Consider the following 57,671-nt stretch of genomic DNA (forward strand, 5'->3'; position numbering starts at 1 on the left):
TCCAGCCGTAACCGAAGTGGGGCCGGACCGTCTTGGCGAACTGCGCACGGGCGAGCATGAGCCCGCCGAACACGGCGAGCAGGTTCGCACTCGAATGGTGGCGGCCCCGCCGTCGTCGGGCACCCAGAGGGCCGGTGCCATCGGCCCGATCCCGCCGGCGCCCGGCGCCCGGCGGACCGGGCGCGGCCGGATCGCAGGTGGACGTCGAGCCGCAGGCGCTGCGGGAGGCCGCCGCGACCTACCCCGCCTGGGCTTCTCCACCACGGTCGATCGGCGTGATGGTCCAGGTCGCGGCCGCCGCCCGCACGGGTGGCCCTGCGGAGAGACGACGGTGGGGAGGGACGGTGATCCGTCCCTCCCCACCGTCGACCGTGCCGCTCAGGACAGGAACTTGTCCAGGGCGGCCTCGATGCTGCCGGAGTCCGGCGCCGCGTGCGACTTCATGGTGGTCTTGTTGTACGAGATGAAGCTCGGGCAGCGCGCCGCCGGGGCGCTGATGGTGCCGCCGTCGCCGATCTTCTCGCCGGTCTTCGCGGCGTAGAAGGTCAGGGTGTAGCGCGACGAGATGTAGTCGATGGTGACCTGCTTGCCGGCGCTGTCCTTGTACTGGCACTTCTTCGGCGCGCCCTCGCTGCCCTCGACGAACTTGAGGCAGCCGACCACGGACACCGTCTGGAAGTCGGCGCTCTTGGCGTAGTACGGCTTGTTCGAGGCGACCGACTTCGACGACCAGAAGTTCGGCCGGTCGGGGTTGTTCGAGAACGTGTACGCCTTGGCGCCGGACGGGCCGTTGTAGGTGGCCGCGTTCAGGATCTGGCCGCCGTCGCAGACGTTGGACAGGTCGCTGGAGTAGCGGGCGGTGACCGCGTTGTTGCTCGGCTCCTGCGTCTCCTGCTGCCCGGGGGTGGGGGAGGCGTCCGTGCCCGGCGTGCTGCTGGTGCCGGCGTCGGGGCTGGGACCGCCGGTCGCGACGATCGTGGGCTCGTCGTCGTCACCGTTGACGAGGACGAGGCCGATGCCGGCGCCGCAGATGGCGAGCACGAGGACCACCGCGCCGGCGACCAGTCCGATGACCAGGCCCTTGTTCGACTTCTTCGGCGGCGGGAAGGGAGCGCCGAACTGCGGCGCCTGCGCTGGCTGCCCGTAACCCGGGTACCCGCCCTGCTGCGGCGCCGGCGGCCCGCTCCAGGGGGTGACGTTCGGGTCCGGCTGCTGCCCTCCGTACGGAGGGTAACTGTCGCTCATGTGAAGCCCTTATCGCTGTCGACGTGTGCCCAGGCACGGGATCAGGGATCAGGGTAGTGAGCGCCGCAAACCGTGACGATGGGCGGCTGAATTCGATCGAGGCACAGTTCGGTACCGACGGCGTCACGCGTGACGCTGCGTGCGAGTTACGGCTCAGTACGTGGCGAGATGCCCGAACGTCCGGGGGTTGCGGGCGGCGTCAATCCGGGCCGCCGGAAGGGAATTCCGTTGTGCGGCCCCGGGCGCGGGCCGGTGGGCGGGCCCGAGGCGGTGCTGTGATCAGGATCACTCATTTGTGCACCGAGATCTAGCCGACATTCGGCTAGGAAAGCCGCGGCTGCCGGCCCGGAAGCCTGTTCAGGCGTCCGGGCCGACCGCGCCGGCGCGGCGGGTTGATGTGGCGGTTGTCAGGCGGGCGCGCAGGTCACCGTCGTCGTGGCGGCGCCCCCGGTGGTGCTGCCGAGGAAGCCGAAGGTGGCCTGCGCGCCGGGGGCGAGGGCGCCGTTCCAGTCGACGTGGCGGGCGGTCACCTCGGCCCCGTCCTGCGTCAGCCGGGCGTTCCAGGACTGGCTGATCCGCTGGCCGTCGGTGAACGCGAAGCGGACGGTCCATCCGGAGATCGGCGCGGCGCCGGAGTTGCGTACCGTCACCTCGCCCTGGAAGCCGCCCTGCCACTGGCCCACCACGCGATAGCTCGCGGCGCAGCCGCCGGCCGGGCCGGTGGGCGTCGGCGTCGGGCTGACGGTATGCGTCGGGCTGGCGGTGGGTGTGGGAGTGACGCCGCCCAGCGCGGCGGCCAGCGCCCGGTACCAGCGGTCGGCCATCTTCTGGTCGCCTGCCGCGTTCGGGTGTACGCCGTCGTAGGTGTCGGTGGCCGTGCTGAACCCGGTCCACTGGTCGACCACCACCACCGGCGAGGCGGGGGTCCCGGTCGCCGCCGCCCAGCCGTCGATCGCGCCGTTGAGGGCCGTCACCCGCTGGCCGCACTCCGGGCACGTGGGCGGCGCCATGGGGATGATCTTCGCGACGAGGACCCGCATCGCCGGGTTGCTGGCCCGCATCTGGTCCACCAGCCTGCCGTACGCGGCGAGGATCGTGGCGGGCGGGATGTTGCTCCACACGTCGTTGGTGCCGAAGTGCATCAGGACGATGTCGGGCCGGGTGGCGGCGAGCCAGCCCGGCAGCAGGTTCTGGTTGGCCACGTTGGTCACCAGGTAGCCGCCGTGCCCCTCGTTGTCGCCGTCGTGGGGCTGGCCGCAGCCCTGCGGGCCGAGCGTCCCGACGAAGTCGACGTCGGTGTGGCCGGTGGCCTGGAGGCGGTTCCAGAGCACGGAGCGCCAGCAGCCGGGGGACCCGGTGATCGAGTCGCCCAGCGGCATCACCCGTACGGGCGCGGCGGCCGCCGGCAGCGCGGGGGAGGGGGCGGTGAGCCCGGCGGCGAGGGTGAGGGGGACCGCCGCCAGCGCGGCGAGCAGGGCGTGGAGCAGGGGCCTTCGGAGCATGGTGGAGGAACTCCTGTCACAGGTCGAGGTGCGGTGTGTGACGGCCCGGTGCTCCCCCGACAGTCAACCAGCAAAGTCGACGTATCTCAATGGAATCCCGTTTCACGCAAGGCATTCACGACCAATTCTCTTCAACATCTTTCTCATATCGTGAACATCAACAAAATTCACGATCATGAATGTGGCGGCTAAGGTTTGCTCATCGTCCAGACCGCCTGTCGGGTGTGCCACGAGCCACCCGGGGGCCACCACAGTAGGAGGACCGGGAGATGTCACTCCCTCGCACTCATCGGCGGACCCTCGCCGCTGCGGCCAGCGTGTTCGCCAGCGCCGCCATGGTCACCACCATGATCGGCGCGCCGGCGGCGGCCTCGGCCACCGGCGAGATCCTCAGCGCCGGTGGCGCGACCGCCGTGGCCGACAGCTACATCGTGGTACTCAAGGACACCAGCGTCGGCGGTCGCGCCGGCACCCGGCAGGGTGAGGTGAAGAGCACGGCGGGCTCCCTCGCCGCCCGCTTCGGCGGCAGCGTCGGGCACGTCTACGGTGACGCGCTCAACGGCTTCGAGGCGAAGCTCTCCGAGCGGGCCGCCAAGCGCCTCGCCGCGCATCCCGACGTCGCCTACGTCGAGCAGAACCACACCGTGTCGCTGGCGGCCACGCAGAACAACCCGCCGTGGGGCCTGGACCGAATCGACCAGCGGCCCCTCCCGCTGAGCCGCACCTACACCTGGAACAGCAGCGGCACCGGCGTGACGGCGTACATCATCGACACCGGCATCCGGACCACCCACAACGACTTCGCCGGTCAGGCCATCGACGGCTACGACGCGATCGACAACGCGCTGCCGGCCGCCGACTGCAACGGTCACGGCACGCACGTCGCGGGCACCGTCGGCGGCAACACCTACGGCGTCGCGAAGGACGTCCGGCTCGTCGGCGTCCGGGTGCTGAACTGCCAGGGCAGCGGCACCTGGGCGCAGGTCATCGCCGGTATCAACTGGGTGACCTCGAACCACCAGGCGGGTCAGCCGGCGGTGGCGAACATGAGCCTCGGCGGCTCCTACAACGCCTCCCTGAACACCGCGGTGGCGAACTCGATCGCCGACGGCATCACCTACGCGGTGGCCTCCGGCAACTCGAACGCCAACGCCTGCAACTTCTCGCCGGCCTCCGTCCCGACGGCGCTGACCGTCAACGCCTCGCAGAGCAACGACGCGCGCGCCTCGTTCTCCAACTGGGGCACCTGCACCGACCTGTTCGCCCCGGGCGTGGGCGTCCTGTCGGCCTGGTACAACAGCAACACCGCCACCAACACCATCAGCGGCACCTCGATGGCGTCGCCGCACGTGGCGGGCGCGGCGGCCCGGGTGCTCAGCGTCTACCCGAGCTGGACGCCCGCCCAGGTCCACTCGTACATCGTCAGCCAGGCCACCACGAACGTGATCACCAACCCGGGCACCGGTTCCCCGAACCGCCTGCTCTACCTGGCTCCCACCTTCTGACCGACACCGTCGGCACACCGGCCCCGGGGCGTCCGCGCCCCGGGGCCGGCGCGCGTGCGGGAAGGGGTCGACGGGTGTCCATGTTGCGGGGAGTCCGGGGCGCGCCTAAGCTGCCGTCAGTGGGAGCGCTCCCCGGCCCGTGGGCGGGGATCTGTCGCCGACGACGTTCACCCTCAACGGCACCGCCTGCACTGGCGCGACCACGCCGACCACCCCGCCGGCCCCCACCACCCCGCCGCCCACGACCCCGCCGCCCACGACCCCGCCACCGACGACCCCGCCACCGGACGGTCAGGCGCCGGTCGCGATCAACGGCCAGCGGACAAGGCCGAGGGCAGCGCCGCCCTGCGACCGGGCACCTGTGCCGGGAGCACGTACACCGGCCCGGGCGTGCTGACCGAGTCGGGTGCCCTGATCCGGGACCGCATCCGTACGCCGGACAACTTCCCCACCGCCTGATCCCGTTCCCGCGCGAGGTCCCGCCGCACCCGGCGGGGCCTCGCCGTGCTCCTGGGGAACGAGGCGCCGGCCGGCGAGGAATCCGCCGGTGGGACCCTGTCGAGCTGATGTCGTAGACGATTCACCGCCGCCCGCCGCCCGCCGCCTCGATGCCCAGAAGCCGCCCGATGTCACAGACGACTCAGCTCGACAGCGTCGCGCGACCCTTCCGCCACGGACCGGCTCGGCGACCACGACAGCGCAGCAGCGCGGAGCCACCCGTCACCGGACCAGCCGCCGCGTGACCGCTCGCAGTCGACCGGTCGCGCCGCACGCTCTCAGGCGGGTATGGCGTGGGCCGCCTCGAACCGCTCCCGGGTCAGGAACGCCAGTTGGGCCCGCTTGTCGGGCATGTCGATCTCGTCGGCGAAGGTGAAGCCCTCCCGCCGCAGCCGGTCGAGCGCGCGCTCGTTGCGGACGTCGGGCTCGACGACGATCCGGAGCCGGGTGGGGTCGGCGAACAGGTAGCGGGCGAGAGCGGGGCCGATGGCGGTGGTGAGGCCCTTCGGCGGGCGCCTCCCGGGAGCGAGCAGCAGGTGCATGCCGACGTCGCCGGGCCGCACGGTGTAGCGCTCGCCGACCGGGTCCGCCTCCGGCTGGTAGGTCTGGAACAGGCCGATCGGCGCGTCGTCGAGCATGATCAGGTACGCGTGGTGGGTGTCGAGGCCGTCGACGAACTCGTAGATCTCCCGCACCTCGTCGACCGAGTGCGAACCCATGCCCCAGAACGCCGCCCAGGGCTCGGTCACCCAGCCGTGCACCAGCTCCGCGTGGGCCTCCGGGTCCAGCGCGACGAGCGACAGCTCGCCGAAGCCGGGGATGTTCTCCTGATATGTCACGGTGTCGCGTCTCCTGGTTCTGGGGTGAGTTCTCGCCAGTCGGTGACCACCGGAACCAGCTCGCCGCCGGCCCACAGTGGCAGTTGGTCGTCGAAGTGCGGGTCGCCGGGGCGCCCGGACGCGCCGAAGGGGACGATCCAGCGGCTCTCGGCGCGGTCGGTCAGGTCCCACACGTAGCGGGCCACCGGGCCCCGCCAGCACGCGTCGGACACGCCGGGCACGCTCGACGTGGCCAGCACGCAGTCGGCGTCGCCGGCCAGCGCGACCCGCTCCCGCATGCCCCGTACCGCCTCGTCGGTGGCCGCCGCGACGCCGAGGTGGACGGGGTGCAGCACGTGCCGCTGGCCCCACGGCTCCGGCGGGTCGCCCGCCGCGACGTCCTCGAGCGCCCCGGCCGCCACGGGACCGATCTCGCCGCCGAGGCGGTGCAGCCCGGTGGCCACCCCGTCGAGGGCGTGGCCGATGCGGGACAGCGGGTCGGTCCACGGCGCGAACAGGCCGTCGAACGCGCTCGGGGCGTCGCGCAGCGGGCGCAGGCACGGGTGGTCGTACAGCCGGCGGGCCAGGGCCGCGCGCCAGGCGGCCCAGGCGCCGGCGTCGGCGCTGTCGGCCCGCATGTCCCCGTCCCACGTGGTCAGCCGGTCCCGCAGCCGCCGGGCCGGCCCGCTGAGCCCGCCGGGGTCGACCCGGTCGAGCAGGCCGCGCAGCGCCCCGGCCGCCAACCGGGTGTCCATGTGTACGGCCTCCGCCGGGGCGCCGTCGGCGAGCAGGGCGCGGATGCGGCGGGCCCGGTGCGGCGGGGCGAAGCCGGTGCCGAGGTCCGCCACGTCGGGGCGGCGGTCGTTGGCGCAGACCGCGAACCCGTCGACGGCGGTGCGGCGCGGCTCGGCGTAGCCGCCGTGCCACCGGTACCGGGGATCGTCGCCGGGCACCGGCTCCCGGCGGCACCGGTCGTCGCGCAGCGGGACGAGGCCGGCGACCAGCTGGTGGACCGTTCCGCGCCGGTCGGCGACCAGGACGCTGTTGACCGGCTCGACCCAGTCGCGCAGCGCGTCGGCGACGTCGTCGGCGCTGCGGGCGCGCAGCAGTGGCAGCAGCGCGTCGAAGCCCAGGCGCTGCTCGACCCGGCTGGGGGTACGCAGGCTGATCGCCTCGCCGGTGCTCCGGTCGTGGTCGACGACCGGCCCGCGCGGCGTCTCGATCACCTCGACGGACTCCGCTTCGCCGCCGCGGACCTCGATCCGCTCGACGTGCCGGTGCGCCGGCGCCCAGCCGTCCGCCTCGCGGACCAGCACCCGGTCGCCGTCGCGGCGCAGCTGTTCGCGGTAGAGGTCCTGGTAGTCGGCCATCGCGTTGGTGACGGCCCAGGCGACCTCGCCGGCGTGCCCGAAGTGGGGGAGGCCGGGCACGCCGGGGAACGCGAAGCCGAACACGTCGAACTCGGGGCAGGCGAGGCGCACCTGGTGGTAGATGCCGGGCAGTTCGAGGATGCGGTGCGGGTCGCCGGCGATGACGGGCGCCCGTCCGGTGCCGGCGTCGCCTGGCACGGCCCAGGCGTTGCTGCCCGACCCGTCGGGGCCCTCGACGGCGAACAGGTCGGTCGCGGACGGGCCGAGGGTGGCGGCGACGTGGGCGTGCCACAGCTTGTTGGGGAAGGTGGAGAAGAGCACGTGCTGGACGAGGAAGACCCCCAGCGGCGACCACGGCCGCCACCGGCCCGGGGCGCAGCCGACCGTCGCGAACTCGGGTGCCGCGGCGGCGCCCTCGGCGAGTCCCTCGTTGACCCCGTCGACGTAGGCGCCGACCCACCGCCGGGTGGCGGGGGCGAGCCCCTCGAAGCAGCGTCGGGCGGTGTCGTCGAGGCGGGCCCGGCGGGCGAAGCGGTCCCAGCCCAGCTCGGCGGGGCCGACGTGCTCGGCGAGCCGGCCCTCGGAGCGCCACCGTTCCACTTCGATCTGCCAGGCCCGGTCGACGGCGGCGACCCGCCCCTGCAACCGGGCGAGGCCGTCGACGCTGTCGGCGCTCAGGTGCGGCACACCCCACCGGTCGCGATGGACGCCGGTCATCGTCGCGCCGGGCGGATGGGCGGTCGTCCCGCCTGCCACAGGAATGTCAACTTAGGCTACCCTCCCCTAACTGAGGCAGACCTTACCTGGAGGGGTGCGTGAAGCGAAACTGGGAAGCCCTGGTGCTCAAGGCGATGGGCGGTCGCGAATTCCGGCTGACCGTGCTCGGCACCGAGGCCGTCGGCGAGCGCTACCGTCGACTGCGCATGGACGGCGGCGGGCTGCTGGAGGCGTGCGGCGTGCACCCCACCATGTGGGTGCGGCTGTGGTTCGACAACGACGGCAAGCCGCACCAGCGCGCGTACACCCTCGTCGACCCCGACCCGGAGACCGGCCGCTTCGACCTGGAGTTCGCCATCCACGACGGCTGCGCCGCCCGGTGGGCCGCCGCCGCCCAGGTCGGCGACACCATCGAGGCCACCGTGCAGGGCACCGCCTTCAACCTGCCGGACCCCGCCCCGCAGCACCTTTACCTGGTGGGCGACGCCGCCTCGCTCCCGGCGGTGAACAGCCTGCTCGCCGCGGCCCCCGACACCCCGGCGACGGTCTGGCTGGAGTACGCCCACGAGGGCGAGAAGGAGCTGGGGCCGCGCGCGCACGCCAGGCACCAGGTCACCTGGGTGCCGCGCCGCGACGAGGGCCAGCACCTGGTCGAGACGGTCTGCGCGGCCCTGCCCGCCGCCGAGGACGCCCACTACTGGGTGGCCTGCGAGGCGGCCAGCACGCGCGGCATCACCAAGCACGTGCGCCGGAACCTGGGCGTCGGCAAGCACCAGCTCACCTCGCTGGCCTACTGGAGCGCCAGGTGAGAGGTCGGCTCGGCACGCTGACCGCCCTCTACGTCACGCAGTACCTCGGCATCGGCTTCATCACCGTCGGGCTGACCGCCATCCTGCGCGACGGCGGCACCTCCCTCGACACGCTGGCGCTGTTGCAGTTCGTCGGCCTGGTCTGGCCGATCAAGTTCCTCTGGGCGCCCGTCCTCGACCGGTACGGCTCCCGCCACCGTGGGCACTACCGGTCCTGGCTGCTGGTGCTCCAGGGCGGCCTGGTGCTGGCCCTGCTGGCGCTGCTGCCGTTCGACCGCCCGGCCGCGCAGCTCGGCCCGGTCGTCGCGATCTGCGTCGCGTACGTGTTCCTCTCCGCGACGCAGGACATCGCCGTCGACGCCGTCGCCGTCCGGCTGCTCTCCGAGCGCTCGCGGGGCACCGGCAACGGCATCCAGGTCGCCGCGAGCTACGTCGGCAACCTGCTCGGCGGCGGCGCCTGCGTGGTCGTCTACGACCGGTTCGGCTGGGCGCCCGCGATCCTGCTGCTCGCCGCCCTGACCGCCGTCGGCCTGCTGGTGGTGTGGCGGTTCCGCGAGCCGGACCGCACCGACCGCGTCGCCAGCGCCGGTGCGGCGTACCGGGCGCTGCTGTCGGTGCTGGGTCAGCCCGGCTGCCGCCGGTGGACTTTCGGCGTGGTGCCGCTGGTCTACATCGGCGCGGGCGCGACGTACGCCCTGGTGACGCCGGCCCTGGTGGACGCGGACTGGTCCCTGGCGCGCATCGGCGTGGTGACCGGCGTGGTGACCAGCCTGCCGGCCATCGTGGCCGGTCTGGTCTCCGGGGCCGCGATCGGCCGGTTCGGGCGGGCTCGCGTGCTCGTCGCCGGGGGAGTGGCGCTCGCGCTGTCCACGGCGATGCTGCTGCCGTTGCTGAACGGCCGGGCCCCGCTCGCCGGGACGGTCGCCGCGCTCTGCTGCTTCATGGCCGCCTACACGATCGCCAACGTCGTGCTCTACACGGTCAACATGGACTACTCCCGGCCCGGCACCGGCGGTACGGACTTCACGGTGCTGTCGTCGTTCGGGCTGGTCTGCTCGTTCGTGGCGGCCTCCGTCGCGCTGGCCGCGGCCGAGGTGTTCGGCTATCCCGCGGTGGCGGTGGCCTCCGTCGTCCTGGTGGCGCTCGGCGTCGCGCTGGGCCTCGGGCACCAGCGGCGGTTCCCGCCCCGATCCGTTGCGGCGCCGGGGGAGCGCGAGTTGTCGAAGGTGCCCGGCTGAGTGATGTCGCTCAATGTAGGCGACGATGTTGACACATCCTTAGGTTAGGGTAACCTAAGCTCGCTCGATCACCGACTGCGGGCGGATGGTGACGTCCCGCCATCTCGCCGTACCGTCCATTCCCGACCGTTGAGGACCCGCATGAGCCTGCCCGGACCCACCGTCCAGGTGCCTACGACCGGGGTGACCCCCGCCTCCCACGGCGCCCGCGCCCACCTCTTCACCGCCGGCACGGTGGAGGACTACCGGCGCGTGCTGGCCGAGGGGATCGGCCGGGTCGCGACCCGGATGGCCGAGGTGGACCGGCCGTTCACCGGCGTGACACCGGACGAGCTGGTGCCGCGGGTCGCCGGCATCGACCTGGACCGGCCGCTGGGCGACAGCGGCGCCGCGCTCGACGAGCTGCACGACGTCTACCTGCGCGACGCCGTCTACTTCCACCACCCCCGCTACCTCGCGCACCTCAACTGCCCGGTGGTCATCCCCGCGCTGCTCGGCGAGGCGGTGCTCACCGCCGTCAACTCCTCGCTGGACACCTGGGACCAGAGCGCCGGCGGCACCCTGATCGAGCGCCGGCTCATCGACTGGACGGCCGACCGGATCGGCCTGGGGCCGGCGGCCGACGGCATCTTCACCAGCGGCGGCACCCAGTCCAACCTCCAGGCGATGCTGCTGGCCCGCGAGGAGACCTGCGCGAACCTCGTCGGCCGGACGACCGAGCGGCAGTCCCGTCCGGAGCTGCTGTCCCGACTGCGCATCATCACCTCGGCGGCCGGCCACTTCAGCGTGCAGAAGGCGGCCAAGCTGCTCGGCCTCGGCGCCGACGCGGTGGTCACCGTCCCCACCGACGCCGACCGGCGGATGCGCACCGCCGACCTGGCCCGGGAGATCGCCCGGTGCCGGGAGGAGGGGCTGACGGTGATGGCCGTCGTCGCCACCGCCGGCACCACCGACTTCGGCACCATCGACCCGCTGCCGCAGATCGCCGACATCTGCGCCGCCGCCGGCGTCTGGCTGCACGTCGACGCCGCGTACGGCTGCGGGCTGCTGGTGTCGCCGACCCGGCGGCACCTGCTCGACGGCATCGAGCGGGCCGACTCGGTCACCGTCGACTACCACAAGTCGTTCTTCCAGCCGGTCAGCTCCAGCGCGCTGCTGGTGCGCGACCGGCGTGTGCTGCGGCACGCCACCTGGCACGCCGACTACCTCAACCCGGCGCGGATGGTCGAGCAGCGCATCCCCAACCAGGTCGACAAGAGCATCCAGACCACCCGCCGCTTCGACGCCCTGAAGCTCTGGCTGACCCTGCGGATCATGGGGCCGGACGCGATCGGCGAGCTCTTCGACGAGGTGGTCGACCGGGCCGCCGCCGCGTGGCAGCTGCTCAGCGGGGACCCCCGCTTCGAGGTGGTGACCCGCTCGCAGCTGAGCACCGTGGTCTTCCGCTACCTGCCGGCCGCCGCCGGCCGGGAGGTCGTCGACGACGCCAACCTGTACGCCCGCGAGGCGCTGGCCGCCTCCGGCGCCGGGCTCGTCGCCGGGACCAAGGTCGACGGCGCGCACTACCTCAAGCTCACCCTGCTCAACCCCGAGACCACGATGGACGACATCGCCCACGTCCTCGACCTCCTCGCCGAACACGCCGGCTGGTACGCCCAGACCAGGGCCGCCGCCGAGCTGTCCTGCCCCGTCGGCTGACGATCCGCCCCCCCCGCTCTGGAGAACCGCATGTCGACGCACGACTTCATCGCCGTCGGGCTGGGCCCGTACAACCTGGGCCTGGCCTGCCTGACCGAGCCGATCGACGAGCTCGACGGCATCTTCCTGGAGGCGCGGGACGCCTTCAGCTGGCATCCGGGGATGCTGCTGGAGTCGACCCGGCTCCAGACGCCGTTCATCGCCGATCTGGTCACGCTCGCCGACCCGACCTCGCCGTACTCGTTCCTGAGCTACCTCAAGGAGTCCGGGCGGCTGTATCCGTTCTACATCCGGGAGAGCTTCTTCCCCCTGCGCAGCGAGTACGACGACTACTGCCGCTGGGCCGCCGGCAAGCTGGGCAGCGTCCGGTTCGGGCAGCAGGTCACGGCGGTCGAGTTCGACCCGGCCGACGGGCACTACATCGTCACGGCCGCGGTGGCGGCCACGGGGGAGCCGGTCACCTACCGGGCCCGGCACCTGGTGCTCGGCACCGGCACCCCGCCGTACGTGCCGGAGGCCTGCGCGGGCCTCGGCGGCGACGCGATCCACAACTCGCAATACCTGGAGCACCGGGCGGCGCTGCGCGCGAAGCGGAGCATCACCGTCGTCGGCAGCGGGCAGAGCGCGGCCGAGATCTACCACGACCTGCTCGGCGACATCGACACGTGCGGCTACCAGCTCAACTGGGTGACCCGCTCGCCCCGGTTCTTCCCCCTCGAATACACCAAGCTCACCCTTGAGATGACCTCGCCGGACTACGTGGACTACTTCCACGCCCTGCCGGAGCCCACCCGCTACCGGCTGGAGTCCGAGCAGAAGGGGCTGTTCAAGGGCATCAACGCCGACCTGATCAACGAGATCTACGACCTGCTCTACGCCAAGAGCATCCCCGGCCCGGTCCGCACCCGGCTGCTGACCAACACCGCGCTGACCACCGCCACCCACGACGAGGCGAGCGGGACGTACACGCTGGGGCTGCGCAACGTCGAGCAGGAGCGCGACTTCACGCTGGACACCGAGGGACTGGTGCTGGCGACCGGCTACCACTACCGGGTGCCGGAGTTCCTGGAGCCGGTGCGCGACCGGATCCGCTGGGACGCGCACGGGCGCTTCGACGTGGCCCGCAACTACAGCATCGACCACACCGGCCGGGGCATCTTCCTGCAGAACGCCGGCACCCACACGCACAGCGTCACCTCGCCCGACCTGGGCATGGGCCCGTACCGCAACTCGTGGATCATCCGCGAGCTGCTGGGCCGCGAGCACTACCCGATCGAGAAGGGCATCGCCTTCCAGGAGTTCGGCGTGCCGGCCGGGGCCGCGTCGTGACCGACGTCGTGCACCACCGCGTCGACGGCCGGCTCGGCGAGTTCGCCCTGCGTACGCTCGACCCGGACGCCGACGCGCCGCTGCTGCACCGCTGGGTGACCCACCCGAAGGCGGCGTTCTGGCTCATGCAGGACGCCGACGTGGCCCGGGTCGCCGAGGAGTACCGGCGGATCGCCGCGCACCCGCACCACGACGCGTTCCTCGGCCTGCACGAGGGTCGACCGGCCTTCCTCGCCGAGCGGTACGACCCCGCCCACGTCGAACTCGTCGGCCTGTACGACGCGGCCGACGGCGACGTCGGCATGCACTTCCTCTGCGCCCCCGCCGACGCCCCCGTGCACGGCTTCACCCGGGCGGTGATCACCACGGTGATGGCGTGGCTCTTCGCCGACCCGGCCACCCGCCGCGTCGTCGTGGAGCCCGACGTGCGCAACACGGCGGTGCACGCGCTCAACGCGGCCGTCGGCTTCACCGTCGTCGGCCCGATCCGCAAACCCGAGAAGGACGCGCTGCTCAGCGTCTGCACCCGTGACCAGTTCCACGCCGCAACCCGAGGAGACGTGCCCGCGTGAACCCGCTCGCATCCGTGGCCCACCTGACGCCCGCCAACTGGGCGCACGCCAACCGGCTGCTGGTCCGCAAGGCGCTGGCCGAGTTCGCCCACGAGCGCCTGCTCGCGCCCGAGCCGCTCGACGCCGACCAGGCCGGCGAGCCCGCTTCCGCCGGCTCCGTGGCGGGGGAGCGGCGGTACCAGGTGCGCGGCGACGACGGCGAGGTCGTCTACCGGTTCACCGCGAGCCTGCTGGCCCTGGACCACTGGCGCATCGACGCCGACAGCATCACCCGCCACCGCGGCGACGCCGAGCTGCCGCTGGACGCCCTGGAGTTCTGCCTCGACCTGCGCGGGGCGCTCGGGCTGAGCGATGCGATCCTCCCCGTCTACCTGGAGGAGATCAGCTCCACGCTGGCCAGCACCGCGTACAAGCTCGACAAGCCGGCGGTCAGCGCCGCCGAGCTCGCCGACGCGGACTTCCAGGCCATCGAGACCCAGATGACCGAGGGCCACCCGGGCTTCGTCGCCAACAACGGCCGCATCGGCTTCGGCGTCGACGAATACCGGGCGTACGCCCCGGAGGCGGGCCAGCCGCTGCGGCTGCTCTGGGTGGCCGGGCACCGGGACCGGACGAGCTTCAGCTGCGCCGCCGACCTCGACTACGACACCCTGATCCGCGCCGAACTCGACGAGGAGACCCGCGCCGGGTTCGCCGAGACCCTGACCGGGCTCGGCCTCGACCCGGCCGACTACCTGCTCATCCCGGTGCACCCGTGGCAGTGGTGGAACCGGATCTCCGTCACGTTCGCCGCCGAAGTGGCGCAGCGCCGGCTGGTGTGCCTCGGCCCCGGCCCCGACGAGTACCTGGCCCAGCAGTCCATCCGCACCTTCTTCAACGTCACCGACCCGTCGCGGCACTACGTCAAGACCGCGCTGTCCGTGCTGAACATGGGCTTCATGCGGGGGCTGTCGGCCGCGTACATGGCGGCCACCCCGGCCATCAACGACTGGCTCGCCGAGCTGATCGACGGCGACGAGGTCCTCAAGCGCACCGGGCTGACGATCATCCGCGAGCGGGCCGCCGTCGGGTACCGGCACCTGGAGTACGAGGCGGCGACCGACCGGTACTCCCCGTACCGCAAGATGCTGGCGGCCCTGTGGCGGGAGAGTCCGGTGCCCGCGCTGGAGCCGGGCCGGCGCCTGGCCACGATGGCGTCCCTGCTGCACACCGACCGCGAGGGCCGCTCGTTCGCCGCCGCGCTCATCGCCCGGTCGGGGCTGGCGCCGCAGGCGTGGCTGCGGCGCTACCTCGACGCCTACCTCACCCCGCTGCTGCACAGCTTCTACGCCCACGACCTGGCGTTCATGCCGCACGGCGAGAACGTCATCCTCGTCCTGGACGGCGGGACGGTCGAGCGGGCGATCTTCAAGGACATCGCCGAGGAGATCGTGGTGATGGACCCGGACGCCGACCTGCCCCCGCTGGTCGAACGGGTCAGGGCCGACGTGCCGGAGGACATGAAGCTGCTGTCCATCTTCACCGACGTCTTCGACGGCTTCCTGCGCTACCTCAGCGCCATCCTCGTCACCGAGGGCGTCCTCGACGAGGAGACCTTCTGGCGGACGGTCGCCGGGTGCGCCGCCGACTACGCCGACAGCGTCCCGCACCTGGCCGAGCGGCTGCGGCGCTATGACCTGTTCGCCCCGGAGTTCGCGCTGTCCTGCCTGAACCGGCTCCAGCTGCGCAACAACCAGCAGATGGTCGACCTCGCCGACCCGTCGGCCGCGCTGCAACTCGTCGGCACCCTGACCAACCCCATCGCCCGCTTCGCCCCGGCCGCCCGATGACGACGACGCTCGCGCCCCCCACCGGGGCGCCGGCCGGCGGCGCGGACGGTCGGGTGCGGGGCCGGTGGCTGATCCTCGCCGTGCTCTGCCTCGCGCAGGTCACCGTGGTGCTCGACAACACGGTGCTGACCGTGGCGATCCCCGTGCTCACGACCGAGCTGGCCGCCAGCACCGCCGACGTGCAGTGGATGATCAACGCGTACGCGCTGGTCCAGTGCGGTCTGCTGCTTACCGCGGGCAGCGCCGCCGACCGGTACGGCCGCCGCCGGATGCTGCTGGCCGGCCTCGTGCTGTTCGGGCTCGGGTCGCTGGCCGCCGGGCTGTCCCAGTCCAGCGGCCAGCTCATCGCGGCCCGCGCCGGCATGGGGATCGGCGGCGCGCTGCTGGTCACCGCCACCCTGGCGGTGGCGATGCAGGTCTTCGACGACGCCGAGCGGTCCCGGGCGATCGGCCTCTGGGCGGCGGCGAGCGCGCTGGGCTTCGCGGCCGGGCCGCCCTTCGGTGGGCTCGTCCTCGCCCACCTGCCGTGGGGGGCGATCTTCCTGGTCAACGTCCCTATCGTGCTGGTCTGCCTGGTGGCGGCCTGGGCGCTGGTGCCCGAGTCGCGCCAGCCGGCCGGCGGCCGGCTCGACCTGGGCGGGGTGCTGCTCTCCACGGCCGGCCTGACCGCGGTCGTCTACGCGATCATCGCCCGGCCGGAACACGGCTGGACCGCCGCCCCGGTGCTCGGCGCGGCGGTTGGCGGGGTGCTCCTGATCGCCGCCTTCGTGGCCTGGGAACGGCGGGTCGCCGACCCCATGCTGGACATGCACTTCTTCCGCAACCCGCGCTTCGTGGGCGCGGTCTCCGGCGTCGTCCTGATCACCTTCGGCGCCACCGGCGCGCTGTTCCTGCTCACCCAGCACCTCCAGTTCGTCCGCGGCTACCCGGCCTGGGAGGCGGGGCTGCGGATGATGCCGTTCGCGCTCTCCATCGTCCTGCTGAACGTGGGCGGCGTCGCCGCGCGGGTGATCCACCGGCTCGGGCTGGCGTACTCGATCGCCCTCGGCATGACGCTGCTCGCCGCCGGTCTCGCCCTGATCACCCACGCCCCGTCGGACGGCTACGGGGTGCTGCTGCCGGGCCTGCTGGTGATGGGCGCCGGCTGCGCCGTGGCCAACCCGGCCATCGTCGAGGCCGTGATGAGCGCCATCCCGCCGGAGAAGGCCGGGGCGGGCGCGGGCGTGGACGGCACCATGACGGAGGTCGGCAGCAGCCTCGGCGTCGCCGTGCTGGGCGCGATCCTCAACGCCCGCTTCGCCGCGCTGCTGCCCGCCGCCGTGGCCGGCGCCGGATCGTTCCCCGCCGCGCTGGCCGCCGCGCGCAGCGAGCCGGAGCGCGCGCTCGTCTCCGACGCGTTCCGCTCGGCCCTGGAGACCGGGCAGACGGTCGGCGCCGTCGCCGTCTTCGCGGGCGGCTGCGTGGCCGCCGCGCTGCTGCGCCGCGCCGAGCGGGCCGGCTGAGCGCCGACCCGGCCCGTTCCGCTCCGGCGAGCCGACGCCGCCCGCCGCGGCGTCGGCGTCCGGCCCACCGCGTCGACGTCCGGGCCGGACGGTGCCGGGGTCAGGGCCAGTCGGTGCCGGCGTCGGCCCCGGACGGTGCCGGGGTCAGGGCCGGCGGAGCGTCCGGAGCGCGCCGGCCCAGGCGACCACCTCGTCGAGCATGGTGTTGAGGGCCTGCTCCTGGTGCGCCGCCGGCCGGAAGTCGCGGAAGTTGACGAAGTCCGTCGTCAGGGAGAGCGCGACCTGGGACCGGACGTCGGCCACGCCGAGCTGCCCGAGCACCAGCCGCAGGTGCTCCGCGGCCCGAGTGCCGCCGTGCACGCCGTAGCTGACCAGGCCGGCGGAGGCGTGCTGCCACTCCTTGAACAGGAAGTCGACGGCGTCCTTCAGCGCGCCCGGGATCGAGTGGTTGTACTCCGGGGTGACGAAGACGAAGCCGTCGAACCCGGCGACGGTCGACGCCCAGCGGCGTACGGCGGGGCGCCTCGACGGCGCCATCGACGGCGGCAGCACCTCGTCGAAGTGCGGCAGGTCGTGGTCGGCGATGTCGACCAGCTCGACCGTGGCGTCGCCCCGCTTGGCGGCGACGTCGGTCACCCAGCGGCCCACGGCGTCGGCCTTGCGGCCGGGCCGCGTGCTGCCGACGATGACACCGATCCTGACCATGGCTGAACTCCTCTACAGGGTGGGTACGGAACGCACGGGGGCCGGCGGGGCGGTCAGGCCACGGGCCAGCTCCACCGCGCCGTGCAGGGACGACAGTCCGCCCAGGGCGGCGGCCCGCACAGGTGGCGCCGGCCGCCCGGGCCGGCCGGCGGCGCGGGCCCGCTCGGCGACGAGAGGCACGAGGTCGGGCAGACCGGCGGCGAACCCGCCGCCCACGATGGCCAGCGCCGGATCCAGCAGCTCGCCGAGGCTCACGACCGCCGCCGCGAGCGCCCGGCAGCTCGCGTCGACCGCCGCCACCGCCCACGGCCGGCGCTCGTCGAGCCCCGCCCGCAGGTCGTCGAAGCTCACCTCGGCGCCGCGGCCGGCGCCCGCCCGGCGCAGGGTGGCCGGGCCGGACGCGATCGACTGGAGACAGCCGCGCCGGCCGCAGTCGCAGCGCTCGCCGTCGAGGGCGACGACCATGTGGCCGATCTCGGCGGAGGAGCGGCCGGGCACCGACCGCCCCGCCAGCACCACGCCGCCGCCGATCCCGGTGCCGACGCCCAGGTAGACCACGTCGTCCCGGCCGGCGTGCCGGGCCTCGGCCAGCGCGGCGAGGTCACCGTCGTCGGCGACGGCCGTCGCGGCGTCGGGGAAGATGCGGCGCAGCGCACCGGCGAGGTCCAGCCCCGCCCAGCCGGGCCGGCCGGGCCAGGTGGTGACGGTGCCCGCCGGGTCCGTGGTTGCCGGCATCGCCACCCCGACCGCGCCCACCGTTCCCCACGCCTCGCGCAGCCGGTCCGCCTCGGCGGCCAGCGCGGCCAGGTCCGCGGCCGGGTCGGCGCCGCGTGGCCAGCGGAAGGTCCGGTCGTACGCCGGCCGTCCGGGCGCCTCCGCGCGCAGCGCCACCTTGGTGCCGCCGACGTCGACACCGAGCACGCCGTCGCCCCGCTGCGGACCGGTCACGCCCGCGCCTCAGCCCTCGAGCACGTGCAGGACCACCAGCGCCACCGCGGCGAGGGCGAAGATCACCGGCGTCAGGGTCATCGGGGCCGGGTCCTTCGCGCGGGCGTGGTAGACCACCGCGCCCACCATCTGCAGGGCGAGGCCGATCGCCGCCGCGATGCCCAGCGGCGCCCAGAGCAGGCCGAGCAGCAGCCCGGCGACCGCGGCGAGTTCCAGCACCCCGAGCAGGCGCGTCAGCCCGGGCGAGACGCCGAGGTGGTCCATCCGCTCGCGCATCTGCGCCTGCCCGGTGAGCTTCGGCACGGCGGTGCCCAGGAACACCGCGGCGAGGATGAGGGTCAGGACGAGGATGGGAATGTGCACGTGATGTCCTTCGGGAAGAGTCGGAACGTGCGGACGACCGTACCGCTGGCGCATCGACGCCGATGAGGCCGGACGGTGCGGTGCCGGATCGTCATCGGACGGTCGCGACGAGGGCGCGGGCGGCCAGGCGGTAGCCCAGCGACCCGAGCCCGACGATGACGCCGCTGGCCAGCGGGGCGATCACCGAGTCGTGCCGGAAGCTCTCCCGGGCCCAGACGTTGGACAGGTGTACCTCGACGAAGGGCCGGGGATAGTTGGCCAGCGCGTCGCGCAGGCTCCAGCCCGCGATCATCAGGGCGCCCGGGTTGACGATGGCGCCCACGGTGTCGTAGTTGTCCTGGATGGCGCGGATCAGGGCGCCCTCGCAGTCGTGCTGCTCGGCCACCACCCGCCAGCCCCGTCCCGCGATTTCCTCGCCGACGGCCCGTTCGATGTCGTCCAGGGTGTCCGTGCCGTAGATCTCCGGCTCCCGTCGGCCGAGGATGCCCAGGTTCGGGCCGTTCAGCAGCAACACGTCCGACACGCTTCACCTCGCGGGGCGTGGCCCTGTCCCGACAAGGCCCGATGACTGGTCCACCGCAGTCTTACAACGCCCGCGACGTCGGGCGAACCGGCGGTGGCCGTGGCGCGGCGGACTAAGGGGTGGCTAGGGGCTGTTAGGGGCGGTGACCGCGCGTCCGCTTCGGTTACCGTCCTCCCTGCCGAAGCGACGCCGCCGACTCCAACGGAAGCGTCACCTACCTCGAACCGGCCATCGGCGCCCCGGTGCGCCCGGACCGCGTGCCGGCGGTACCCGGTCGTCCCGCCCGATGGTCCGGCGAAGCCCCTGGTCTGCCCGAGTTGGGAAGTGGGAAGTCATGAGTGGTCAGCCCCCGACGGTGTCGGAGTTCCCCGAGTGGCCGCAGTTCGGCGACGAGGAGCGCGCCGGACTGATCCGCGCCCTCGAGCAGGGGCAGTGGTGGCGGATGGGCGGCAGCGAGGTCGACTCCTTCGAGAAGGAGTTCGGTGACTACCACGGCACGCCGCACGCGCTGGCCGTCACCAACGGCACCCACGCCCTCGAGGTCGCCCTGGAGGTGCTCGGCGTCGGGCCGGGCACCGAGGTGATCGTCCCGGCCTTCACGTTCATCTCGTCCTCGCTGGCCGCGCAGCGCCTCGGCGCGGTCGCCGTGCCGGTGGACGTCGACCTCGACACCTACTGCATCGACCCGGCCGCCGTCGAGGCCGCGATCACCCCCCGCACCAAGGTCGTCATGCCGGTGCACATGGCCGGCCAGTTCGCCGACATGGACGCGCTGGACAAGCTCGCCGCCGACGCGGGGGTGGCGGTGCTCCAGGACGCGGCGCACGCCCACGGCGCGCAGTGGCAGGGCAAGCGGTCCGGGGCGCTCGGCTCGGTGGCCGCGTTCAGCTTCCAGAACGGCAAGCTGATGACCGCCGGTGAGGGCGGGGCGGTGCTCTTCCCCGACGAGGAGCTGCGCGAGCGGGCGTTCCTCGTGCACAGCTGCGGCCGGCCCCGCACCGACCGGGACTACCTGCACGGCACCACCGGCTCGAACTACCGGATGGGCGAGTTCACCGCCGCCGTGCTGCGCGCCCAGCTGTCCCGCCTGGACGGCCAGATCGCGCTGCGCGAGCAGCGCTGGCCGCTGCTGTCGAGCCTGCTCGCCGAGATCCCCGGCGTGGTGCCGCAGACCACCGACCCCCGTACCGACCGCAACCCGCACTACATGGCGATGTTCCGCGTCCCCGGGATCACCATCGAGCGCCGCCGCGCCGTGGTCGACGCGCTCATCGCCCGGGGCGTCCCGGCGTTCGTGGCGTTCCGGGCGATCTACCGGTGCGAGGGCTTCTGGAAGGCCGGCGCTCCCGACGAGTCGGTCGAGGCGATCGCGGCCCGCTGCCCCAACGTCGAGCAGATCCACTCCGACTGCATCTGGCTGCACCACCGCACCCTGCTCGGCACGGAGCAGCAGATGCACGAGATCGCCGCCGTGCTCGCCGACGTCCTCGCCGGATGACGGCCCTGCCCCCGGCCGCCGCGCCCGACCGACCGGTGCGGGTCGCGGTGGTCGGCCTCGGGTGGGCCGGGCGGGAGATCTGGCTGCCCCGGCTCGCCGCGCATCCGGGCTTCGAGGTGACCGCCGTGGTCGACCCGGAGCCCGGCGTACGCGACCGGGCCCGTGCCACCCACGACGTCCCGTCCGCGTACGCCGACGTCGACGACCTTCCCGCCGGGGCGGTCGACCTGGTGGTGGTCGCCGTACCGAATCACCTGCACGCCACCGTCGCCGTCCGGCTGCTGCGCCGGGGCGTACCGGTGTTCCTGGAGAAGCCGGTCTGCCTGACCTCCGCCGAGGCGACCCTGCTGGCCGACGCGGAACGCGACGGCGGCGCGGTGCTGCTGGCCGGCAGCGCCGCCCGCTACCGGGCCGACATCCGGGCCCTGACCGGGGTGGCCGCCGAGCTGGGCCCGATCCGGCACGTCGACGTGGCCTGGGTCCGTGCCCGGGGGGTGCCCGACGCGGGCGGCTGGTTCACCCGGCGCGACCTCTCGGGCGGGGGAGCGCTGGTGGACCTCGGCTGGCACCTGCTCGACACGGTGCTGCCGATGCTCGGCCCGACCCGGGTCACCCACGCCATCGGCAGCGTCTCCGACGACTTCGTCAACGACAGCGCGGCCCACGCCGCCTGGCGCAGCGACACCGCCGCCGGTGGTCGCGCCCCCGGAGACGTCGAGGACACCGCCCGGGGCTTCCTGCTCACCGCCGAGGGGGCCTCGGTCGCCCTGCACGCCTGCTGGGCCTCGCACGAGTCGCTGGACCGCACCACCGTCACCGTGCACGGCGCCGCCGGGTCGGCGACGCTGCGCTGCACGTTCGGCTTCAGCCCCAACCGGGAGCCGGCGCCGGTGCTGACCCGCACCCGGGACGGCGAGACCGTCCGGCTGCCGCTGCCCGAGGAGCCGATCGGCGCCGAGTACGACCGCCAGCTCGACGAGCTGCCCGCGCTGCTCGCCGACCCGGCGTCGCGGGGCGCGGCCGTCGCCGAGGCCCGCCGGACCATCGACATCATCGAACGGATCTACCAGTCCGCCCGGCCCACCGTGCCGGAGCGGCAGCACGCGCTGGCGGGCCATCGCGACAGGTGAGAACCACCGTCGGCCACACTCGCTTCCGGGAGCAGCCATGAGCCATCCATCATCCACCTTCGAGGTGACCCCGCCGTCGCCGGGCCGCGGCCCGATCCGCGCGGTCGTGTTCGACCTCGACGGCGTCATCGTCGACAGCTCGGCCGTCATGCGTGAGGCGTTCAGCATCGCGTACGCCGAGGTGGTGGGCGACGGGCCGGCGCCGTTCGAGGAGTACAACCGGCACATGGGCCGGTACTTCCCGGACATCATGCGGCTGATGGGGCTGCCCCTGGAGATGGAGGAGCCGTTCGTCCGGGAGAGCTACCGGATGGCCCACCTGGTGCCGCTCTTCCCCGGCGTCCGGGAGACCCTGGAGACGCTGCACTCCCGGGGGATCCGGATGGCGATCGCCACCGGAAAGGCCGGCCCCCGGGCCCGCTCCCTGCTCGACCAGCTCGGCGTGCTGGGCCTCTTCGGCCAGGTGATCGGCTCCGACGAGGTGGCCCGCCCCAAGCCCGCGCCGGACATCGTGCTCCAGGCGCTCGGCCACCTCGACGTGCCGCCCAGCCAGGCGATGATGGTCGGCGACGCGGTCATCGACCTGCTCAGCGGCCGGGACGCCGGGGCGACCGCCGTGGCCACCACCTGGCACGGCGGGGACGTCGCCGCGCTGCTCGCCGCCGGCCCCGACCTGGTCGTGCACGCCCCGACGGAGCTGCTCGCGCACTGCCCGGCAGCCCTCGTCCACTGACCGACCCCGGTCGCTCGATGCCAGGCTGACGCGGACATCGCCGCGCGGGCCGGCCGGTCCGCTGCCCGTCGTGACCACGACACACTCCGCCGCGTACGCCCGTGGCGCGGTCCTGGGCCGTTGTGCACCCGGGTCTACGCTGCGGCCGTGCGGCATATCGGTGATCGTTGGTGGATGAACCCGCTCGGGGCGGCGTACCTGGCAGTGTTCACCGTCGCCGGGGCGGTCGGCGCCCTGGCGGGGACAACCTGGATCCGAGCCGACATCGTGGCTTGGCCCGGCACCCTGCTGTGGAGTGCCGCCCTGGCGCTGGCGGTGCTGGTGACCTGGCCCGCGGAACCGCCCCGCATGGGCCTGCTGTGCGCGGCCTGGGTGGTCGGTGCCCTCCTCATGTTCGTGGCCGCCGAGGGCCTGTGGTCGGCGGTGCTCACGCATCGCGGCGAACGGGTCGAGGCCACCGTCACCGCCGTGCGCGAGGGCCAGGAAGACGGTCGTCACCTCTATTACACCCTCGCCGATCCGGACGGTCGGCGCATTGCCGGGGAGCTGGGGCAGTGGCCCGGGAGCAGCATCGGCGCCTCGGACAACCCGGAAGGCACAGTGGGGCACCGCGTCACGGTGGTGCGGGACCCCGAGGGCCTGGTCGACCCGCGCCTGCCCGAGGAGCTCACCGACGCCGGTGGAATGTGGATCGTCGGGCCCGCTGTCCTCGTCGTCACCGCCGTGTTCTGCATGCTGGCCGGGCGGCCGGTCGCCCACCACGCCCGAACGACATCCGCACGCCGGCGGCGGCCAGCCAAGCGTTCCGCCGCCAGAGCCGGAGCCCTCCCGGGGCGCAGGCGCACCCGGGGCAAGACCGGAAAACGCTCGTCCGGCACCCCGCACGGGCAGCCCTCGCCCCGCCGGGCCCCTTGAACACCGGCGCCCGCCTCCGCGCACGCAGGTCGCCAGGGCGAGCCCTGCCTGACGCGACCTCGGGCGGGTGCGAAGATCCGCCGATGCCGCTCACCTTTCCGTCGCACCCAGGTGTGGTACTCCCGCTCGGCCGCCCGGCGTCCTCTCGCTCCGCGACCGGCCCGCCACCGTCGGCGTGACGGTGGCGGGCCGAGGCGGCGTCTGGCGAGGGCCGCTCAGTCCGCCTGGTCGGCGGCCTCCGGTCCGGCCTCCAGGAAGCGCAGCATGTTGGTGGCCAACATCTCGGCGACCGGGGTCGGGACCAGATCGGTGCGGATGGTGACGCGAAGCAGGGCGCCCCCGTTACCGGGCAGGACCTCGGCGACACAGCCACCCGACCACTCCCGGGCGTACGGGTCGACGACCTCCTCGGTCCGGCAGCCGGGCAGCTCCAGCGGGAGGACGAGGTTGTCCTGGTAGGCAAAGGAGGGCAGGCTGTTGATCACCTCGCGGGGCATCCCGAGGACCGGGTCGGTGGTCATCTCCAGGAAGGTGACGTCCTGGGCTGCCATCAGCTGGTCCACGGTCTGCTGGAGGGCCCGGACGAGGTTCTTCTCGGGCCTGTCGAACCGGACCCGGAGGCAGTTGGAACCGATCCTGCTGGTGAAGGCGGAGTCGAGGATCCGGCTGCCGCGCTGCGCGACGATCATCAGCAGGGCGATGTCGTCCTGCTGGTGGATGGTGCGCAGCGCGGAGGCATAGGCGGCGGCGAAGTAGGTGGAGCGGCTGAACCGCTGTTCGCGGCCGGCCCGGTCCCAGCGGTCCAACACGTCGGCGGATACGGCGACGATGTGCCCCGTCCTGGGACCCCACATCGGGGTCTGCTCCAGGAGCTCTTGAGGTCGGCCCTCGCCCTGACGGGCGAGCCCGCGCAACTGTTCGCGCCAGTAGGCCCGCTGCGCGTCGAGGTCGGCGGCCTCGCGGAGCCGGGTGTATTCGTCGTACGACTGGCGGAGGGTGGGCGCGGGTCGCGCCCACACCGGGGCCGTGCCGGACACCCGGGCGGCGTAGGCGTGGCTGAGGTCGCGAACGAGGAGGGCGTGTGACCAGCCGTCGAAGGCGATGTGGTGGATGCCGACGCCGAACAGGATCCGGTTCGTGGTCTTGTTGCGGATCAGGGCGGCCCGCCAGTTGCGGCCCTGGGTGTAGTCCAGCGGCTGCTGCACCGCCTCGGCGAGTTGGTCGAGCGCTTCCTGTTCGCTCGCGGCGTCGGTGAGCAGCCGGAGCTGGGGCATCCCCGGGTTCGGCGGGATGATCGCCACGGGCGGGTCCACCCGCCGGTAGCGGGCGTACAACGCCTCGTGCCGCCGGTGCACGTCGCCCAGCGCCGCCATCAGCGCGCGCAGGTCCAACTCGCCCTCGATCCACCAGGTGGTCGGACAGACCAGCTCGAACGGCAGCACGAGACACTTGGCGACCGACGGGGTCAGCGGGACGGGCCCGGTCGGGGCGGGGCGTCCGGTGACGGGCGGTTCCGGTTCGGCTCGGGGCCGGCGGGGTGCGGTGGCGAGCCAGCGGGCCAGCCCGTGTGGGGTGGGGGTGCGGTGGATCTGCGAGACGGGTACGACGACGTCGGCGGCCTCGTCGATGGCGGCGGCGACGGCGGCGGATTGCAGGGAGGTGCCGCCGAGGGCGAAGAAGCTGTCCTCGGTGCCGATGGGATCGATATCGAGTACGGTGGCGAACACGCCTGTGACCAGCCGTTCCTCGGCGGTCGCGGCTTCGACGTAGGCCACGCCGAGGTCCGGGCGCTGCGAGCCCGGTTCCGGAAGGGCCCGCCGGTTGATCTTCCCCGTGCCGCCGACGGGGAACCGGTCGAGCACCATGATCACGGCGGGGACCATGTACGAGGGCAGCACCGTCGCGGCGTGCTCCCGCAGTTCGCTCACGGCCGGGGCCCGGCCATCGCGCCCGGTCACGTAACCGACCAGCCGGGCGACGCCCCGGTCCTCGCGGCGGACGACCACGGCCGTGCCGACGCCCGGGTGCTGTTCGAGGACGGCTTCGATCTCGCCGAGTTCGATGCGGATGCCGTTGACCTTTACCTGGTGGTCCATCCGGGCGAGGATCTCCAGCGCCCCGGAGGCGTTCCACCGGCCCAGGTCGCCGGTGCGGTAGGCGACCCCGCCGCCGTACGGGTCGGTGACGAACCGTTGCGCGGTCAGGTCGGGGCGGTTGAGGTAGCTGTCGGCGACCCCGGCGCCAGTGATGAGGATCTCGCCGGGGACTCCCATGGGGACCAGTTCGAGTGCGGCGTCGACGACGCGGATCTGGCGGTTGGGCATGGGCCAGCCGATCGGCACGTACGCGCCACCCCAGCCGGCCTTGGCGTCGAACCACGTGCAGGCGACGGATGCCTCGGCGGGGCCGTAGGCGTTGATCAGGCGGGTGCCGGCGGCCATCCACCGTTGGGCCATGCGGGGCGGGATGGGTTCCCCGGCGAGGGTCACGCAGGACATGCTCGGGCAGTCGGCCGGGTCGACGGCGGCGAGGTTGGTGGGTGGGCAGAACGCGTGGGTGGTCTGCTCCTTGGCGATCAGCTCCGTCAGCCGGCGGGCGTCGAGCAGGTCGTCACGCGAGCAGACCACGACGCGGGCGCCGGAGGTCAGCGCGGTGTAGATCTCGCCCAGGGCCACGTCGAAGACCGGGGCGCAGCAGTGCAGCATCCGGCTGTCCGGGCCGACCGCGCACTCGTCGCGCATCCAGGTGACGAAGTTCGTCAGCTTGTCGTGGGACAGCACGACGCCCTTCGGCGTCCCGGTCGATCCGGACGTGTAGATCACGAACGCCGGCTGGGAGGCGTCCACCACCGGCAGGTCGATCGCTTCGACCGCCTCCACAGCGGGCCAGTCCTGGTCCAGGGCGACCACCCGCACGCCGTCGGGGCGGGGGATGCGGTGGGTGACCTCGCCGACGGTGAGCACGACCTGGGCACCGTGGTCGGCCAGGAGCATCTTCATCCGCTCCGCCGGCCACGACACGTCCATCGGCGTGTAGGCCGCTCCCGCCCGCAGCACCGCCAGGGTGGCGACGAGGGTCCACATGCTGCGGTCCAACGCCAGCGACACCACGTCCCCGTCCCCGACCCCGACCGCGCGCAGGTAGCGGGCCAGTAGTTCGGAGCGGCGGGCCAGTTCCCCGTACGTGACGACCTCGCCGTCGGCGACACCCGCGACCGCGTCCGGCGTCCGGCGTGCCCACTCCAGCACCAGTTCGTGCAGGGGCTCGCCCGGCACCGGGCAGCTCGGACCCCGGCCCCATGCGAGCAGCCGGTCCCGCTCGGCCGTGCCCAACAACGGCAACCCGGACAGCGGGACGTCGGGTTCCCGCAACCCGGCCGACAGCAGCGTCCCGATCTGGTCCAGCAGGCCCCGTGCCCAGTCGGTGGAGAAACCCTCCGCCGCGTAATCGACACGCAGCCCGGAGCCGTCCGAGGCGACGGTCACCACCAGGTCGACGTCCACCACCTCCGGACCCACCTCGGCCACCGGGCCGTCGACCAGGCTCACCGCCACCGGACCCAGCACACCGGCGGTCACCACCGGCGCGGCCCACGCCGCACCTACCCGGCTCACCAGGTCACCGAACGCCGGATCGTCCGCCACACCTACCCGGACCGCCGATCCCCCCGAGGACCGGCCCAGCACCACCTCCTCCTGACCGGTGTAGCGGGCCAGCACCCCGACGAGTCCCGCCAGGACCACCGTCCCGGCCGGCTCCGCGCCGGCCGGGACGGGCAGCTGCATGGTCCGCACCTGCGACGCCGCCCGGGCCGGCCATCCCAGCGGCCGACGCAGGTCGCCCATGAGGTCGAGGGCCTCGAAGTCGGTACCGGGCCCGGCGAGACCCGTGGCCTGTGCCTGACCACCAACGAACCCGACAGACATGAGCCAACCTCCGATCAGGGCCGGCGGCACCCGCACGGGTACCCCGGGGCAGTAGAAGCAGGACTGCCGGGGACGCGGCCTTCCGCGCCGTCGGCATGGGAGAGCAGTTCGATGGGGTACGGACGCTCAGCCAGCGGCGGGGGACACCGCGGGCCCGGCTTCGAGGAAGCGCAGCATGTGCCCGTTCAGCTCCTCGGCGAAGCTGTACGGCAGGTAGTCGGTGCGGATGGTGACGCGCAGGAGGGCGTGGTCGGCGCGGGGAAGCACCTCGACCGTGAGCCCGTTGGGCACCTCCCGGGCGTACGGGTCGACGACCTCCTCGGCCCGGCAGCCGGGCAGTTCCAGCGGAAGCACCACGTTGTCCTGGAACACGAAGGTCGGCAGGCTGGCGACCACCTCGCCGGAGAGCCCGGCGGCGGGGTCGTCGGCGGTCTCCGCGAAGGGGACGTCCTGGGCCCGCATGAGGTCGCTGATCGTCTCGTTGACCCGCAGGACGAGCTTGTCGTCCTCCGGCCCGTCGAAGCGCACCCGGACGCAGTTCAGGTTCAGCCGGGTGGTGAAGGCGGAGTCGAGGACGCGGCTGCCCCGCTTGGCCACCACCATCAGCAGGCCGATGTCGTCCTGCTGATGGACGGCGCGCAGCGCGGAGGCGAACGCCGCGACGAAGTAGCTGGACCGGCTGAACCGCTGCTCCCGGGCGGCCCGGTCCCAGCGCCGCATGACCTCCGGCGTGACGGTGACGATGTGCCCGGCCTTCGGACCCCACGCCAGCGCCTGCTCCAGCGGTGCCGTGGCGTCGCCCCGGCCCTGGCGGGGCAGGCCGCGCAGGTGTTCGCGCCAGTAGGCCCGCTGCGCGTCGAGGTCGGCGGCGTCGCGCAGCCGGGCGTACTCCTCGTACGACTGGCGCAGCGTCGGCGCCGGCCGCGCCCACTCGGGGGCCGCGCCCGACAACCGCGCCGCGTAGGCGTGGCTCAGGTCCCGCACCAGCAGCGCGTACGACCAGCCGTCGAAGGCGATGTGGTGGATGCCCACGCCGAACAGGACCCGCCCGGTCGACTTCTCCCGGATCAGGGCGGCCCGCCAGACGCGGCCCTGGGTGTAGTCGAGCGGCTGCTGCACCGCCTCGGCGAGCTGGTCGAGGGCCTCCTGCTCGCTGGCGGCGTCGGTGAGCAGCCGCAGCTGGGGCATCGCCGGGTTCGGCGGGACGAGCGCCACCGGGGGAGCCGTCCGCCGGTAGCGGGCGTGCAGGGCCTCGTGCCGGCGGTGCACGTCGCCCAGCGCCGCCATCAGCGCCCGCAGGTCCAGCTCACCCTCGATCCACCAGGTGACCGGGACGACGACCTCCAGCGGCGACATCAGGCACTTCGCGACCTGCTGCGCGAGGGGAACCGGGCCGGGACGCTGACGGGCCTGCCCGGCGGTCAAGCCGGCGTCCGGACGGCGGGGCGCGGTGGTCAGCCAGTGGGCCAGCGCCTGCGGGGTGGGGGTGCGGTGGATCTGCGAGACGGGCACGACGACGTCGGCGGCCTCGTCGATGCGCGTCGCCACCGCCGCCGACTGCAACGACGTGCCACCCAGGTCGAAGAAGCTGTCGCGCGTGCCGACCCGGTCGATGCCGAGGACTGTCGCGAACACCGCGGCGACGAGGCGCTCCTCGTTCGTCGCCGGCTCGACGAACTCCACCCCGAGGTCGGGGCGTCGGGTGTCGGGTACGGGCAGGGCCCGCCGGTCGACCTTGCCGGTGCCGCCGACGGGGAAGTGGTCGAGGACCATGACGACGGCGGGGACCATGTAGGACGGGAGCACGCTGGCGGCGTGTGCGCGCAGGTCGCCGACGGCGGGGGTACGGCCGTTGCGTCCGGTGACGTAGGCGACGAGTCGGGCGGTGCCGTCGTCCTCGCGGCGCACGACCACGGCGGCGCCGACGTCGGGGTGCTGGGCGAGGATGGTCTCGATCTCGCCGAGTTCGATGCGGATGCCGTTGACCTTGACCTGGTGGTCCATCCGGCCAAGGATCTCCAGCGCGCCGGTGGCGTTCCACCGTCCGAGGTCGCCGCTGCGGTAGGCGGTCCCGCCGCCGTACGGGTCGGTGACGAAGCGTTGGGCGGTGAGTTCGGGGCGGTTGAGGTAGCCGTCGGCGACCCCGAAGCCGGTGATGAGGATTTCGCCGGGTACGCCTGCGGGGACGAGGTCGAGGTTGGCGTCGACGACGCGGATCTGCCGGTTGGGCATGGGCCAGCCGATGGGCACGTACGCGCCGCCCCAACCCGCCGAGGCGTCGAACCACGTGCACGCCACGGCGATCTCCGCCGGCCCGTACGCGTTCACCACCCGCGCGCCCGCCGTCAACCACCGCTGGGCCAGCTGCGGCGGAACGGCCTCGCCGCCGAAGATGATGCAGCGCAGACCCGGGCAGGCGGCCGGATCGAGCGGGGCGACGTTGGTGGCCGGTCCGAACGTGTGCGTGACGTCGTGGGTGTTGATGAGGTCGGTGAGCCGACGCGCGTCGAGCAGGTCGTCGCGGGAGCAGACGACGACGCGGCCACCACCGGTGAGCGTCGCGAAGATCTCCCCGAAGGCGGCGTCGAAGACCGGTGCCGCCGAATGCAGCATCCGGCTGTCGGGGCCGATGGCGCACTCGTCGGTCATCCACGCCAGGAAGTTCGTCAGCCTCTCGTGCGTCAGCACGACACCCTTCGGCGTGCCCGTCGACCCCGACGTGTAGATCACGAACGCCGGCGCGGACGCCGGCACCACCGGCAGGTCCACCGGCTTACCCGCCTGCACCACCGGCCAGTCGTCATCCAACGCCACCACCGACACCCCGTCGCCACCGGGAATCCGGGGCGCCACCGCACCGACGGTCAACACCACCCGCGCGCCGTGGTCGGCCAGCAACACCCGCATCCGCTCCACCGGCCACGACACGTCCATCGGCGTGTACGCCGCGCCCGCCCGCAACACCCCCGTCGTCGCCACCAGCGACCACAGTCCGCGTTCCAGCGCCAGCGACACCACGTCACCGGCACCCACGCCCACCGACCGCAGATACGCCGCCAGCGCGGCCGACCGGCGGTCCAGTTCCCCGTACGTCAACACCTCACCGCCCGCGACACCCGCCACCGCCTCCGGCGTGCGCCGCGCCCACTTGAGCACCAGCTCGTGGATCGGCTCACCCGGCACCTCACGCACCGGGCCCCGGCCCCACTCCAGCAACCGCTCCCGCTCCGCATCGCCCACCAACGGCAACGCCGACAACCCCACCTCCGGCCCCGCCAACCCGGCGGAGACCAGCACCACGACCTGGTCCACCAGGCCCCGCACCCACTGCGCCGAGTAACCCTCCGCCGCGTAGTCCACCCGCAGCGCCGACCCGTCCGGGGCCACACCGATCACGAGGTCGACGTCCACCACTGCCGGCCCCGCGTCCGCCACCGGAGCGTCCACCAGCCCGAGCACCACCGGGCCCACCGGCTCCCGGCCCACGGCCACCGGCGCCGCCAGCGCCGCGCGCACCCGCGTCACCAGCTCGGCGAAACCCGGATCACCCGTCACGTCCACCCGCAGCGCCGAACCGCCGCCACCGGACGCCAGGCCCACCACCACCTGCTCCTGGGCCGTCCAACGGGCCAGCACCGCCACGACCCCCGCCACCACGACGTCGCCGCCCGGCAGCCAGGGGGACAGCACCCGGTGCGCCGGGGCGGCGACGTCGCCACCCGGCCCGCCGTTCGACGGCCAGGAGGGCAGCACCCGGTGCACCGAGGCGGCCCGGGCCGGCCAGAGTGTCGGCCGGCGCAGGTCCCCCACCAGGTCCAGCGTTTCGGCGTCGACCGTGCCGTCCACGGTCCGCCCACCATCGAACCCGACAGACATCAGCTCAACCTCCGATCGAGAGGGGGTGACCGGAAGGCGCGGGGCCCCGGTTCCGCACCACCGGGCGCATTGGGGTCTACGCGGCAGGGGCGGTTCGCGGGCACCGCGGCCGACTCGGGTGGCCGGACGCGGACATGCGGTGCGACCAGGACGGGGTCACCGTCCGGATTCCGGGTCGCCACCACGTCGTCGATCGAAAGGAGCAGTTCGCTGCCCGATCCGATCACCGGCGCCTCCCGTCCGTCCGGGGCGCCGCGCACCCACATTCGTCCCCCGCCCGGTGCAATGGAAAGGGAACGGCGAACCGATGGGGCCCGACCCTACGAAGCACGGTGGAGTGGCGTACACCCCTAGAGATGCGCACGTCGACCCCTAGGGTGACGGCCGCAGATTCCGACCGGGGCCGCCGGGGATACGTCCGGAGTAATGAGCGGCCACCCGGTGCGCGTCCGGTGTCTGCGCCGCCGGATCGGCAATTTGCGCTGGTCAGTGTGGTGTTTTCTCGTGGCGAATGATCAGGATCGCGGCCAGATGCCGCGAATTTTTCGGCATTAACATGCGCGGCTATATCTTTTCTATAGTGGATGGTTGGCGCCCTCCGAGAGGGTCGATGCACGAATGTCCGGGTTTCGACGGAGAACGATCCCGAGGTCTTCGTCGAAAAAGGCTATTCGGTCAGCCCGGGTCCAGGGTTCGAATCGGAGAATTGGCGATCCCGGCGGCGGAAAGGGCCGCCCGCGGTCGGCTGACCGGCCCATCCCACGGAAATGAGGATTGACTATGCTTTGCCGATCATGACCCAGTCGGTGACTGGCACATTCAGTCACCGCCTGTTGGTGTGCACCCCGCCAAACGCAGTGCTGACCACAAGCCAGCCCGCTACCTGGCCGGTCTCGCCAGAGACCGTCCGGGCGGTGCACGCGGTACGCCCGACTCTCGTGGCCGAGCGGCCTCATCAGGACCGGGAGCGCCCGCGACCGTCCACGTTCTCCGCTGTTCGTGGCCGTTGCGCACCCGGACTCCGTGCCACCCCGAGGCCCTTTGTGGGCCGGCATGTCAGGAGATCCAATGGACGGACCTATCCAGGTGCAGGTGTTCGCTCACGACGGGGTGGTGCTGGCCCGGCCACCAGATCCGGTGACGACCGCCGACAGCCGCTATCTCGCCGGTGCGGGCGCCGCCCTGTACAACGGGCTGGACATGATCACCGGTCTCCACCTGACCCTTCCGCACCAGTCGGCGGCCATTTGCAGCACCGGCTCCAGCGCGGACAAGTCGCTGCGCCTGCTCAGTCGGTGCGGTCTCAAGACGCCGAGCGACCTGCGCGAGTTCCGCTCCGGCGCGCAGGCGGTGCAGTTCGCCCGGGACGCCGCCGAGCGGGGCGAGACGCTGGAGTTCCAGTTTCCCCCGCACGATCCGCAGTTGCGGGCCGCGCGCGCCCGGGTCGCCCCGGACCTGTTGGCCCGCCTCAACAACAAGACCACCCTGGACACGCTGATCGCGCCGGAATACCTGCCCCGTCGCCAGGTCGCCACTCCCGCCGAGGTACGCCGCATCGTGCAGCAGGACCGGCGGCCGGCGGTGGTCAAACCGGCAGGCGTCGAGGTGTACAGCGGAATCGCGATCTTCACCAGGCGGTTGCAGGACCGGCGGAACCGGGCACTGTTCAACCAGCTGGAACAGGTGAGCGATCGGTGGATCGTCGAGGAGGAGGTGCCCTTCCGGACGATCTGGGGCGTCCAGTTCGGCGTGACGGAGAGCGGAGCGGTGCAGTACTTCGGTGCGTCCGTACACCTGCCGCAGCCCACTTCGACGTGGGTCGGTTGTGTGATGGACGACGACCAGCCGCCGGCGGAGCTGATCGAAGCGCTGACCGTAGGGGTCCGAAAGGCCAGTGCCCTCGGGTACCGCGGGTACTGCTCCTTCGACGCCGGGATCGGTCGTGACGGCGCCCTGCGGGTCATCGACCCGAACTTCCGGGTCAGCGGGGCCACCAGTTCGGTGCTGCACCGCAGCTCGCTGCTGGGCCAGCACCCGTGCGCCATGACCACGTTCTTCTCGCTGGCCCCCGGCGTCGACGCCGAGCCGATCCTCGCCCCGTTCATCGACCGGGGGCAGTTCGTCGCGTTCATGCACCACGACCCGGCGGAGACGGACAACGGCCCGCTGCCGGCGACCATCGTCGGCATGGTCGGCGCCGCGGACCGGTACGCCTGCGGGGTGCTGGTCGCGCAGATCCAACGGGCACTGGGCAGTTGACGCGTCGTCCCCTCCGGGCCGTGGTGACGGCCCGGAGGGGACGCCCGGGATCACCCACCCGAGCCGGGGCTGCCGGCGGCGGTCGCTACATGTCGGTCAGCGCGGTGCGCACGGCGGACTCGGGGACGTCGGCGACCAGCTCGGGCCCGGCCGGGCCGTCCAGGACGAAGGACAGGCCCGAGGTGGCCTTCTTGTCCCGCCGCATCAGCGCGACCAACTCGTCGTGGTCGACGTTGCCGGGCAGCGCGGTGTCGAGGCCGTAGCCCGCCACCACCTCGTGGTGCTCGGCCACCCGGTCGGCCGGGACGCGGCCGAGGACGCCGGCCAGCCGGCCCGCGAAGACCGTGCCAACGCCGACCGCCTCGCCGTGCCGCAGTCCGAAGTCGGTGGCCCGCTCCAACGCGTGCCCCAGCGTGTGACCGTAGTTGAGGATGTGCCGCAGACCGGAGTCACGCTCGTCGGCGGCCACCACCCGCGCCTTCAGCGCCACGCAGGCGGCGATCTGCTCCGCCACCGGCAGGTCGCGCAGCTCGCCCGCGCCGATGAAGTGCGCCCGGGCGATCTCCCCGTAGCCGTTGCGCCACTCCCGCTGCGGCAGCGTGCCCAGGTGCTCGGTGTCGCAGAGCACCGCCCGGGGCTGCCAGTACACCCCGACGAGGTTCTTGCCCTCCGGCAGGTTGACCGCCGTCTTCCCGCCGACGCTGGCGTCCACCTGGGCGAGCAGCGAGGTCGGCAGGTGGATCACCGCGACGCCCCGGTGGTAGAGGCCGGCGGCCAACCCGACCACGTCCGTGGTCGTGCCGCCGCCGCAGGAGACGACGGCGTCGGCGCGGGTCAGCCCGAACTCGGCGAACGCCCGGCAGAGCTGCTCGACCGTGGCCAGGTTCTTGTCGTGCTCGCCGTCGCGGGCCGGCACCACCCGGTGCGGCACACCCGGGTCGGGCGTCCACTCCGGCGGCCGGGCCGAGACCACCACGACCCGCCGCGCACCGATCCGCGCCACCTCCGCCGGCAGCCGGTGGCGCACACCGGGGCCGATCAGCACCGGGTACGCGCGCTCGCCGAGCGCCACCTCGATCCGGGCCGGTTCGGCCGGGGCGTGCGGGTCAGGTGCGGACGGGTGCATGTGGCTGTTGCCTCCTCTTGACGACGGGCACCGGCGCGGCGGCGACCGGGCGTTCCCGGACCATCGACAGGCGCAGCGCCAGCGCGGCCAGCGAGTCGACGTCCGGCCCGATGCCCCACCGGTCGTGGGTGAGCTGGGCGTGGTGCGCCAGCAGGAAGCCCGACGGCGCCGCCGGGTGGTGCCGGCCGACCACGTCGGTCACCCGGTCCAGGTAACGCTGCCAGGCCACGGCGACCTCCCCGCACAGCGGCAGGTCGCCGGCCGCCAGGACGATCTTCTCCGCCCCGGCGTCCGCCTGCGCGGCCAGGTTTCGCCGCTGCGCGGCGGTGAGCCGCTGGCTGCGTTCCTGCCAGTGCAGGAAGAGGAAGGCCAGCCGGTCGGCCGCCGGCACCAGCTCCGTCAGGCACCGCAGGTGCGCCACGGCCAGCGGCAGCTCGACGCCGGCCAGCCAGGGAGTGTCCCCGCCGAGCAGGGCCAGGGCCAGGTCGCTGCCCGCCGACGCGAGCGGGCCGCCCCGGGCGGCATCGCGCACCACGTAGCGGTCGGCGGCGAAGGAGACCCCCGGGTCGTACGCGAGCAGCCCCGCCCGTACCGCGTCGAGCGCGGCCGGGGCGGCGTGGAAGCCGAGGCTCACGTGCGGCCCGGCGGGGGAGCCCTCCGGGTCGAAGAACCAGTCCATGCCCGGATCGGCCCGGCGGGCGGCGGCGACCAGACCGGCGAGGACCGTGCCGACCAGTTCGGTCACCCGCGTGTCCGGGGACCCGTCGGCCGGCACGGCCGAGCGGGCGAACAACCAGCAGCGTTCCAACGACGGCACCTCGGCTGACGGGCGGGTGGAGCACAGGACTCGACGGTCTGCGGGGGGTGGCCCCATCATCGGCCTGCGGCCCGTCCCACCACCTGATCAGCGGTCCGAACTGGGGACGACTTAGGGGGTGACAGGGGTAGGACGCCGGCAGGGTGCTCGGAAGACTTGGGCCGCTACGGCGAGCGGGGTCTACGCCGCGGATGAGAAGTCTCGCCGACGGACGGATGTGGTGACATGCTTCGGAGCGACCTGATCCAGCCGTTGTCCGATCTGATCGAGGCGCACGCCGCCAGGTTGGGGAACAAGGTCGCGTTCCGCGACGACCGCCGGGCGGTCGGATACGCCGACCTGGCGGCGCGGACCCGCCGGCTGGCCGGTCACCTGGCGGCGTCGGGGGTCGGGCGGGGCGACCGGGTGGCCTTCTGCCTCGGCAACCGGGTGGAGACGGTGGAGACCTGGCTGGCCGTGACGCGGGCGGCCGCGGTCGGCGTACCGGTGAACCCGCACAGCACCGACGCGGAACTGGCCCACCTGCTGGACGACTCCGGTGCGGTGCTGGTGGTCACCGACCCGCGGCACCTCGACCAGCTGCTGCGCCTGCGCGCCGGCCGGCCGGCCCTGCGGGTCGTGGTCACCGGGGACGGCCCGGTGCCCGCCGGGGTCACCGCGTGGCGTGACCTGGTCGACACCGAGCCGGGTGTGGACGCCCGTGACGACCTGGGCCTCGACGAGGTCGCCTGGATGCTCTACACCTCCGGCACCACCGGCCGGCCCAAGGGCGTGCTCTCCACCCAGCGCACCTGCCTCTGGTCCGTCGCCGCCTGCTACGTGCCGATCCCCGGGCTCACCGACGCCGACCGGGTGGTCTGGCCGCTGCCGTTGTTCCACAGCCTCTCCCACATCGGGTGCGTGCTCAGCGTGACCGCCGTCGGCGCCACGGCCCGGCTCATCGACGGCTTCTCCGCCGACGACGTGCTGCGCGCGGTCGACGAGGACGAGGCCACCGTGCTGGCCGGTGTGCCGGCCATGTACCACCACCTGGTCACCGCCGCCCGGGAGAGCGGCTTCCGCGCCCCGGCCCTGCGGGTCTGCCTGGTCGGCGGGGCGATCACCACCGGCGCGCTGCGTCGGGCGTTCGACGAGGTCTTCGACGCGCCGCTGCTCGACGCGTACGGCAGCACGGAGACCTGCGGCTCGATCGCCGTCACCCGGCCGGACCAGCCCCGGGTCGAGGGTTCCTGCGGGCGCGCGGTGCCCGGCGTCGAGGTGCGCCTGGTCAGCCCGCAGACCGGCCTGGACGTGCCGACCGGCGCCGAGGGCGAGGTCTGGGTCAGCGGGCCGAGCGTCATGCTCGGCTACCACGGCCTGCCGGAGGTCACCGCCGCCGCCCTGCGCGACGGCTGGTACCGCACCGGCGACCTGGCCCGCCGCGACGCCGACGGCAACATCTTCGTCACCGGGCGGCACCAGGAGCTGATCATCCGGGGTGGCGAGAAGATCCATCCGGCCGAGGTGGAGGAGGCCCTGCGCGGGGTGCCCGGCGTCGCCGACGTGGCGGTGACCGGCCGCCCGCACGACGTGCTCGGCGAGGTGCCGGTGGCGTTCGTGGTGCCCGGGCCGGAGGGCTTCGACCCCCGGGCCGGGTACGCGGCCTGCCGGGAGAAGCTCTCCTACCACAAGGTTCCCGAGGAGCTGTACGAGATCGGGCAGGTGCCCCGCACCGCCTCCGGCAAGGTCACCCGCCGGCTCCTGCTCGACCGGCCGGCGCGGCTGCGGGCGGTCAACGGCAGCCACCACGAGACGCTGAGCCTGCTCGCCTGGCAGCCGCTCGACCTGGCCGCCGTACCGCCGGTCGAGGCGCCCGTCCCGACGGCCGCGCAGGCCGCCGCCGCCCCGGCCCGCCGCTGGGCGCTCGTCGGCAGCGGGAGCGATGCGCTGGTGGAACCGCTGCGCGCGGCGTCGCCCGGGGACCGGGTCCGGTCCCACCGGGACCTGGCCGCCCTGCGCGAGGCCCCGGACGTGCCCGACGTGACGGTGCTGCTGGTCGAGCCGGCCGACGCCGTCGCGGCGGACCTCGCCGACCGGCTGCGCGGCTGGCTCGACGACGACCGGTTCGCCGGCACCCGCCTGGTGCTGCTGACCGGCCCTGCCGCCGCGCCCGCCGCGAGCGACACGCCCGGCGTGGCCGGCGACCTGGACACCGGGACCGACGCCGCCCTCCGGATCGACGCCCCCGTTGGGAACGCTGCCGTCGCCGCGCCCGCCGCCGGCGGGTGGCACCCGGCCGATCCGGCGGCCGGCGCGGTCCAGGCGGTCGGCCGCAGTCTGCAGGCCGCCTACCCGGACCGGATCGTGCTGGTCGACGGCGACGCCGGAGACCGTTCGACCGCCCTGCTCCCCGCCGTGGTGGACGCCGGCGCCGCGCAGGTCGCGCTGCGGGCCGGAGCCGCCCTGCACGCCGTCCTCGTGCCCGCCCCGGCGGCCGTGCCGGCGCGGCCGGTCAGCGTGGCCGACCCGGACCGCCCGGTCCTGGTCACCGGCGCGGACGGCACGACCGGCGCGGCGCTGGCCCGACACCTCGTCGCCGCGCACCGCGTCCGCCGGCTGCGGCTGCTCCACCTCGGCGCCACGCCCGGGACCGCCCTGGTGGACCTGGTCACCGAGCTTGTCGCCGCCGGCGCCGGCGCCGACGTCGCCGCGCTGCCCGCCGACCGGGCGGGCGACGAGCCGCCCGGCGGGGTCTTCCTCTGCCCGTCCGACGACGACCTGACCGACGACGAGGACACCGCCCGGCTGCTGCGCCTCGCCGGGAGGCTGGACGCCGCGACCCGGCTCCCGGCCGCCTCGTTCACCGTCCTCGCGCCGTCCGCCCTGCTGCTGGGCGCCGCCGGCCGGGAGCGGGCCGCCTCGGCCGTCGGCGCCCTGCACGCCCTGACCGCCCGCCGCCGGGCCGCCGGTCTGCCGGCCCGGGTCGTCGGCACGACCGCGCACGCCGACCGGGAGCCGTCGCCCGCCACCCTCGCGGCCACCGGAACCGGGGCGGGAAGCGTCGTCCCGGCGGCCGTACGCGCCGATCTCGCCGCGTTCGACGTGGCCCACGACGGCGACGACCTTGTCGTGCTCGCCCGCCCGGCGGGCCACGCCGACGCCGCGCACCCCGCCTGGCGCGGGCCCGTCGCGGCGCCCGACGCCGACGCCGACGACCGGGACGCCGCCGAGTTGCGCCGCCGGCTTGCCGGGCTGAGCACCGCCGAGGGGGACCGGCTCCTGCTGGATCTGGTCCGCACCGCCACCGCCGAGGTGGCCGGCCTGTCCGGGCCGGCCGCGGTGCGCCCCGGCCGGGCCTTCAAGGAACTCGGCTTCACCTCGGTCAGCGCGGTCGCCCTGCGCGACCGGCTGGCCCGGGCCACCGGGGTACGGCTCTCCGCCACGGCCGCCTTCGACCGGCCCAGCCCGGACGCCCTCGCCCGGCACCTCGCCGCCCGGCTGCGCGGCACCACCGGGCAGGCCGGCCCCGCGACGGACCGGCCGTCCGCACCATCCACGGTGGACGACCCGGTGGTCGTCGTCGCCATGGCCTGCCGGCTTCCCGGCGGCGTCGCCTCCCCGGAACAGCTGTGGGACCTGGTCGACCAGGGCCGGGAGGGGCTCACGGAGTTCCCCACCGACCGGGGCTGGGACCTGGCGCACCTGTTCTCCGACGACCCCGACCGTCCCGGCACCTCGTACGTCCGGGTGGGCGGGTTCCTCACCGACGCGGCGGACTTCGACGCCACCCTGTTCGCGATCAGCCCGCGCGAGGCGCTCGCCATGGACCCGCAGCAGCGGCTGCTGCTGGAGACGTCCTGGGAGCTGTTCGAGCGGGCCGGCATCGACCCCACCTCGCTGCGCGGCAGCGCCACCGGCGTCTTCACCGGCGTCATGCACCACGACTACGCCGCGAACCTGCGCCAGGCGCCGCCCGGCACCGAGGGCTACCTCGGCGTCGGCACCGCCGGCAGCGTCGTCTCCGGCCGGGTCGCCTACGCGCTGGGGCTGGAGGGGCCGGCGGTCACCGTCGACACGGCGTGCTCGTCGTCGCTGGTGGCACTGCACCTGGCCGCCCAGGCGCTGCGCGCCGGCGACTGCTCCCTCGCCGTGGCCGGCGGCGTGGCGGTGATGGGCACCCCGCAGGCGTTCGTGGAGTTCAGCCGGCAGCGCGGGCTCGCCCCCGACGGCCGGTGCAAGGCGTTCGGCGAGGGCGCCGACGGCACCGGCTGGTCCGAGGGCGTCGCCGTGCTGCTGCTGGAACGGCTCTCCGACGCCCGTCGGCGCGGGCACCCCGTCCTCGCCGTGCTGCGCGGCTCCGCCGTCAACTCCGACGGCGCGTCCAACGGGCTCACCGCTCCCAACGGGCCCGCCCAGGAGCGGGTCATCCGTCGGGCGCTGGACGCGGCCGGGCTCTCCGCCGCCGACGTGGACGTCGTCGAGGCGCACGGCACCGGCACCCGGCTGGGTGACCCGATCGAGGCGCAGGCGCTGCTCGCCACGTACGGGGTGGGCCGCGGCGACGCCGAACCGCTGCGGCTGGGCTCGCTGAAGTCAAACCTCGGCCACACCCAGGCCGCCGCCGGGGCCGCCGGGGTGATCAAGATGGTGCTCGCGATGCGGCACGGAACGCTGCCCCGCACCCTGCACGTGGACGCCCCGACGTCCGAGGTGGACTGGTCCGCCGGCGCGGTCGAGGTGCTCACCGAGGCCCGCCCGTGGCCCGAGGTGCGACGGCCCCGGCGGGCCGGCGTCTCGTCGTTCGGCATCAGCGGCACCAACGCGCACGTCATCGTCGAGGCGCCCGCCGCCGACCCACCCTCCGGGCCCGGGACCGCGGACCGGCAGCCGTCGTCCGAGGCTGCGGACCTGGAGCTGTCGTCCGAGGTCGCGGACCAGCAGCCGTCGTCCGGGCCGGCCTCCGCCACCCGGCGACCGCCCGTGCCGTGGCTGCTCGCCGCTGCCTCCGGCGAGGCGCTGCGGGACCAGGCGGCCCGCCTGCTGACCTGGCTCGACGGGCCCGGGGCGGACGCCGACCCGGCCGACGTCGGGCACGCGCTCGCCACCACCCGCGCCGCGCTCGAACACCGGGCCGTGGTGCTTGCCGGCGACCCGGCCACCGCCCGGACGGGCCTGACCGCGCTGACCCGCGGCGAGGCGGACCCGGACGTGCCGACCGTGCTGACCGGCCGGGTCGTCGACGGCCAGCTCGGCATGCTCTTCGGCGGGCAGGGCGGCCAACGCGCCGGCATGGGCCGCGAGCTGCACGCGGCGTACCCGGTCTTCGCCGACGCCTTCGACGCGGCCTGCGCCGAACTCGACCGCTGCCTCGCCGGCCACGCCCCGCATCCCGTCGCGGACGTCGTCTTCGCCGCCGAGGGCGACGAACTGGCCGACCTGCTCGACCAGACCCTGTACACCCAGCCGGGGCTGTTCGCCTTCGAGGTGGCGCTGTACCGCCTGCTGGAGTCCTGGGGGGTGCGCCCCGACGCGGTGCTCGGCCACTCCGTCGGCGAGCTGGCCGCCGCGCACGTGGCCGGGGTGTTCCCCCTCGCCGACGCGGCGGCGCTCGTCGCCGCCCGCGCCCGGCTGATGCAGCAGCTGCCCGCCGGGGGCGCGATGGTCGCCGTCGAGGCCGACGAGGCCGAGGTCGCCGCGCACCTCACCGACCGGGTGGGCCTCGCCGCCGTCAACGGCCCGACGAGCGTCGTCGTCTCCGGCGACACCGACGCGGTGCTGGCCGTCGCGGCCACCCTGCGCGCCGCCGGGCGTCGTACCAGCCGGCTGCGGGTGTCGCACGCCTTCCACTCGCCGCGCATGGAGCCGATGCTCGACGAGTTCCGCGCGGTGGCGGCCGGCCTCACGTACCGCACCCCGCACCTGCCGGTGGTGTCCAACCTGACCGGCCACCCCGTCGACCCGGCCCGGCTCTGCTCGCCCGACTACTGGGTGGCGCACGTGCGGGGCACCGTCCGCTTCCACGACGGCGTGCGGGCCCTGCACGGGCAGGGCGTCACCACCTTCCTGGAGGTCGGTCCGGCCGGCGTACTCACCGCGATGGCCCAGGACTGCCTCCTCGCCGAGGCCGACGAGCTGGCCTTCGTGCCCGCCGTGCGGGGCGTCGCCGACGAACCGGAGGCGCTGCTCGCCGCCGTGGCGCGGCTGCACGTCCGGGGCGTCCCCGTCGACCGCGCCGCCCTCGCCGGCCCCGGGCCGCACCGCCGCGTCGACCTGCCCACGTACGCCTTCCAGCGCCGGCACTACTGGCTGCCCGCCTCGACCGTGGCCGGCGGACCGGTCGGCGTCGGGCTGGCCGACGCCGGGCACCCGCTGCTCGGCGGCGTGCTGGCGGTCGCCGGCACCGGGCAGGTCGTCTGCACCGGGCAGGTCTCCGCGGCCACCCAGCCGTGGCTGGCCGCCCCCGGTGACGGCACTCCCGCGCTGCTGCCCGCCAGCGCCCTGCTGGACATGCTCACCCACCTCGGCGAACAGCTCGGCACCCCGACGGTGCGGCGGCTGCGCGTCCCCGATCCGGTGCCGCTTCCCGCCGAGGCGACCCTCGAGGTGCAGGTCGGCGTCTCCGCGCCGGACGAGCACCGGCGCCGGGTGGCGCACTGCCACGTCCGGGCCGGCGACGGGCAGCCCTGGCGGGAGGTCGCCGAGGCCGTGCTCGGCCCGGTCGACCCGGAGAGCGGCCGAGGTGCCCTCGCCACGGCCTGGCCGCCCACCGGCGCCCGACCGGTGGACCTGGCCACCCCGCAGCACCAGGGCATGGCCGGGGAACTGGCCCGGGCCGCGTGGGTCGCCGCCGACCGGCTCTTCGTCGACGTACGCCTGCCCGAGGACGCCCGGGACCCGGACGCCGAGCGGTACGGCGTGCACCCGCTGGTGCTGGAGGCGGCCCTGCGCCTGCTCCCGCTCGCCGACTTCGCGCCCGGCGACGACGCCGCGCCCACCGGCCGGCTGCTGCCCACCGAGTGGGCGGGCGTGCGCCTGCACGCCACCGGGGCGCACGCGCTGCGCGTCTGCCTGGCCCCCGCCGGGGCGGACGCGGTGACCCTGAGCGCCGTCGACGCCGCGGGCGTGCCCGTGCTCGACGTGGACCGGGTGGTGCTGCGGACCCTCGACCTGCCGCCCGCCGAAACGCCGGCGCCCCCGCCCGCCCCCGCCGGGCTGTACGCCGTCGACTGGTCGCCCGCCGCGTTCCCGGCGACGCCCGCGCCCTCCTGGACGCTCGCCGACGGCACACCCCCGGACGGGCCGCTGCCGCCGCTGCTGGTGCTGCGCGTCGGCGACGGCGAGCCGGGCCGGTCGGTGCCCGACCGTGCCCACGCCGTCGGCCTCGCCGTGCTCGGCGTGCTCCAGAGCTGGCTGGTCGACCCCCGCGCGGAGACCACCCGCCTGGCCCTCGCCGTCCGCGACGGCGACCCGGTGCACGCCCCGGTGGCGGGGCTCGTCCGGGTCGCCCAGGCCGAGCAGCCCGACCGGTTCCTGCTGCTCAGCCTCGACGCCACCGACGACGCGACCCTCCGGGCGGCGCTGGCCGTCGCCGGGGACGAGCCCGAGATCGCCGTCCGCGACGGCCGGGTCCTGCTGCCCCGGCTCCACCCCGTCGAACCGCCCCCGGCCGGTACGCCGGTCCCGGCGCTGGCCGGCGGCACCGTGCTGGTGACCGGCGGCACGGGCGGCGTCGGCCGGCACGTCGCCACCCACCTCGCCACCGTGCACGGCGTCGCCGAGCTGGTCCTCGTCAGCCGCACCGGCCGGGCCGGCGACTGGACGGACGCGTTGACCGACGCCGGCGTCACCGTCCGGGTGGTCGCGGCCGACGTCGCCGACCGGGCGGCGCTCGCCGAGGTCGTCGCCCCGCTCGCCGACCGGCTGGTCGCCGTCGTGCACGCCGCCGGGGCCACCGACGACGCGCTGCTCACCGACCTCGACCCGGGCCGCTGGGAGCGGGCCCTGCGCTCCAAGGTGCACGGCGCGTGGCACCTGCACGAGCTCACCGCCGGCCTCGACCTGGCCGCGTTCGTGCTCTTCTCCTCGGCCGCCGCCACCTTCGGCAGCCCCGGCCAGGGCAACTACGCGGCCGGCAACGCGTTCCTCGACGCGCTCGCCGCGCACCGCCGCGCCCAGGGCCTGCCGGCGACCGCCCTGGCCTGGGGGCTGTGGGCCGCGCAGGACGGGATGGCCGGCCGGCTCACCCCGGCGGACCTGGCCCGCCTCGCCCGGGGCGGCACCCGTCCCCTCGACACGGCCGCCGGGCTGGCGCTGCTCGACGCCGCCCTGCGCGTCGACCGGGCGACGCTGGTGCCGATCGGGCTCGACCTGGCCGCCGTGCGCACCTCCGGCGAGGTACCGGCCCTGCTGCGGGCGCTGCTGCCCCCGCCGCCCCGTCGGGCCGTCAACGCCGACTCGGCGCCCGCCTCCGCCAAGGGCTTCGCCGACCGGCTGGCCGAGCTGGCCGAACCCGACCGCGCCGCCCTGCTGCTGGACCTCGTCCGCACCCGGTGCGCCACCGTGGTCGGGCACACCGGCCCCGACGACGTCGAGCCGCGCCGCCCGTTCAAGGAACTCGGCTTCGACTCGTTGATGGCCGTGGAGCTGAGCAACCGGCTCACCGCCGTCACCGGCGTCCGGCTCGCCCCGCACGCCGTGTTCAACCACCCCACCCCGGAGCTGCTCGCCGCGCACCTGCACGCCCGGCTGCTCGGCACCGCCGCCACCGAGGTCACCGACGCGAGCACCGTCGCCCTGGACGAGCCGGTCGCCATCGTCGCGATGGCCTGCCGCTTCCCCGGCGGCATCGGCTCCCCGGAGGAGCTGTGGCGGCTGCTCGACGCGGGCGCCGACGTCATCGGCGACCTGCCCGACGACCGGGGCTGGCCGCTGGCCGACCTCTACGACCCGGTGCCCGGCACGGCCGGCCGGACGTACGTGCGCTCCGGCGGGTTCCTCACCGGGATCGCCGACTTCGACGCCGCGTTCTTCGGCATCAGCCCCCGCGAGGCCCTCGCGATGGACCCGCAGCACCGGCTGCTGCTGGAGACCTCCTGGGAGGCGTTGGAACGCGGCGGCATCGACCCGGTCACCCTGCGGGGCAGCCGCACCGGCGTCTTCGCCGGCACCCACGGGCAGGACTACGGCGACCGGATCGCCCCCGGCGTGGTCTCCGACGACGGCGAGGTCACCGCCGACGAGGGACACCTGCTCACCGGTACGGCCGGCAGCGTCCTCTCCGGCCGGGTCGCGTACGCGCTCGGGCTGGAGGGGCCGGCCGTCACCGTCGACACCGCCTGTTCGGCGTCCCTGGTGGCGCTGCACCTGGCCGTGCAGGCCCTGCGCCAGGGCGACTGCGACCTGGCCCTGGCCGGCGGCGTGTCGGTGATGTCCACCCCGGCCGGGCTGACCGGCTTCAGCCGCCAGCGCGGCCTCGCCGCCGACGGGCGGTGCAAGGCGTTCGCCGAGGACGCCGACGGCTTCGGCATGTCCGAGGGCGTCGGGATGCTGGTGGTGGAGCGCCTCTCCGACGCCCGCCGCCGGGGCCACCCCGTGCTCGCCGTGGTCCGCGGCTCGGCGGTCAACCAGGACGGCGCGTCCAACGGGCTGACCGCCCCGAACGGGCCCTCGCAGGAGCGGGTCATCAGGGCCGCTCTCGGCGCCGCCGGGCTGAGCGCCGCCGAGGTGGACGTCGTCGAGGCGCACGGCACCGGCACGTCGCTCGGCGACCCCATCGAGGCGGAGGCGATCCTCGCCACGTACGGACAGCGCCCGGCCGGCGCCCCGCCGGTGCTGCTCGGCTCGGTCAAGTCCAACCTCGGGCACACCCAGGCCGCGGCCGGCGTCGCCGGGGTGCTCAAGATGGTCCTCGCCATGCGGCACGGCCGGCTGCCCCGCACCCTGCACGCCGAGCGCCGCAGCTCGCGGGTCGACTGGCAGTCGGGCTCGCTGGAGCTGCTCACCGAGGCCCGCCCGTGGCCCGCGGCGGACCGGCCGGCGCGGGCCGGTGTCTCGTCGTTCGGCATCAGCGGCACCAACGCCCACGTGATCGTCGAGGCGGTCGCCGGGCCGACCCCGGACGCCGACGCCGCAGCCACGCCGACGGAGGCGTACGCGCTGCCGTGGCTGCTCTCCGCGCGTACCCCGGAGGCGCTCGCGGGGCAGGCCCGCCGGCTGCGGGAACACCTCGCCGAGCGGCCCGACCAGCGGCCCCTCGACGTGGCCTGGTCGCTGGCCACCAGCCGCAGCACCTTCGACTCGCGGGCGGTGCTGGTCGGCGCGTCGCCGGACCAGGTCGCCGCCGCCCTCGACGCGCTCGCCGAGGGCCGGCCCGACCCGGCGGTGACGCGGGGCGAGGCCCGGCCCGTCGGCCGATGCGTCTTCGTCTTCCCCGGACAGGGCTCCCAGTGGCTCGGCATGGGACTGGACCTGCTCGACCAGGCCCCCGTGTTCGCGGAGCGGATGGCGGCCTGCGACGCGGCGCTGCGGCCGTACCTGGACTGGTCGCTGCTGGACGTGCTGCGTCAGGTGCCCGGCGCGCCCAGCCTCGACGAGGTCGACGTGGTGCAGCCCGCGCTGTTCGCGATGATGGTGTCGCTGGCCGAGCTGTGGCGCTCCTACGGCGTGCAGCCGGCCGCCGTGGTCGGCCACTCGCAGGGCGAGATCGCCGCCGCCTGCGTCGCCGGGGTGCTCTCCCTGCCCGACGCCGCCCGGGTGGTGGCGCTGCGCAGCCGGGCGCTGCGGGCCCTGGCCGGGCACGGGGCGATGGCCTCCGTCGCGCTCCCCGCCGACACGGTCCGCGACCGGATCGCCCGCTTCGGCGACCGGATCTCGGTCGCCGCCGTGAACGGCCCGGCCGCCGTCGTGGTGTCCGGCGAGCCACAGGCGGTGGAGGAACTCCTCGCCGAACTGGCCGGCGAGCAGGCCCGGGTCCGGCGCATCGCCGTCGACTACGCCTCGCACTCCGCCCAGGTGGCGGGCCTGCGCGACGAGCTGGCCGAGGTGCTGGCGGGCATCGCCCCCGGCCCGGCGGCCGTGCCGCTCTTCTCCACCACCGACCTGCGCTGGCTCGACGGCGAGGAGATGGGGCCGGACTACTGGTACCGCAACCTGCGGCAGCCGGTCGAGCTGGAACAGGCGATCCGCTCGCTGGCCGGGCAGGGCCACGACACGTACGTCGAGTGCAGCCCGCACCCGGTGCTCACCGTGGGCATCGAGGCGACCCTCGCCGACCACGACGGCGAGAGCGTGGTCGTCGGCTCGGTGCAACGCGACCAGGGCGACCGGGCGCGGTTCCTGCTCTCCCTGGCCCAGCTGCACGTGTGCGGGGTCGCGGTGGACTGGCGGCCCGCGCTGGCCGGCGGCCGGCGGGTCGACCTGCCCACGTACGCGTTCGCCCACCGCCGCTACTGGCCCCGGCCCGTCTCCGGTCCCGGCGACGTCGGCGCCGCCGGCCTGGACGCCGCCGGGCATCCGCTGCTCGGGGCGTCGGTCGCGCTCGCCGAGACGCGGGGGCACCTGTTCACCGGGCGGCTGTCGACCGACGCGCAGCCGTGGCTGGCCGACCACCGGGTCACCGACAGCGTGCTGGTGCCCGGCACCGGCCTGGTGGAACTCTGCCTGCGCGTCGGCGACGAGATCGGCCACCCGGTCCTCGACGAACTGGTCATCGAGGCCCCGCTGACCCTGCCCGCCGACGGCGCGACCCAGGTGCAGGTGACGGTCGGCGCGGGCGGCGACGACGGACGCCGCCCGGTGACCGTGCACTCCCGGCCCGCCGACGGCCCGGCCGCGGGGCCGTGGACCCGGCACGCCAGCGCCACCCTCTCCGCCGACCAGCCCGCCGCGTCGCCGCAGCCCACCACGTGGCCGCCGCGCGACGCCCGCCCCGTCGACCTGACCGGCTTCTACGCCGGCCTGGCAGCCGACGGCTACGCGTACGGGCCGGCGTTCCAGGGGCTGCGCGCGGTGTGGACCAGCGGCGACGAGGTCTACGCCGAGGTGGAGCTGCCGGCGGCCCAGCGGGTCGACGCCGACCGGTACGGCCTGCACCCGGCCCTGTTCGACGCAGCCCTGCACGCCGCGCACTTCGGCGGCCTCGCCGGGGCCGGGGCCGGCCGGCTGCTGCTGCCGTTCGCCTGGAACGGCGTCAGCCTGCACGCCACCGGGGCGACCGCCCTGCGGGTACGGCTCACCCAGGTGGGACCGCACGCCATCGCGCTGAGCGTCGCCGACCCGACCGGCGCCCCGGTCGCCGAGGTGACCGCCCTGACGATGCGGCCGATCTCCGCCGCCGAGCTGGCCGTCACCGACGACCGCGCCACCCGCGACGCCCTGTTCCGGCTCGACTGGACGCCGCTGCCGCCGGCCGACGCGGCCACCCCGGTCGAGGCCGTGGCCGTCGCCCCCGGCCTGGACGGCTTCGGGCTGCACCCCGGGCTGGACGGGCTCGCCGACGCCGTCGACGCGGGACTGGCCCTGCCCGAGGCCGTGCTCGTGCCGCTCGACGCGGAACCCGCGCAGCCCACTCCCGCCGCGGCGCGGCACGCCGCCGTCCGCGCCCTCGACCTCGTCCGGCGCTGGCTCACGGAGCCCCGCTGGGCGGCGTCGCGGCTGCTGCTGGTGACCCGGGGCGCGGTGGCCGTGCACCACGCTGGCGAGGTGACCGACCCGGCCGCCGCGGCGGCGTGGGGCCTGGTCCGCTCCGCCCAGTCGGAGAACCCGGGCCAGGTCGTCATCGTCGACGTCGACGGCGACGGGATCGGCCCCGACCAGGTCGCCGCCGTACTGGCGGCGGACGAGCCGCAGGCCGCGTTCCGGGGCGGCACGGCGTACGTGCCGCGGCTGGCGCGGGCCGGCTCGGCGGGCGAACTCGCCGCACCGCCGGCCGCCGCGTGGCGGCTGGACGCGCCGGTGCGGGGCAGCCTGGAGAACCTCACCCTGGTCCCGACCGACGCCGCCGACGCCGCTCTCGGCCCCCGCGAGGTCCGGGTACGCGTCCGCGCCGCCGGCCTGAACTTCCGCGACGTGCTCAACGCGCTCGGCCTCTACCCGGGCGACGCGGGGCCGCTCGGCGGCGAGGGCGCCGGCGAGGTCGTCGAGGTGGGCGCCGAGGTGACCGACCTGCGCCCCGGCGACCGGGTGTTCGGGGTCTTCGTGGGCTGCTTCGGGCCCGTCGCGGTCACCGACCGCCGCCTGCTGGCCCCGATGCCGGCCGGCTGGTCGTACGTCGAGGCCGCCTCCGTGCCGGTGGTCTTCCTGACCGCGTACCACGGCCTGGTCAACCTGGCCGGGCTCGGCAGGGGCGAGTCGGTGCTGGTGCACGCGGCGGCCGGCGGCGTCGGCATGGCCGCCGTGCAGCTCGCCCGGCACCTCGGCGCCGACGTCTACGCCACCGCCAGCCCCGCCAAGTGGGACGCCCTGCGCTCGATGGGCCTCGCCGAGGACCGGATCGCCTCGTCCCGGACCCTCGACTTCGAGGACCGGTTCGCCGAGGCCACCGGCGGACGGGGCGTCGACGTGGTGCTGGACTCGCTGGCCCGCGAGTTCGTGGACGCCTCGCTGCGGCTGCTGCCGCGCGGCGGGCGGTTCATCGAGATGGGCAAGACCGACATCCGCGACGCCGCCCAGGTCGCCGTCGACCACCCGGGGGTGGCCTACACCGCCTTCGACCTGACCCTGGAGGACCCCGACGAGGTGCAGCGCATGCTCGTCGAGCTGCTCGGGCTCTTCGAGGGAGGGACGCTCACCCCGCTGCCCACGCAGGTGTGGGACGTCCGCCAGGCGCCGGAGGCGTTCCGGCACGTCAGCCAGGCCCGGCACGTCGGCAAGGTGGTGCTCACCATGCCCCGGGCGTGGGACCCCGACGGCACCGTGCTGCTGACCGGCGGGACCGGAACCCTCGGCGGGCTGGTCGCCCGGCGGCTGGTCGAGACGCACGGCGTACGGCGGCTGCTGCTGGTCAGCCGCCGCGGCGAGCGGGCCCCCGGCGCGGCCGAGACGGTCGCCGAACTGCGCTCCCTGGGCGCCGAGGCCACGGTGGTGGCGGCCGACGTGGCCGACCGGGACAGCCTGGCCCGGGTCCTGGACGCGGTACCGGCCCGGCACCCGTTGACCGCGGTCGTGCACCTCGCCGGGGTGCTCGACGACGGGATCGTCACCGCCCTCACCCCGCAGCGCGTCGACACGGTGTTCGCGCCGAAGCTCGACGCCGCGTGGCACCTGCACGAGCTCACCCGCCACCTCGACCTCGCCGGGTTCGTGCTGTTCTCCTCCGGCGCGGGCGTCTTCGGCGTACCCGGTCAGGCCAACTACGCGGCGGCCAACGCGTTCCTCGACGCGCTCGCCCTGGCGCGCCGGGCCGAGGGCCTGCCGGGCCGGTCGTTCGCCTGGGGGCTGTGGGAGCAGGCCAGCGAGATGACCGCCAAGCTGGACCGGACCGACCCCCGGATCACCGCCCGCGACGGGCAGCTCGCGATCCCGTCCGACCTGGGGATGGCCCTGTTCGACGCGGGCCTGCGGCTGGCCGAGCCGGTGCTCGTGCCGACCAGGATCGACGTCGCCGCGCTCGGCGAGCGGGTCGAGCGGCCCCCGGCCCTGCTGCGCGGGCTCATGCGGCGGGAACGGCCGAGCGCCCGGTCGAGCGCGCCGACCGGCGGCGGGCGCACCCTCGCCGACGAACTGGCGGCCCTGGCCGGGCCCGACCGCCACACCCTGCTGGTCGACCTGGTACGCGAGCAGGCGGCGAGCGTGCTCGGGCACGGCAGCCGCGCGGCGGTCGCCCCCGGGCGGGCGTTCAGCCAGATCGGCTTCGACTCGTTGACCGCTGTCGAGCTGCGCAACCGGCTGACCACGGCGACCGGTCTGCGCCTGCCGGCCACGCTGATCTTCGACTACCCGGACCCGAACGAGCTGGCCACGTTCCTGGTGTCGCAGCTGGCGCCGGACACCGGCCCGGAGGTTCCGCCGGTCCTCACGGACCTGGAGAACCTGGAACGGTCGCTGACCGAGGCCAGCGTCGAGGCGGAGCTGCACGACCAGATCGGCTCCCGGCTGGAGGTGCTCATCGCCAAGTGGCGGACGATGCGCGCCGGCTCGGGCGGCGACCCCGACCTCGACCTCGAACTGGCCAGCGACGACGACCTCTTCGACCTCATCGACTCCGAACTCGGTCTCTGATGGCCGTCCGGCCGCCCCGTACGGCGCGAGCCGTTCCTTCCGACACCGTGTCCGACCGACCCCCGAGGAACCGATACCGATGCTGATGACCGACGTCCTGATCGTGGGCTACGGCCCCGTCGGTGAGATGCTCTCGATCCTGCTGGCGCAGCGCGGGCTCACCGTCACGGCGGTCGAGCGCTGGGCCACCCCGTACAACTTCCCGCGTGCGGTCTCGTACGACGGGGAGGCGAGCCGCATCCTGGCCGCCGCCGGGGTCGCCGACCGGCTCGGACCGGTGGTGGAGTCGTCGGGCGAGTACACCTTCAAGAACGGCTTCGGCCGGACCCTGCTGCACGTCAAGGTGACCGGCGACGGCCCGATGGGCTGGCCCGACTCGGTCTCCTTCTACCAGCCCGGGCTGGAGGCGCTGCTCGCCGAGCGGGGAGCGGAGCTGCCGGGCGTGACGGTGCTGCGCCCGCACCAGGTGACCGGCCTGGTCGAGCACGACGATCGGGTCGAGGTCACCATCGCCGGCCCGGAGGGCGAGGAGGTCCGCGCGGCCCGCTGGGTCGTCGGCTGCGACGGGGCCAACAGCTTCGTCCGGGAACACCTGGGCAGCGGCGTCACCGACCTTGGCTTCACGTACGACTGGCTGGTCTGCGACGTCGTGCCGCACGAGGCCCGCGAGTTCAAGCCGAACAACCTCCAGGTCTGCGACCCGGCGCGCCCCCGCACGGCCGTGTCGGCCGGCCCGGGGCACCGGCGGTGGGAGTTCATGCGGGTGCCGGGGGAGAGCCGGGAGGAGTTCGAGACCGTCGAGAGCGTGTGGCGGCTGCTCGGCCTCTTCGACATCACGCCCGACAACGCGACCCTGGAACGGTACGGCGTCTACACCACCCAGGCCTGTTCGGCCGACCGCTGGCGCTCCGGCCGGATCCTGATCGCCGGCGACGCGGCGCACGTGATGCCGCCGTTCATGGGGCAGGGCATGAGCTCGGGTTTCCGCGACGCCCTCAACCTCGCCTGGAAGCTCGACCTGGTGCACCGCGGCCTGGCCGACGAGGCGCTGCTGGACACCTACCAGGAGGAGCGCTGCGCGCACGTGCAGCACGCCATCCGGATGTCCATGGACTCGGGCACGGTGATCTGCGAGACCGACCGCACCGCCGCCGCCGGCCGGGACGCCGTCATGCTCGCCGAACTGCGCCGGCGCACCTCCCGGCCGCGTACCCGTTCCCTGCTGGAACCCCTGGCCGGCGGGGTCCTGCACGCCCGTACGGCCGAGGCCCCGGCGGCCGGCGCGGGCGTGCCGATGCCGCAGGGCCGCGTCGAGGTCGACGGTCGCGCCGGCCTCTTCGACGAGGTCGTCGGCACCGGCTTCGTCCTGGTCTGCGCCGAGGACCCCGACGACCTGCTCGACGCGGACGCCCGGGCCTTCCTGGACTCGCTCGACGCCCGGGTCGTCCGGGTCGTCCCCGCCGGCGCGCCCGCCCCCGGGCCCGGCGCCGCGCCGACCGCCTTCGACCTCGACGACGTGTACCTGTCCCACCTCAAGCGGTACGACGCCGTCGCGGTGCTCGTCCGGCCCGACTTCTACGTCTTCGGCACGGCAGCCGACCCGGCCGGTGTACCCGCGCTCGTCGAGGACCTGCGCCAGCAGGTCCGGCGCGGCTGATCGGCATCCACCCCTCGGAAGGAACCCACATGTTCGAGAACCTGAAGATCGCCGGCCGGGCGATCCGCACGGTCTTCACCGCCGACCCCATCACCCGGGTCCGGCGCTTCTACGAGATCCAGTCGCCCGACGTCGAGTTCGCGGCCCGCCGCACGCACTACATGAACGTGGGCTACTGGGAGGACGGCGTCACCGACCTCGACACGGCCGCCGAGGCGCTGGCCGACAAGCTGGCCGACGCCGCCGGGCTCAAGCCGGACGACACCGTCCTCGACGTGGGCTTCGGCTACGCCGACCAGGACTTCAAGTGGCTGCGCGAGCGCCGGGTCGCCAAGGTGTACGGGCTCAACATCACCCCGCACCACGTCGAGGCGGCGCAGCGCCGGGCGCAGGAGGAGGGCCTCGCGGACCGCACCGACTTCCGGCTGGGCAGCGCCACCGAACTGCCCTTCGAGGACAACACCTTCGACCGGGTCGTCGCCCTGGAGTCTGCCTTCCACTTCTACCCGCGCAGCGCGTTCTTCGCCGAGGCGCTGCGGGTGCTGCGCCCGGGTGGCGTGCTGGCCACGGCCGACATCATCCCGGTCAGCGGGGACGTCGTCCGCGCGGCCATCCAGTCCGGCCCGCTGAGCTTCGTCAAGTTCAGCATCCCGAAGGAGAACTGGCACGACCGGGACACGTACCGGCAGGAGCTGGTCGAGGCCGGCTTCGCCAACCCGGAGGTGCACTCGATCAAGGAGCGCACCTGGGAGGGCTGGCGGGCGTACATGGCGGGACGGACCAACGACCCCGAGTTCCGCGCCGTCGTCAAGCCCGCCGTGCGCAAGAGCATGGCCGCGCACTGGAAGAACCAGGACCTCATGAAGCGCGAGATGGCGCAGCTCGACTACGTGATCGCGGTCGGCCACAAGCGGTGACGCCCCGCACGGACGAGGGGCCCGCCGACCGGTCGTGACACCGGTGGACGGGCCCCTCGTCCGTGGGATCAGACGGCGGGCGCCGCGGTCAGGGCCGTCGAGATGGCCCGCAGGACCGCCGGCTGGTGCTCGGCCAGGAAGAAATGCCCGCCCGGGTAGACCTTCAGGTCGAACGGCCCGGTGGTGTGGGTCGACCAGGCCCGGGCCTCCTCGACCGTCGTCTTCGGGTCGTCGTCGCCGGTGAAGACGGTGATCGGGCAGCTCAGCGGCGGACCCGGCCGGTAGGTGTAGGTCTCCGCCGCCCGGTAGTCGCTGCGGATCGCCGGCAGCGCGGCCCGCAGCATCTCCGGGTCCCCGAGGACGGCGGAGTTGGTGCCGCTGAGCTTCCGGACGTCGGCCAGCAGGCCCTCGTCGTCGAGCAGGTGCACCGTCTCGTGCCGCGCCTGCGACGGCGCGCGGCGTCCGGACGCGAACAGGTGCGCCGCCGTACCGCCGTCCTGCTCGATCAGCCGGGCGAGTTCGAAGCCGACGCTGGCCCCCATGCTGTGCCCGAAGATGGCCACCGGCTCGTCCAGCCACGGCCGCAGCACGGTGAAGACCTCCCGCGCGAGCTGGTGGATGTCACCGATGCACTTCTCGTGGCGGCGGTCCTGCCGGCCCGGGTACTGGATCGACAGCACCTCGACGGCGGGGGAGAGGCTGCGGGAGACGGGGAAGTAGAAACTGGCCGATCCGCCGGCGTGGGGCAGGCACACCAACCGCCTGGCGCCACCCGGAGCCGGGTGGAAGCGTCGCACCCACAAGCCGTTGTCGGTATTTGGCGTGGTCATCCTTGGCGGTCCTTCCAGCGGCTGCGTTTCCCGACCGGATCTGCACGGACCCGGTCGAGGCGACGCTAGTGCGACGGGTGGGGACCGGACACCCCTAGCTGGCCCGTTGCCTGGTTAGGGGTTGTCCGCGCTCGCGCACACCCAATAACTTCTCCCCGCAGATGGGGATCTGCGTGGCTCTCGGCCGAGCGAGCCGAACGACAGATACAGGTGTCGCCTGAGACTTCTGCGCATTCGTACCGTCGCTTACGTCGAGTCTCCGCCGTGAATCGCGATGGGCTGGGTTGATGGACACCGAAGACAAGCTCCGGGAGTACCTGAAGAGAGTCACCGCCGACCTGCGGCGGACCCGGCAACGGCTCCGTGACGTCGAGGCCGATGCGCAGCAGCCCATCGCGATCGTCGGCACCGGCTGCCGGTTCCCGGGCGGCGTACGCACGGCCGAGGAGCTGTGGGACCTCGTCGCGGCCGGCGGCGACGCCATCGCCTCCTTCCCCACCGACCGGGGCTGGGACCTGGACGCGCTCTACGACCCCGAGCGGTCCCGGCCGGGCACCTCCTCGGTACGCGAGGGCGGCTTCGTGCCCGACGCCGCCGAGTTCGACCCTCGGCTGTTCGGCGTCTCGCCGCGCGAGGCCCTCGCCATGGACCCGCAGCAGCGGCTGCTGCTGGAGACCTCGTGGGAGGCCGTCGAGTCGGCGGGCATCGACCCCACCAGCCTGAAGGGCGCCCGGGTCGGGGTCTTCGCCGGCATGACCCACAGCGGGTACGCCCACCCGCCGGAGACCCCGCCGGCGGGCGTCGAGGACTACCTGGGTCTCGGCAACGCGGGCAGCATCGCCTCGGGTCGGGTGGCGTACTCGTTCGGGTTCGAGGGGCCGGCGGTGACGGTCGACACGGCGTGTTCGTCGTCGCTTGTGGCGTTGCACCTGGCGGTGCAGGCGCTGCGGTCGGGCGAGTGCGACCTGGCCCTGGCCGGCGGCGTGACGGTGATGCCCACCCCGGCGGTGTTCGTCGACTTCACCCGGCAGGGCAACCTCTCCCCGGTGGCCCGGTGCCGGGCGTTCGCCGACGCGGCGGACGGCACGGCCCTCGCCGAGGGCGTCGGAATGCTGCTGGTGCAGCGGCTGTCGGACGCGCAACGCGACGGCCGCCGGATCCTGGCGGTGGTACGCGGCACGGCGGTGAACCAGGACGGCGCGTCGAACGGGTTGACGGCGCCGAACGGCCCCTCCCAGCAGCGGGTGATCCGGCAGGCCCTCGCGAGCGCGGGTCTGTCCACGGCCGACGTGGACGTGGTGGAGGCGCACGGCACCGGCACGACGCTGGGCGACCCGATCGAGGCTCAGGCGTTGTTGGCGACGTACGGGCAGGGTCGGGATGTGCCGTTGTTGCTGGGGTCGGTGAAGTCGAACCTCGGTCACACGCAGGCGGCTGCCGGGGTGGCCGGGATCATCAAGATGATCTCGGCGATGCGGGCGGGTGTGGTGCCGGCGACGCTGCACGTGGACGCGCCGTCGTCGCACGTGGACTGGGCGTCCGGTGCCGTGGAGCTGGTGACGCGGACGCGTGAGTGGCCGGCGGTGGAACGTCCCCGGCGGGCGGGCGTGTCGTCGTTCGGCATCTCCGGCACGAACGCGCACGTGATCCTGGAGCAGCCGGAGCCCGAGACCGATCCCGGGATCGAGGCGGAACCGGCGGCGGGCCCCCCGGGGTTGCCGGTGCCGTGGGTGGTCTCGGGTCGCTCCGAGCGTGCTCTGGCGGGTCAGGCGGGGCGGTTGGCGTCGTTCGTGCGGTCCCGGTCCGATCTTGCGGTGGCGGACGTGTCGTGGTCGTTGGCGACGACCCGGGCGGCGTTGGAGCACCGGGCGGTGGTGTGGGGCTCGTCGGTGGACGAGCTGGTTGCCGGCCTGTCGGCTGTCGCCGAGGGCGGGCCGGCGGTGTCGGGTGTGGTGTCGGCGGGTCGCCGGGCGGTGTTGTTCACGGGTCAGGGTTCGCAGCGCGCCGGCATGGGCCGGGAGCTGTATGACGCGTTCCCGGTCTTCGCGGCGTCGTTCGACGCGGTGTGCGCGGAGATCGATCCGCACCTGCCGCGTGCGCTGGGCGAGGTGGTGTTCGCGGAGGCGGGTTCGGCCGACGCCGCGTTGCTGGATCAGACCGTGTTCGCGCAGGCGGGGTTGTTCGCGGTCGAGGTGGCGTTGTGGGAGTTGCTCTCGTCGTGGGGTGTGCGGGCGGACTTCCTGGCGGGTCACTCGATCGGTGAGGTGACGGCGGCGTACGTGTCGGGGATGTTGTCGCTGGCGGACGCGTGCGCGCTGGTGGCGGCGCGGGGCAGGTTGATGCAGGCGCTGCCGGCCGGCGGCGTGATGGCGGCCGTCGGCGCGTCGGAGGAGGCTGTCGCCGAGCTGATCGGCGCGTCAGGCGCGGCGGTGGACATGGCGGCGGTCAACGGTCCGGCGTCGGTGGTGGTCTCGGGCGCCGCCGACGAGGTGGCCCCGGTGGTGGCGGCCGCCCGTGAGCGGGGCTGGCGGACGAAGGACCTCGCGGTCAGTCACGCGTTCCACTCGCGCCTGATGGAGCCGATGCTCGACGAGTTCCGGTCGGTGGTGGCGGGGCTGGACTGGCAGCAGCCGAGGATCCCGATCGTGTCGAACGTGACCGGCGCGGTGGCGGACGCCGCAGAGATCACCGATCCCGACTACTGGGTGCGGCACGTGCGGCAGCCCGTGCGCTTCGCTGACGCCGTACGGACCCTGCACGAGCAGGACGTGACGCACTTCCTGGAGGTCGGCCCCGACGCCGTGCTCACCGCGATGGCCCAGGAGTGCGTCGAGGCGACCGGCGACGTCCGGTTCACCGCCACGCTGCGAGCCAGCCACCCCGAGCCCGACACGCTGCGCACCGCCCTCGCCGAGCGGTACGTCACCGGCGGCCACGTCGACTGGACCGGCTACCTCACCGCTGCCGGGGCCCGCCCCCGCACGGTCGCCCTGCCCACGTACGCCTTCGACCACCAGCGCTACTGGCTCAACACCACCGCCGGCGGCGCGGGCGCGCCCGGGCTCGGCGTCCGCCCCGTCGACCACGCGCTGCTCGGCGCCGCCGTACGCGTGGCCGACGACGACGTGCGGCTCTTCGGCACCGAACTCTCCGCGCGTACCCACCCGTGGCTCGCCGAGCACGTCGTCTGGGACTCGGTCGTGGTGCCCGGCGCCGCCCTGGTCGAGATGGTCCTGCACGCGGGCGCGCAGGTCGGCTGCGACACCCTCGACGAGCTGACCCTGGAGGCGCCGCTGGCGCTCACCGGGCAGGACGCCCGGTCGGTGCAGGTGAAGCTGGGCACGGCGGACGAGGAGGGACGCCGGCCGGTCACCATCCACTCGCGGGCCGCCGCCGACCCGGACGGGGAGTGGGACCGCCACGCGGCGGGCGTCCTCGCACCCGCCGCACCTCAGCCCGACGGGGTCGAGCCGGCGCCCTGGCCGCCTACGTCCGGCACCGTCGTCGCGGTCGACGAGGTCTACACCGAGCTGTCCCGCCTGGGCGTCGAGTACGGCCCGCTCTTCCGTGGCCTGCGCGCCGTCTGGCGTACCGACGACGAGGTCTGCGCCGAGGTGGCGG

30 protein-coding genes (1 of these 30 running past the window's edge) are annotated in these 57,671 nt (G+C 74.4%); 17 read left to right on the forward strand and 13 right to left on the reverse strand.

What is annotated here, in order from left to right; translation table 11 throughout:
* Positions 1-378: 378 nt before the first annotated feature.
* Positions 379-1,245 (reverse strand): hypothetical protein, encoded by an 867-nt coding sequence (locus tag AB0B83_RS12780; protein ID WP_132234047.1) that lies wholly within the window; start codon positions 1,243-1,245, stop codon positions 379-381.
* 407 nt (positions 1,246-1,652) lie between these two features.
* Positions 1,653-2,747: a cellulose binding domain-containing protein gene (locus AB0B83_RS12785; protein WP_357578292.1), complete on the reverse strand. Its 1,095-nt coding sequence runs from the start codon at positions 2,745-2,747 to the stop codon at positions 1,653-1,655.
* A 269-nt stretch (positions 2,748-3,016) separates the two neighbouring features.
* On the opposite strand from AB0B83_RS12785, the gene AB0B83_RS12790 reads away from it, so the two are divergent.
* Entirely contained in the window at positions 3,017-4,252 is a 1,236-nt protein-coding gene (locus AB0B83_RS12790; RefSeq protein WP_357578293.1) for a S8 family peptidase, read from the forward strand.
* Between the two features lie 776 nt (positions 4,253-5,028).
* Here the strand turns inward: AB0B83_RS12790 and AB0B83_RS12795 are convergent.
* Both AB0B83_RS12795 and AB0B83_RS12800 read right to left on the reverse strand, forming a co-directional pair.
* A complete protein-coding gene (locus tag AB0B83_RS12795) occupies positions 5,029-5,589 on the reverse strand; it encodes a GNAT family N-acetyltransferase (RefSeq protein ID WP_357578294.1) in 561 nt (186 codons plus the stop codon).
* Positions 5,586-7,655: a penicillin acylase family protein gene (locus tag AB0B83_RS12800; protein ID WP_357578317.1), complete on the reverse strand. Its 2,070-nt coding sequence runs from the start codon at positions 7,653-7,655 to the stop codon at positions 5,586-5,588. Before AB0B83_RS12800 ends, AB0B83_RS12795 begins: the two co-directional genes overlap by 4 nt.
* Before the next feature lie 98 nt (positions 7,656-7,753).
* On the opposite strand from AB0B83_RS12800, the gene AB0B83_RS12805 reads away from it, so the two are divergent.
* The 7 genes from AB0B83_RS12805 (at position 7,754) to AB0B83_RS12835 (ending at position 16,632) form a co-directional block, all read left to right on the forward strand.
* Positions 7,754-8,464, forward strand: a complete 711-nt coding sequence (locus tag AB0B83_RS12805; RefSeq protein WP_357578295.1) for a siderophore-interacting protein — start codon at positions 7,754-7,756, stop codon at positions 8,462-8,464.
* Positions 8,461-9,702: an MFS transporter gene (locus tag AB0B83_RS12810; protein WP_357578296.1), complete on the forward strand. Its 1,242-nt coding sequence runs from the start codon at positions 8,461-8,463 to the stop codon at positions 9,700-9,702. Before AB0B83_RS12805 ends, AB0B83_RS12810 begins: the two co-directional genes overlap by 4 nt.
* A gap of 141 nt (positions 9,703-9,843) precedes the next feature.
* On the forward strand, positions 9,844-11,400 hold the full coding sequence (locus AB0B83_RS12815; RefSeq protein WP_357578297.1) for an aspartate aminotransferase family protein: 1,557 nt from the start codon (positions 9,844-9,846) through the stop codon (positions 11,398-11,400).
* 30 nt (positions 11,401-11,430) lie between these two features.
* Entirely contained in the window at positions 11,431-12,729 is a 1,299-nt protein-coding gene (locus AB0B83_RS12820) for a SidA/IucD/PvdA family monooxygenase (RefSeq protein ID WP_357578298.1), read from the forward strand.
* Positions 12,726-13,301: a GNAT family N-acetyltransferase gene (locus tag AB0B83_RS12825; protein WP_357578299.1), complete on the forward strand. Its 576-nt coding sequence runs from the start codon at positions 12,726-12,728 to the stop codon at positions 13,299-13,301. The genes AB0B83_RS12820 and AB0B83_RS12825 overlap by 4 nt, the downstream gene beginning before the upstream one ends.
* Positions 13,298-15,130 carry an IucA/IucC family siderophore biosynthesis protein gene (locus AB0B83_RS12830; protein WP_357578300.1) on the forward strand — a complete coding sequence of 611 codons (1,833 nt, stop codon included), beginning with the start codon at positions 13,298-13,300 and terminating at the stop codon, positions 15,128-15,130. The genes AB0B83_RS12825 and AB0B83_RS12830 overlap by 4 nt, the downstream gene beginning before the upstream one ends.
* Positions 15,127-16,632 (forward strand): MFS transporter, encoded by a 1,506-nt coding sequence (locus AB0B83_RS12835; protein WP_357578301.1) that lies wholly within the window; start codon positions 15,127-15,129, stop codon positions 16,630-16,632. Before AB0B83_RS12830 ends, AB0B83_RS12835 begins: the two co-directional genes overlap by 4 nt.
* 144 nt (positions 16,633-16,776) lie before the next feature.
* Here the strand turns inward: AB0B83_RS12835 and AB0B83_RS12840 are convergent, their stop codons facing one another.
* The 4 genes from AB0B83_RS12840 to AB0B83_RS12855 form a co-directional block, all read right to left on the reverse strand.
* Positions 16,777-17,337, reverse strand: coding sequence for an NAD(P)H-dependent oxidoreductase (locus AB0B83_RS12840; protein ID WP_357578302.1), 561 nt, complete (start codon positions 17,335-17,337; stop codon positions 16,777-16,779).
* Between the two features lie 12 nt (positions 17,338-17,349).
* The gene (locus tag AB0B83_RS12845; RefSeq protein ID WP_357578303.1) at positions 17,350-18,285 is read right to left on the reverse strand and encodes an ROK family protein; all 936 of its coding nucleotides are present in this window, start codon (positions 18,283-18,285) and stop codon (positions 17,350-17,352) included.
* A gap of 9 nt (positions 18,286-18,294) precedes the next feature.
* A complete protein-coding gene (locus AB0B83_RS12850) occupies positions 18,295-18,648 on the reverse strand; it encodes a DoxX family protein (protein ID WP_132240772.1) in 354 nt (117 codons plus the stop codon).
* A 91-nt stretch (positions 18,649-18,739) separates the two neighbouring features.
* Complete coding sequence (locus AB0B83_RS12855) at positions 18,740-19,171, reverse strand: type II 3-dehydroquinate dehydratase (protein ID WP_311413974.1); 432 nt, start codon at positions 19,169-19,171, stop codon at positions 18,740-18,742.
* Between the two features lie 334 nt (positions 19,172-19,505).
* Here AB0B83_RS12855 and AB0B83_RS12860 point away from each other — a divergent pair, with 334 nt between their 5' ends.
* From AB0B83_RS12860 to AB0B83_RS12875, 4 genes are all read left to right on the forward strand, one after another.
* On the forward strand, positions 19,506-20,669 hold the full coding sequence (locus tag AB0B83_RS12860) for a DegT/DnrJ/EryC1/StrS family aminotransferase (RefSeq protein WP_357578304.1): 1,164 nt from the start codon (positions 19,506-19,508) through the stop codon (positions 20,667-20,669).
* Entirely contained in the window at positions 20,666-21,799 is a 1,134-nt protein-coding gene (locus tag AB0B83_RS12865; protein ID WP_357578305.1) for a Gfo/Idh/MocA family oxidoreductase, read from the forward strand. The genes AB0B83_RS12860 and AB0B83_RS12865 overlap by 4 nt, the downstream gene beginning before the upstream one ends.
* 37 nt (positions 21,800-21,836) lie before the next feature.
* Entirely contained in the window at positions 21,837-22,532 is a 696-nt protein-coding gene (locus AB0B83_RS12870; RefSeq protein ID WP_357578306.1) for an HAD-IA family hydrolase, read from the forward strand.
* 120 nt (positions 22,533-22,652) lie between these two features.
* Positions 22,653-23,447, forward strand: coding sequence for a DUF3592 domain-containing protein (locus AB0B83_RS12875; RefSeq protein ID WP_357578307.1), 795 nt, complete (start codon positions 22,653-22,655; stop codon positions 23,445-23,447).
* 215 nt (positions 23,448-23,662) lie between these two features.
* On the opposite strand, the gene AB0B83_RS12880 is transcribed toward AB0B83_RS12875, so the two are convergent.
* Both AB0B83_RS12880 and AB0B83_RS12885 read right to left on the reverse strand, forming a co-directional pair.
* Positions 23,663-27,373, reverse strand: a complete 3,711-nt coding sequence (locus AB0B83_RS12880; RefSeq protein ID WP_357578308.1) for an amino acid adenylation domain-containing protein — start codon at positions 27,371-27,373, stop codon at positions 23,663-23,665.
* A gap of 126 nt (positions 27,374-27,499) precedes the next feature.
* On the reverse strand, positions 27,500-31,249 hold the full coding sequence (locus AB0B83_RS12885; protein WP_357578309.1) for an amino acid adenylation domain-containing protein: 3,750 nt from the start codon (positions 31,247-31,249) through the stop codon (positions 27,500-27,502).
* Positions 31,250-32,317: 1,068 nt separating this feature from the next.
* On the opposite strand from AB0B83_RS12885, the gene AB0B83_RS12890 reads away from it, so the two are divergent.
* Positions 32,318-33,508: an ATP-grasp domain-containing protein gene (locus AB0B83_RS12890; RefSeq protein WP_357578310.1), complete on the forward strand. Its 1,191-nt coding sequence runs from the start codon at positions 32,318-32,320 to the stop codon at positions 33,506-33,508.
* Between the two features lie 85 nt (positions 33,509-33,593).
* Here the strand turns inward: AB0B83_RS12890 and AB0B83_RS12895 are convergent, their stop codons facing one another.
* Both AB0B83_RS12895 and AB0B83_RS12900 read right to left on the reverse strand, forming a co-directional pair.
* Positions 33,594-34,634 carry a 3-dehydroquinate synthase family protein gene (locus AB0B83_RS12895; RefSeq protein ID WP_357578311.1) on the reverse strand — a complete coding sequence of 347 codons (1,041 nt, stop codon included), beginning with the start codon at positions 34,632-34,634 and terminating at the stop codon, positions 33,594-33,596.
* Entirely contained in the window at positions 34,615-35,451 is an 837-nt protein-coding gene (locus AB0B83_RS12900; RefSeq protein WP_357578312.1) for a hypothetical protein, read from the reverse strand. Before AB0B83_RS12900 ends, AB0B83_RS12895 begins: the two co-directional genes overlap by 20 nt.
* A gap of 225 nt (positions 35,452-35,676) precedes the next feature.
* Here AB0B83_RS12900 and AB0B83_RS12905 point away from each other — a divergent pair, with 225 nt between their 5' ends.
* From AB0B83_RS12905 to AB0B83_RS12915, 3 genes are all read left to right on the forward strand, one after another.
* Positions 35,677-50,646 (forward strand): SDR family NAD(P)-dependent oxidoreductase, encoded by a 14,970-nt coding sequence (locus AB0B83_RS12905; RefSeq protein ID WP_357578313.1) that lies wholly within the window; start codon positions 35,677-35,679, stop codon positions 50,644-50,646.
* Positions 50,647-50,731: 85 nt separating this feature from the next.
* On the forward strand, positions 50,732-52,303 hold the full coding sequence (locus AB0B83_RS12910) for a bifunctional 3-(3-hydroxy-phenyl)propionate/3-hydroxycinnamic acid hydroxylase (protein ID WP_357578314.1): 1,572 nt from the start codon (positions 50,732-50,734) through the stop codon (positions 52,301-52,303).
* Between the two features lie 29 nt (positions 52,304-52,332).
* Positions 52,333-53,220: a class I SAM-dependent methyltransferase gene (locus AB0B83_RS12915; protein ID WP_132240759.1), complete on the forward strand. Its 888-nt coding sequence runs from the start codon at positions 52,333-52,335 to the stop codon at positions 53,218-53,220.
* Between the two features lie 68 nt (positions 53,221-53,288).
* Here the strand turns inward: AB0B83_RS12915 and AB0B83_RS12920 are convergent, their stop codons facing one another.
* Positions 53,289-54,050 (reverse strand): alpha/beta fold hydrolase, encoded by a 762-nt coding sequence (locus tag AB0B83_RS12920; protein WP_151454782.1) that lies wholly within the window; start codon positions 54,048-54,050, stop codon positions 53,289-53,291.
* Positions 54,051-54,334: 284 nt separating this feature from the next.
* Here AB0B83_RS12920 and AB0B83_RS12925 point away from each other — a divergent pair, with 284 nt between their 5' ends.
* A protein-coding gene (locus tag AB0B83_RS12925; RefSeq protein ID WP_357578315.1) for a type I polyketide synthase crosses the window boundary here: on the forward strand, positions 54,335-57,671 show its 5' portion. Its footprint extends 2,219 nt past the window's final position; 3,337 of the gene's 5,556 nt are visible here — the first part of the coding sequence; the start codon lies at positions 54,335-54,337; the stop codon falls past the right edge of the window.

This window comes from Micromonospora sp. NPDC049060 (assembly GCF_040649055.1).
Classification (GTDB): domain Bacteria; phylum Actinomycetota; class Actinomycetes; order Mycobacteriales; family Micromonosporaceae; genus Micromonospora; species Micromonospora reichwaldensis.

What these genes read in the sequence shown, in the direction of transcription:
- AB0B83_RS12910 (WP_357578314.1), top strand. Translation starts at nt 50,732, where the DNA reads ATGACCGACGTCCTGATCGTGGGCTACGGCCCCGTCGGTGAGATGCTC.
- AB0B83_RS12920 (WP_151454782.1), bottom strand. Translation starts at nt 54,050, where the DNA reads ATGACCACGCCAAATACCGACAACGGCTTGTGGGTGCGACGCTTCCAC.
- AB0B83_RS12915 (WP_132240759.1), top strand. Translation starts at nt 52,333, where the DNA reads ATGTTCGAGAACCTGAAGATCGCCGGCCGGGCGATCCGCACGGTCTTC.
- AB0B83_RS12860 (WP_357578304.1), top strand. Translation starts at nt 19,506, where the DNA reads ATGAGTGGTCAGCCCCCGACGGTGTCGGAGTTCCCCGAGTGGCCGCAG.
- AB0B83_RS12880 (WP_357578308.1), bottom strand. Translation starts at nt 27,373, where the DNA reads ATGTCTGTCGGGTTCGTTGGTGGTCAGGCACAGGCCACGGGTCTCGCC.
- AB0B83_RS12815 (WP_357578297.1), top strand. Translation starts at nt 9,844, where the DNA reads ATGAGCCTGCCCGGACCCACCGTCCAGGTGCCTACGACCGGGGTGACC.
- AB0B83_RS12885 (WP_357578309.1), bottom strand. Translation starts at nt 31,249, where the DNA reads ATGTCTGTCGGGTTCGATGGTGGGCGGACCGTGGACGGCACGGTCGAC.
- AB0B83_RS12840 (WP_357578302.1), bottom strand. Translation starts at nt 17,337, where the DNA reads ATGGTCAGGATCGGTGTCATCGTCGGCAGCACGCGGCCCGGCCGCAAG.
- AB0B83_RS12790 (WP_357578293.1), top strand. Translation starts at nt 3,017, where the DNA reads ATGTCACTCCCTCGCACTCATCGGCGGACCCTCGCCGCTGCGGCCAGC.
- AB0B83_RS12800 (WP_357578317.1), bottom strand. Translation starts at nt 7,655, where the DNA reads ATGACCGGCGTCCATCGCGACCGGTGGGGTGTGCCGCACCTGAGCGCC.
- AB0B83_RS12820 (WP_357578298.1), top strand. Translation starts at nt 11,431, where the DNA reads ATGTCGACGCACGACTTCATCGCCGTCGGGCTGGGCCCGTACAACCTG.
- AB0B83_RS12785 (WP_357578292.1), bottom strand. Translation starts at nt 2,747, where the DNA reads ATGCTCCGAAGGCCCCTGCTCCACGCCCTGCTCGCCGCGCTGGCGGCG.
- AB0B83_RS12895 (WP_357578311.1), bottom strand. Translation starts at nt 34,634, where the DNA reads ATGCACCCGTCCGCACCTGACCCGCACGCCCCGGCCGAACCGGCCCGG.
- AB0B83_RS12870 (WP_357578306.1), top strand. Translation starts at nt 21,837, where the DNA reads ATGAGCCATCCATCATCCACCTTCGAGGTGACCCCGCCGTCGCCGGGC.
- AB0B83_RS12890 (WP_357578310.1), top strand. Translation starts at nt 32,318, where the DNA reads ATGGACGGACCTATCCAGGTGCAGGTGTTCGCTCACGACGGGGTGGTG.
- AB0B83_RS12905 (WP_357578313.1), top strand. Translation starts at nt 35,677, where the DNA reads ATGCTTCGGAGCGACCTGATCCAGCCGTTGTCCGATCTGATCGAGGCG.
- AB0B83_RS12865 (WP_357578305.1), top strand. Translation starts at nt 20,666, where the DNA reads ATGACGGCCCTGCCCCCGGCCGCCGCGCCCGACCGACCGGTGCGGGTC.
- AB0B83_RS12835 (WP_357578301.1), top strand. Translation starts at nt 15,127, where the DNA reads ATGACGACGACGCTCGCGCCCCCCACCGGGGCGCCGGCCGGCGGCGCG.
- AB0B83_RS12780 (WP_132234047.1), bottom strand. Translation starts at nt 1,245, where the DNA reads ATGAGCGACAGTTACCCTCCGTACGGAGGGCAGCAGCCGGACCCGAAC.